Annotated in this window: 57 protein-coding genes, 2 pseudogenes and 1 riboswitch (2 of these 60 cut by a window edge); of the genes and pseudogenes, 15 read left to right on the plus strand and 44 right to left on the minus strand. The window is 36.1% G+C overall.

The window, feature by feature from the left end; translation table 11 throughout:
* The 22 genes from BTHG_RS07475 to BTHG_RS07580 form a co-directional block, all read right to left on the minus strand.
* Positions 1-1,040 carry the 5' portion of an ABC transporter ATP-binding protein gene (locus BTHG_RS07475; RefSeq protein WP_010283561.1) on the minus strand. 976 nt of this gene lie to the left of the window's left edge, so 1,040 of the gene's 2,016 nt are visible here — the first part of the coding sequence; the start codon lies at positions 1,038-1,040; its stop codon lies beyond the left edge, outside the window.
* Entirely contained in the window at positions 1,037-2,794 is a 1,758-nt protein-coding gene (locus BTHG_RS07480; protein ID WP_010283562.1) for an ABC transporter ATP-binding protein, read from the minus strand. The genes BTHG_RS07475 and BTHG_RS07480 overlap by 4 nt, the downstream gene beginning before the upstream one ends.
* A 432-nt stretch (positions 2,795-3,226) precedes the next feature.
* The gene (locus BTHG_RS07485; RefSeq protein ID WP_010283563.1) at positions 3,227-4,246 is read right to left on the minus strand and encodes a thiazole biosynthesis adenylyltransferase ThiF; all 1,020 of its coding nucleotides are present in this window, start codon (positions 4,244-4,246) and stop codon (positions 3,227-3,229) included.
* Positions 4,247-4,360: 114 nt separating this feature from the next.
* A complete protein-coding gene (locus BTHG_RS07490; RefSeq protein ID WP_010283564.1) occupies positions 4,361-5,131 on the minus strand; it encodes an energy-coupling factor transporter transmembrane component T family protein in 771 nt (256 codons plus the stop codon).
* A 20-nt stretch (positions 5,132-5,151) separates the two neighbouring features.
* Positions 5,152-6,615 (minus strand): ABC transporter ATP-binding protein, encoded by a 1,464-nt coding sequence (locus tag BTHG_RS07495; RefSeq protein WP_010283565.1) that lies wholly within the window; start codon positions 6,613-6,615, stop codon positions 5,152-5,154.
* A gap of 13 nt (positions 6,616-6,628) precedes the next feature.
* Positions 6,629-7,213 carry an ECF transporter S component gene (locus BTHG_RS07500; protein ID WP_010283566.1) on the minus strand — a complete coding sequence of 195 codons (585 nt, stop codon included), beginning with the start codon at positions 7,211-7,213 and terminating at the stop codon, positions 6,629-6,631.
* A 28-nt stretch (positions 7,214-7,241) separates the two neighbouring features.
* Entirely contained in the window at positions 7,242-7,922 is a 681-nt protein-coding gene (gene tenA, locus BTHG_RS07505; protein ID WP_010283567.1) for a thiaminase II, read from the minus strand.
* Positions 7,923-8,025: 103 nt separating this feature from the next.
* A riboswitch (TPP riboswitch) is annotated at positions 8,026-8,185 on the minus strand.
* Between the two features lie 76 nt (positions 8,186-8,261).
* Positions 8,262-8,579 carry a YbjQ family protein gene (locus BTHG_RS07510; protein WP_010283568.1) on the minus strand — a complete coding sequence of 106 codons (318 nt, stop codon included), beginning with the start codon at positions 8,577-8,579 and terminating at the stop codon, positions 8,262-8,264.
* Positions 8,560-8,769 (minus strand): hypothetical protein, encoded by a 210-nt coding sequence (locus BTHG_RS07515; RefSeq protein WP_026021733.1) that lies wholly within the window; start codon positions 8,767-8,769, stop codon positions 8,560-8,562. The genes BTHG_RS07510 and BTHG_RS07515 overlap by 20 nt, the downstream gene beginning before the upstream one ends.
* Positions 8,766-8,969, minus strand: coding sequence for a hypothetical protein (locus tag BTHG_RS07520; protein WP_010283570.1), 204 nt, complete (start codon positions 8,967-8,969; stop codon positions 8,766-8,768). The genes BTHG_RS07515 and BTHG_RS07520 overlap by 4 nt, the downstream gene beginning before the upstream one ends.
* A complete protein-coding gene (locus tag BTHG_RS07525) occupies positions 8,966-9,316 on the minus strand; it encodes a YxlC family protein (protein WP_010283571.1) in 351 nt (116 codons plus the stop codon). The genes BTHG_RS07520 and BTHG_RS07525 overlap by 4 nt, the downstream gene beginning before the upstream one ends.
* Positions 9,270-9,833 carry an RNA polymerase sigma factor SigY gene (gene sigY, locus BTHG_RS07530; protein WP_010283572.1) on the minus strand — a complete coding sequence of 188 codons (564 nt, stop codon included), beginning with the start codon at positions 9,831-9,833 and terminating at the stop codon, positions 9,270-9,272. The genes BTHG_RS07525 and sigY overlap by 47 nt, the downstream gene beginning before the upstream one ends.
* A 276-nt stretch (positions 9,834-10,109) precedes the next feature.
* On the minus strand, positions 10,110-11,645 hold the full coding sequence (locus BTHG_RS07535) for a flotillin family protein (RefSeq protein ID WP_010283573.1): 1,536 nt from the start codon (positions 11,643-11,645) through the stop codon (positions 10,110-10,112).
* Positions 11,642-12,187, minus strand: coding sequence for an NfeD family protein (locus BTHG_RS07540; protein ID WP_010283574.1), 546 nt, complete (start codon positions 12,185-12,187; stop codon positions 11,642-11,644). The genes BTHG_RS07535 and BTHG_RS07540 overlap by 4 nt, the downstream gene beginning before the upstream one ends.
* Positions 12,188-12,533: 346 nt before the next feature.
* A complete protein-coding gene (locus BTHG_RS07545; protein ID WP_010283575.1) occupies positions 12,534-12,836 on the minus strand; it encodes a hypothetical protein in 303 nt (100 codons plus the stop codon).
* 118 nt (positions 12,837-12,954) lie between these two features.
* The gene (locus tag BTHG_RS07550) at positions 12,955-15,066 is read right to left on the minus strand and encodes a transglycosylase domain-containing protein (RefSeq protein WP_010283576.1); all 2,112 of its coding nucleotides are present in this window, start codon (positions 15,064-15,066) and stop codon (positions 12,955-12,957) included.
* Positions 15,067-15,201: 135 nt separating this feature from the next.
* Positions 15,202-16,647 carry a 4-hydroxyphenylacetate 3-monooxygenase, oxygenase component gene (gene hpaB / locus BTHG_RS07555; RefSeq protein ID WP_010283577.1) on the minus strand — a complete coding sequence of 482 codons (1,446 nt, stop codon included), beginning with the start codon at positions 16,645-16,647 and terminating at the stop codon, positions 15,202-15,204.
* Between the two features lie 135 nt (positions 16,648-16,782).
* Complete coding sequence (locus tag BTHG_RS07560; RefSeq protein WP_010283578.1) at positions 16,783-17,460, minus strand: TenA family transcriptional regulator; 678 nt, start codon at positions 17,458-17,460, stop codon at positions 16,783-16,785.
* A gap of 12 nt (positions 17,461-17,472) precedes the next feature.
* Complete coding sequence (locus BTHG_RS07565) at positions 17,473-18,492, minus strand: hypothetical protein (RefSeq protein ID WP_010283579.1); 1,020 nt, start codon at positions 18,490-18,492, stop codon at positions 17,473-17,475.
* A complete protein-coding gene (locus BTHG_RS07570) occupies positions 18,489-19,565 on the minus strand; it encodes a DUF3419 family protein (protein ID WP_010283580.1) in 1,077 nt (358 codons plus the stop codon). The genes BTHG_RS07565 and BTHG_RS07570 overlap by 4 nt, the downstream gene beginning before the upstream one ends.
* Positions 19,558-19,716: a hypothetical protein gene (locus BTHG_RS26705; RefSeq protein ID WP_157256147.1), complete on the minus strand. Its 159-nt coding sequence runs from the start codon at positions 19,714-19,716 to the stop codon at positions 19,558-19,560. Before BTHG_RS26705 ends, BTHG_RS07570 begins: the two co-directional genes overlap by 8 nt.
* A gap of 104 nt (positions 19,717-19,820) precedes the next feature.
* On the minus strand, positions 19,821-20,294 hold the full coding sequence (locus BTHG_RS07580; RefSeq protein ID WP_010283582.1) for a hypothetical protein: 474 nt from the start codon (positions 20,292-20,294) through the stop codon (positions 19,821-19,823).
* Between the two features lie 280 nt (positions 20,295-20,574).
* Here BTHG_RS07580 and BTHG_RS07585 point away from each other — a divergent pair, with 280 nt between their 5' ends.
* From BTHG_RS07585 to BTHG_RS24465, 5 genes are all read left to right on the plus strand, one after another.
* A complete protein-coding gene (locus BTHG_RS07585; RefSeq protein WP_010283583.1) occupies positions 20,575-21,195 on the plus strand; it encodes a DUF47 domain-containing protein in 621 nt (206 codons plus the stop codon).
* Between the two features lie 14 nt (positions 21,196-21,209).
* Positions 21,210-22,208: an inorganic phosphate transporter gene (locus BTHG_RS07590; RefSeq protein WP_010283584.1), complete on the plus strand. Its 999-nt coding sequence runs from the start codon at positions 21,210-21,212 to the stop codon at positions 22,206-22,208.
* Positions 22,209-22,318: 110 nt separating this feature from the next.
* Entirely contained in the window at positions 22,319-22,759 is a 441-nt protein-coding gene (locus BTHG_RS07595) for a MarR family winged helix-turn-helix transcriptional regulator (protein WP_010283585.1), read from the plus strand.
* A 21-nt stretch (positions 22,760-22,780) separates the two neighbouring features.
* Positions 22,781-23,866: a hypothetical protein gene (locus tag BTHG_RS07600; RefSeq protein ID WP_010283586.1), complete on the plus strand. Its 1,086-nt coding sequence runs from the start codon at positions 22,781-22,783 to the stop codon at positions 23,864-23,866.
* A gap of 127 nt (positions 23,867-23,993) precedes the next feature.
* The gene (locus tag BTHG_RS24465; RefSeq protein WP_010283587.1) at positions 23,994-24,362 is read left to right on the plus strand and encodes a potassium channel family protein; all 369 of its coding nucleotides are present in this window, start codon (positions 23,994-23,996) and stop codon (positions 24,360-24,362) included.
* 37 nt (positions 24,363-24,399) lie between these two features.
* On the opposite strand, the gene BTHG_RS07610 is transcribed toward BTHG_RS24465, so the two are convergent.
* A complete protein-coding gene (locus BTHG_RS07610; RefSeq protein ID WP_010283588.1) occupies positions 24,400-25,146 on the minus strand; it encodes a GTP cyclohydrolase II in 747 nt (248 codons plus the stop codon).
* Positions 25,147-25,641: 495 nt separating this feature from the next.
* Here BTHG_RS07610 and BTHG_RS07620 point away from each other — a divergent pair, with 495 nt between their 5' ends.
* The 3 genes from BTHG_RS07620 to BTHG_RS07635 all read left to right on the plus strand — a co-directional run bounded on the left by BTHG_RS07620 (position 25,642) and on the right by BTHG_RS07635 (position 28,336).
* The gene (locus tag BTHG_RS07620; RefSeq protein ID WP_010283589.1) at positions 25,642-26,061 is read left to right on the plus strand and encodes a MarR family winged helix-turn-helix transcriptional regulator; all 420 of its coding nucleotides are present in this window, start codon (positions 25,642-25,644) and stop codon (positions 26,059-26,061) included.
* A 16-nt stretch (positions 26,062-26,077) separates the two neighbouring features.
* Positions 26,078-27,295 carry an MFS transporter gene (locus tag BTHG_RS07625; RefSeq protein ID WP_010283590.1) on the plus strand — a complete coding sequence of 406 codons (1,218 nt, stop codon included), beginning with the start codon at positions 26,078-26,080 and terminating at the stop codon, positions 27,293-27,295.
* 477 nt (positions 27,296-27,772) lie between these two features.
* A complete protein-coding gene (locus BTHG_RS07635) occupies positions 27,773-28,336 on the plus strand; it encodes an FAD-dependent oxidoreductase (RefSeq protein ID WP_010283591.1) in 564 nt (187 codons plus the stop codon).
* A gap of 48 nt (positions 28,337-28,384) precedes the next feature.
* Here BTHG_RS07635 and crcB (BTHG_RS07640) read toward each other — a convergent pair whose 3' ends face one another.
* Both crcB (BTHG_RS07640) and crcB (BTHG_RS07645) read right to left on the minus strand, forming a co-directional pair.
* On the minus strand, positions 28,385-28,744 hold the full coding sequence (gene crcB / locus BTHG_RS07640) for a fluoride efflux transporter CrcB (RefSeq protein ID WP_010283592.1): 360 nt from the start codon (positions 28,742-28,744) through the stop codon (positions 28,385-28,387).
* The gene (gene crcB, locus BTHG_RS07645) at positions 28,741-29,124 is read right to left on the minus strand and encodes a fluoride efflux transporter CrcB (protein WP_010283593.1); all 384 of its coding nucleotides are present in this window, start codon (positions 29,122-29,124) and stop codon (positions 28,741-28,743) included. The genes crcB (BTHG_RS07640) and crcB (BTHG_RS07645) overlap by 4 nt, the downstream gene beginning before the upstream one ends.
* A gap of 143 nt (positions 29,125-29,267) precedes the next feature.
* Here crcB (BTHG_RS07645) and BTHG_RS24470 point away from each other — a divergent pair.
* The 3 genes and pseudogenes from BTHG_RS24470 to BTHG_RS07660 all read left to right on the plus strand — a co-directional run bounded on the left by BTHG_RS24470 (position 29,268) and on the right by BTHG_RS07660 (position 31,455).
* Positions 29,268-30,097 (plus strand): annotated as a pseudogene (locus tag BTHG_RS24470) (EcsC family protein).
* Positions 30,098-30,196: 99 nt separating this feature from the next.
* The gene (locus BTHG_RS27025) at positions 30,197-30,871 is read left to right on the plus strand and encodes a hypothetical protein (protein WP_010283596.1); all 675 of its coding nucleotides are present in this window, start codon (positions 30,197-30,199) and stop codon (positions 30,869-30,871) included.
* 98 nt (positions 30,872-30,969) lie between these two features.
* Positions 30,970-31,455 carry a hypothetical protein gene (locus BTHG_RS07660; protein WP_010283597.1) on the plus strand — a complete coding sequence of 162 codons (486 nt, stop codon included), beginning with the start codon at positions 30,970-30,972 and terminating at the stop codon, positions 31,453-31,455.
* Between the two features lie 54 nt (positions 31,456-31,509).
* Here BTHG_RS07660 and BTHG_RS07665 read toward each other — a convergent pair whose 3' ends face one another.
* The 9 genes and pseudogenes from BTHG_RS07665 to BTHG_RS07705 all read right to left on the minus strand — a co-directional run bounded on the left by BTHG_RS07665 (position 31,510) and on the right by BTHG_RS07705 (position 43,013).
* A complete protein-coding gene (locus BTHG_RS07665; RefSeq protein ID WP_010283598.1) occupies positions 31,510-32,373 on the minus strand; it encodes a CheR family methyltransferase in 864 nt (287 codons plus the stop codon).
* 17 nt (positions 32,374-32,390) lie between these two features.
* The gene (locus BTHG_RS07670; protein WP_010283599.1) at positions 32,391-35,630 is read right to left on the minus strand and encodes a response regulator; all 3,240 of its coding nucleotides are present in this window, start codon (positions 35,628-35,630) and stop codon (positions 32,391-32,393) included.
* A 24-nt stretch (positions 35,631-35,654) separates the two neighbouring features.
* Positions 35,655-37,298 carry an EAL domain-containing protein gene (locus tag BTHG_RS27320; protein WP_269719487.1) on the minus strand — a complete coding sequence of 548 codons (1,644 nt, stop codon included), beginning with the start codon at positions 37,296-37,298 and terminating at the stop codon, positions 35,655-35,657.
* Positions 37,293-37,737, minus strand: a pseudogene (locus BTHG_RS27325) (response regulator); the annotation flags it as partial. The pseudogene BTHG_RS27325 and the gene BTHG_RS27320, both read right to left, overlap by 6 nt.
* A 184-nt stretch (positions 37,738-37,921) precedes the next feature.
* A complete protein-coding gene (locus BTHG_RS07685) occupies positions 37,922-38,308 on the minus strand; it encodes a response regulator (protein ID WP_010283602.1) in 387 nt (128 codons plus the stop codon).
* A 30-nt stretch (positions 38,309-38,338) separates the two neighbouring features.
* Positions 38,339-38,647, minus strand: coding sequence for an aspartyl-phosphate phosphatase Spo0E family protein (locus BTHG_RS24490; RefSeq protein ID WP_010283603.1), 309 nt, complete (start codon positions 38,645-38,647; stop codon positions 38,339-38,341).
* A gap of 33 nt (positions 38,648-38,680) precedes the next feature.
* Positions 38,681-40,732: an EAL domain-containing protein gene (locus BTHG_RS24495; protein ID WP_052307750.1), complete on the minus strand. Its 2,052-nt coding sequence runs from the start codon at positions 40,730-40,732 to the stop codon at positions 38,681-38,683.
* Positions 40,729-41,661, minus strand: coding sequence for a PAS domain-containing protein (locus BTHG_RS25715; protein WP_026021736.1), 933 nt, complete (start codon positions 41,659-41,661; stop codon positions 40,729-40,731). The genes BTHG_RS24495 and BTHG_RS25715 overlap by 4 nt, the downstream gene beginning before the upstream one ends.
* Before the next feature lie 32 nt (positions 41,662-41,693).
* The gene (locus BTHG_RS07705) at positions 41,694-43,013 is read right to left on the minus strand and encodes a diguanylate cyclase domain-containing protein (protein ID WP_010283604.1); all 1,320 of its coding nucleotides are present in this window, start codon (positions 43,011-43,013) and stop codon (positions 41,694-41,696) included.
* Positions 43,014-43,255: 242 nt separating this feature from the next.
* On the opposite strand from BTHG_RS07705, the gene BTHG_RS07710 reads away from it, so the two are divergent.
* Positions 43,256-44,284 (plus strand): DUF3231 family protein, encoded by a 1,029-nt coding sequence (locus BTHG_RS07710; RefSeq protein WP_010283605.1) that lies wholly within the window; start codon positions 43,256-43,258, stop codon positions 44,282-44,284.
* A gap of 285 nt (positions 44,285-44,569) precedes the next feature.
* On the opposite strand, the gene BTHG_RS07715 is transcribed toward BTHG_RS07710, so the two are convergent.
* From BTHG_RS07715 to BTHG_RS07740, 6 genes are all read right to left on the minus strand, one after another.
* Complete coding sequence (locus BTHG_RS07715; protein WP_010283606.1) at positions 44,570-45,100, minus strand: CBO0543 family protein; 531 nt, start codon at positions 45,098-45,100, stop codon at positions 44,570-44,572.
* A gap of 338 nt (positions 45,101-45,438) precedes the next feature.
* Positions 45,439-46,917 carry a SulP family inorganic anion transporter gene (locus BTHG_RS07720; protein ID WP_010283607.1) on the minus strand — a complete coding sequence of 493 codons (1,479 nt, stop codon included), beginning with the start codon at positions 46,915-46,917 and terminating at the stop codon, positions 45,439-45,441.
* Between the two features lie 307 nt (positions 46,918-47,224).
* A complete protein-coding gene (locus BTHG_RS07725; RefSeq protein WP_010283608.1) occupies positions 47,225-47,641 on the minus strand; it encodes a universal stress protein in 417 nt (138 codons plus the stop codon).
* Between the two features lie 123 nt (positions 47,642-47,764).
* Positions 47,765-48,121, minus strand: a complete 357-nt coding sequence (locus BTHG_RS07730; RefSeq protein ID WP_010283609.1) for a putative zinc-binding protein — start codon at positions 48,119-48,121, stop codon at positions 47,765-47,767.
* Between the two features lie 132 nt (positions 48,122-48,253).
* The gene (locus tag BTHG_RS07735; protein ID WP_010283610.1) at positions 48,254-49,666 is read right to left on the minus strand and encodes a SpoVR family protein; all 1,413 of its coding nucleotides are present in this window, start codon (positions 49,664-49,666) and stop codon (positions 48,254-48,256) included.
* 126 nt (positions 49,667-49,792) lie between these two features.
* Positions 49,793-50,149: a DUF3889 domain-containing protein gene (locus BTHG_RS07740; RefSeq protein WP_010283611.1), complete on the minus strand. Its 357-nt coding sequence runs from the start codon at positions 50,147-50,149 to the stop codon at positions 49,793-49,795.
* A 202-nt stretch (positions 50,150-50,351) separates the two neighbouring features.
* Here BTHG_RS07740 and BTHG_RS07745 point away from each other — a divergent pair, with 202 nt between their 5' ends.
* Entirely contained in the window at positions 50,352-50,591 is a 240-nt protein-coding gene (locus BTHG_RS07745) for a YhdB family protein (protein ID WP_010283612.1), read from the plus strand.
* A gap of 48 nt (positions 50,592-50,639) precedes the next feature.
* Here the strand turns inward: BTHG_RS07745 and BTHG_RS07750 are convergent, their stop codons facing one another.
* The 4 genes from BTHG_RS07750 to BTHG_RS07765 form a co-directional block, all read right to left on the minus strand.
* Positions 50,640-52,370 (minus strand): phospho-sugar mutase, encoded by a 1,731-nt coding sequence (locus tag BTHG_RS07750; protein ID WP_010283613.1) that lies wholly within the window; start codon positions 52,368-52,370, stop codon positions 50,640-50,642.
* A 168-nt stretch (positions 52,371-52,538) separates the two neighbouring features.
* Entirely contained in the window at positions 52,539-54,209 is a 1,671-nt protein-coding gene (locus BTHG_RS07755; protein ID WP_010283614.1) for a glycerol-3-phosphate dehydrogenase/oxidase, read from the minus strand.
* A 128-nt stretch (positions 54,210-54,337) separates the two neighbouring features.
* On the minus strand, positions 54,338-55,828 hold the full coding sequence (gene glpK, locus BTHG_RS07760) for a glycerol kinase GlpK (protein WP_010283615.1): 1,491 nt from the start codon (positions 55,826-55,828) through the stop codon (positions 54,338-54,340).
* 100 nt (positions 55,829-55,928) lie between these two features.
* Positions 55,929-56,588: an HAD family hydrolase gene (locus BTHG_RS07765; RefSeq protein WP_010283616.1), complete on the minus strand. Its 660-nt coding sequence runs from the start codon at positions 56,586-56,588 to the stop codon at positions 55,929-55,931.
* Between the two features lie 178 nt (positions 56,589-56,766).
* On the opposite strand from BTHG_RS07765, the gene BTHG_RS07770 reads away from it, so the two are divergent.
* Both BTHG_RS07770 and BTHG_RS07775 read left to right on the plus strand, forming a co-directional pair.
* Positions 56,767-57,207, plus strand: a complete 441-nt coding sequence (locus BTHG_RS07770; protein ID WP_010283617.1) for a disulfide oxidoreductase — start codon at positions 56,767-56,769, stop codon at positions 57,205-57,207.
* A 2-nt stretch (positions 57,208-57,209) separates the two neighbouring features.
* Positions 57,210-57,671, plus strand: partial view of a thioredoxin family protein gene (locus BTHG_RS07775; RefSeq protein ID WP_010283618.1) — the 5' portion only. It continues 18 nt past the right edge of the window; only the first 462 of its 480 coding nucleotides appear in the window; the start codon lies at positions 57,210-57,212; its stop codon lies beyond the right edge, outside the window.

Genomic DNA, 57,671 nt, shown 5'->3' on the forward strand with positions numbered 1-57,671 from the left:
GAAGCATTTCGTAGTACTCCCACAAGGTTATGGGATGTCAGTGCATTTAAACTCAACATCTTATTTTGGTAAGAAAAATGCTTTTCATTAAGAGCTTCAAATTCCTTTCGTGATTCTTCCTGACGCTTGAAGGCCTGAATAATACTCATTCCTTGAATGGACTCATTAATCATCCCGTTAATTTCGCTTAAAAGGGAGCGAATCTTATGATTATACTTTGAAGCATATGATCGATAGACTTTAATCCAAATAACTAAAATTGGCACCAAAATTAAGCAAATAAGAGCAAGCTTCACATCTAATAGGAATAATGCAATAAAGATTCCTGTGATGTAAATGATACTAGAGAAAAAGTTTGCTAAAACCGTTACATACAACTCACGAATTGCCTCCGTATCATTGGTGATTCGTGAAACCACCTTACCTGCGGGCAGATTATCAAAATATTGTATGGGTAACCTCTGTATTTGCGCAAATACATCTTCACGCATTTTTTGAATAATACGATTTGAGGATGTCTGCAACAAGAAACGTTGGCCGAAATGAAAAAGAGCGGCAACGACTAGTAAACCAAAGTAAGCTACAATAAGTTTGATTAGCTTCGGAATTTCCGGACGATAAAAAGCTAGTAACTCATCAACAGTTACTTTTGTTGTAGGGTACTCCACCGTTTCACCATTTCTGGTAATTTCAAGGTTTCCGTTTGTTATTGCTCGTTCTCCATCAAATTGGATTGCTCCATTTACAAAATAATAAGCACGGCCAACTTGTAAAATACGAGCCTCATCACCTTTTTCTTCACCCTGTAAAAAATTATCGGAGCGTTTATACCAACTGCCCTTGTATTCTACAGCATCCTTACTTTCAGTGGATTCATACCAGGTGTTCTCAATTCCCAAAATATGATCGTCTATCATCGTCTTTGCAATAAATGGACCTGTCAATTCAGCGGCAACTGCAATAGAAAGCATAAGTAACGCTGAAATGATGATTTTTTTATAAAGGAGTGCATAAGAAATAAGTCGTTTTCCTACGTTCATGCCGTCACCCCACTTTCTGTTAATTCTTCTACCTGTTGGCGGTCATATTGTTCTTTATACCAACCTTTTAGGGCCAACAACTGTTCATGTGTACCCTCTTCAACAATTCGACCATCCTCAAGTACAATAATCCAGTCAGCATGCTCCACGGCAGATAATCGATGTGTCGTAATAATTGTTGTTTTTTCTGAGCGCTCTTTTCTGATGTTTTCTATAATCTTTGTTTCTGTTTTCGCATCAACTGCTGACAATGAATCATCTAAAATCAGAATCTCTGGGTTAACCAATAAGGCACGTGCAATTGAAATTCGTTGCTTTTGCCCACCTGATAATGCAACTCCTTTTTCACCTACAAGTGTCCGTAACCCTTCAGGAAGCATTGTTAAATCCTTTCGGAAGGCAGCAAGCTCAATTGCTTTTTCAAGCTCAACATCGGTTGCGTCCTTTTTACCAAACAGAATGTTTTCACGAACAGACCGTGAAAATAAAACATGATCCTGTGGTACATAGCCAATCCAGCCGTGGAGATCCTCCATTGCAATATGTTCGATGCGTGTACCTGAAATCAGAAGTTCCCCTTCACCAACTGGATACTCACGAAGCAACTGCTTCACAAATGTTGTTTTTCCACTTCCTGTCTTTCCGACAACACCTAAAGTATCACCTCTATTAATCGTTACAGTAACATCCTTTAGGTTCTTCACTGTAGAAGTTGGATACTGAAAAGTAACATGACGAAAATCTATTTGTTCAGGCAACTCCACTTTCCTTGTACTTTCATGATTTTCGACATCTGGTTGATATGCGAGTGTTTCATTTACACGGTCAAGAGAAGCATTTCCACGTTGCATAATGTTAATGAGTTCACCGATTGCAAACATCGGCCAAATCATCATCCCAAGATAAACGTTAAATGAAACAAGTTCACCTAATGTTATATCATTATGAAAGACTAGATAGGCTCCATATCCTAAGCCGATTAAATAACTTATGCCCACTAAAATTTTCATCGTTGGATCGAATAAAGCATCAATTTTTGCGACGTTTATATTTTTTCGAAAAACATCTTCCGTCAAATTATGGAATCGTTGCTCATCCGCTTTTTCTTGGACATACGCACGAATAACACGAATCCCTGCGATTGATTCAAGAACCTGGTCATTCAATGTTCCAAACGATTCTTGCGCTTCCATAAATCGCTCATGAATTTTCTTTCCGTAAATATTCATGACAATCGCCATAATTGGAAGTGGAATCAATGCTGCTAATGTAAGCTTCCAGCTAATTAAAAATCCCATGGTAAAGAGGATTGTAAGCATAAAAATACTTGAATCCACTAAAGTCAATATCCCAAACCCTGCTGTTTGAGAAACCGATTTCAAATCATTGGTTGCACGTGCCATTAAGTCTCCCGTACGGTTTTTCTCGTAAAAGCTAGGTTTCATTTTTAATAAATGCCTCATGTAACGACCACGTAGTATCCTTTCAACGAGGAAGGCACCACCAAATAATTGATACATCCAAACATACGTAATTCCATAAATGACAATGGCTAAACCTACTAGAAATAATAAATATTGGATGATTTTTTCAGATGTTAGTGTACCTATATGAATTTCATCGATTGCTACCCCAATTAGTTTTGGAGGAATGACTTCTAAGATTCCTACTAACGTTAGCAACAGGATTGCAACGGTGTATCTTTTCCAATATTGTTTAAAAAACCAACCTAATTTACCTAAAACTGAAAACATAGTTGTCCTCTCCCTTCAACTTCCACTTACTAGCCACTTTCTGGATCTCCAACATATTTCAAGCTAATAATCACATTCATTTCAACTTCCTCCCTAAAAAGATTTTTATAGTAAACAACCTCTGGTTGCTGTACCAAAAAAGACACAAAAAGGGCATACCGCGCGCAAAAGCGATATGCCCTTAAAAGCATAAAAACACACGTCAGCATAGCGTGACCTGTGTCTTCTAGTGTAATTAACCATTCTGGTTTATCAAATGTTAGCTACAATAGGAAAGGTCACGAATTGTATAAAGTTAATAGGAAAAATATGTAGCTTTTTCATTTCGTAACCCTCCCTTCCATTTTATAGTAATCTTAATACTTTGTTAGATTAACACCATGGACAAGTTATTGTCAATCAGAATTTTTTTGATAAATTTTAAATTTGAAATTATCCCAAATATCGATGATACAGACTCTTTGCTACTGATATATCTTTTGTTCCGTGGATGAGAACACGTCCGTCTTTAAATACAACCATTCTGTTTGGACCTTGTGTAAAGGATACTAAATAAGGGTTCTTATCGACTTTTCCACCTTGTGCGATGAAAAGTTCTGCAAGAGAATCTAAATCTCTTTCAATTTTTTCACTTGGTCGTATTTGAACAGAATCTCTTCCACATAAAACTGCAGACTTTGTTTGATTTTCAAAAGATAAAAAAGGATAGGTTGGATCTGTTCCACAGGAAAGACAGCCTTCCTTCTTCACCTTATCAACCTTAATTGCGGTGTGTTGATTTTTCCATAAATCAAATGAAACAAGTTTGTTCCGAAGTGCATCGTAATCCTCAACTAATATTTTGAGTGCCTCCGTTACTTGATAGGCAACCACCATTTGTACTGCCGGACTAATAATCCCAACCGTATCACATGTGAGTCCTCCCATTGGGACTGTTTCTAAAAGGCAATGTAGACAAGGTGTCTCCCCAGGCAAAATGCAGTAGCTAATTCCATAACTTCCGACACATGCTCCGTAAATCCATGGTATCTTATATTTTTGTGAAGCATCATTAAGGAGCATCCTTGTGTCAAAATTGTCCGTGGCATCAATTATTAAATCGACACTATCAATGATATCTTCAATCTCTTGAATGGAAACATCCATTACATGTGCGTGGATATCAACCTCAGAATTTATTTTTTTCAAGCGTTCCTTAGCAGCAACTGCCTTTGGCAAACGATTGGCAGCATCTTCTTCACTATACAACTGTTGTCTTTGTAAATTCGTCCATTCCACATAATCACGGTCTACTATCGTCAGTTTTCCGATGCCGGCACGAACAAGTCCCTCGGCACTTCCTGTTCCAAGTGCACCAGCACCTACTATCAGAACATGTTTATTTCTAATCTTCTTTTGACCACTGATTCCAATGGGAGTAAATAACTCTTGCCGAGAATAGCGTTCAGTCAACACGTATCATTCCTTCCTTACAACTACATATCCCAATTCAAAATCTATTATCCTTAATCTTGAAAATATCGTAACACATCTTATTCCTTTTAATGAAGTGTCATGCCTCCCATACTATAAAATCGAAAGGATTTGCATGGCATAGTGCCCAAGCCAGAGCATAATCACAAAATAAAGGATAAAAATGATATCGAATTTGGATAAAGCGAGTACATAGTAAAACGTTCGTTTCTTTTGGTTTGTAAATCGTTTTGCTTCCATTGCTACTGCAATTCGATGGGCACGTCTAATACTTTGTGATAATAAGGGAATAGAATAAGCTTGTAGTCTAAAAAAGATAGAATTCAACCCTTTTTGACGCTCAACCCCACGAACACGCATCGCATTTTGTATGGTTTGAAACTCTTCAATCATAATAGGAATTAATCGTAACCCCGCCATAAAACTATATGCGTATTTGGGAGGCATCTTTAATTGCTGCATCAATGAATAAAAAAGAAAAACCGGCCTTGTAGTTAAAGCAAATGTTAAGCCTATCCCCGCAAAAATAATTCCTCTAAACCCGACAATAAGCCCTTTATATATGCTTTCCTCTGATATTATAATCAAGCCCCACTTAAACAGTACATTCTCTCCTTTCCCAAATAGAATCATAGAGGATGAGGTTGAGAGAAATATGATGAAAAATGGCAACGTTAGTAATAAGATTTTTTTAAAAGAATGTCCCGTGAAACAAAAAAATAAAATAAATACAACTAGCGAGGTGTGAATGAGTAGATAAAGATTATCAATAAATAATATAACTATACATAAACTGACTACTACCAACAGCTTTATACTGGGATTAATTCTATGTAGCCATGTTTCTTTACTTAACAGCTCCATAAATAGTTTCCTTTCTCCCTTTAAACAGACACGATGGTATGGTGAACCTTTGACTTTTTTACCATTTCATCTTTTATCAATTCTCCATTGTCTATTGTCCAAACCCTTGTCGCAAAGTACTCTTCAATTTTCATGTCATGTGTAACCATAATAATCGTCTTATTCTTTTGTCTGTAATATTCTAATAATGTAAGGAGTGCAAATGTATTTTTTGAATCAAGTCCAAATGTAGGCTCATCTAACAAAAGAATTTGCTGACCCCTCACGATTGAGGCTGCTACACTTAATCTTCTTTTTTGCCCCATTGATAACTGATAAGGATGTTTATCTTTATGCTTCGTGAGGTGAAAGGTTTGTAGTAGTTCCTCTACCGTTTCTGCTATTTCTTGTTCGTCCTGTTTTTCAATTCTTAATGAAAATGCAATTTCCTCAAAAACAGAGTTTGTGATAAATTGAAGCTCAGGGTTTTGAAAAACAAAGGTCATCAATCTGTTCAGCACTTTACCATTTGTAATTGTCTTTCCATATAGCGAATAATGCCCTGTTGTCTTAATGAACTGCATGAGTGAGTGTAGTAAAGTACTTTTTCCAGCACCATTCTTCCCTTTTATCACAATCCACTCCCCTGTGTGAACCTTGACATCATTTACACAAATTTTTTCCTTCGACTGCCTAAATCCCTTAAATTGTGTAAGGCTAATAACTGGAGGATTTTCTAGATTTGGACTACCTTGTTGCCCCCATTCAAAATCTTCTACGAAGTGATTCCATGCCCCAGGATACCAAATACCATATTCTTTCATGAACGTTTTATAATTTGATAAAATCTCTATCTTATTACCATCAGCAACGATTTCTCCAGTATCATTAAAAAGGATGATTCGGTCCACAAGTTCAAGAACATGGTCCAGCTTATGCTCCACAATTACTAATGTTTTATCGTCCCCGATTCCCTTAATTACCTCCCAAATCTCTTTTGTTCCAACTTGATCAAGCATGGCTGTCGGCTCATCTAAAAACAAAACATCGGGATTTAGCGCCAAAACTGCAGCTAAGGCTAAACGTTGTTTGTTTCCCCCAGACAAAGTCTGAATATTTGTATGGATATTTTCTAAGTTCAACCCAACCTGGTTTAAATGACTTTTAATACACTCTTCCATTTGCTCCCTAGGAATTTGTAAATTTTCCAGGACAAATGCAATTTCCTCATCAACAAATGGCATACAAAACTGAGAGTCTGGATCTTGAAAAACATAGCCCCATTGTAATGGCACCTGTAATTTGTTCAGTTTCATTGGTACTTCAATTGAGTTCGGAATAATCCCACTTAGTACTTGAAGGAGTGTTGATTTCCCACACCCGGATGGGCCGAGAAGTAAAATCTTTTCTCCCTTTTTGACATGACAAGATAAGTCCTTAAAAAGTAAGGACTCATCTCCCGGAAACTTTAATCGTAGTTTTTCTACATAGGCAATTGATTCCATTTTCGACACCCTTTTATTTTTGATCAAGTGCATCAAAGTCATTTTTCGATAGTGGGCGTACTAGATTCGTAACTCCCGTCATCTCTAACACTCTTACAAGGTAGTATGCAAATAAACCGGCAAATAGGATAGACCCAACAAATCTAGCAATTAGAAATAAAAGTAGATTCCACGCAACTAAATCCCCTATTTCTCCATAGGCCAAATCCATCATTACAGATCCCAAGCATGAAGCTAAAGCTGCTAACACAACCACAAACAGGTTATAGCTTTTATACCGAACTATCATAAATACTATTTCAGCAAACAGCCCCTGTACAACACCATAAAGAAGAACCGTTAGGCCCCATGGAGAACCTAATATAAATTCACCTGAAGCAGCGGCAATTTCCGCTAATAATGCAACTCCTGGCTTACGAATCACGAGATACGAAACAGTTGCGGCAATAAACCACATTCCATATAGAAATTGATCAGCATGAATCCCCATTGGCTTTACAATATAATATAAGGAGCCCCAAACTATATAAACAATTCCGAATGCTATTGCAATCACAATTGTGACCAAAATATCGGTTAATTTTAACCCTTTGTTCAAAAATAACACTCCCTTTCATCTTAAGTGATCATACAATTATTTGATTATGAACTGGCCAACCCTCCAAACGGTAGGCCATTTCCCAAAAGGAGTATTCATATTGACTACTAATGATAAAATGTTCCTTCATACGGTCCCGGTCAGCTTGCGTTTTTTTATCCGCTACTTCATTTATTCTATCAATCTGTTCTTCTACTAGCTCTTTGAACCAATCCCCTCCGTAGGCTGCAATCCATTCCTGGTAGATAGGTTCCTCTGGTTTACAACTTTTAAGCTTTTCTCCAATTTCATAATATAACCAGTAACAGGGCAATAAAGCAGCAATTACATCACCTAAATGCCCAGAATATGCGGCTCTATACAAGTGTGATGTATACGCGTAAGCTGTCGGCGCAGGTTTGAAGGTAGTTCTCTCTTCTTCTGTAATCCCTAGTCTCTCTGAAAAACTTTTATGCAACGCTAATTCAGCTTCATATGTACCTTGTGTATGAATTGCAAGCCGGTTTGTCGTGTGTAAATCATCTGCTTTTGCTGCACCTAATGCCTGCACCTTTGCAAAATGAGTTAAATAATAGGCGTCTTGCATAACATAGTACCGGAAGCACTTAATGGGCAATGTCCCGTTCCCAATTCCTTTGACAAAAGGATGATTAAAACTTGCCTCCCAAATGTCGTTTGCCTCTTTGCGAATTTCCTCTGAAAATAACATCTTTACTTTACCTCCCACATGTTATTTGCAAAATAAAAAACCACCTTCTCTACACAGCGTAGTGTAAAGAAAGTGGTTTAGAAGTAGACATAAAAAATACAAATAGACTATTTCCCCACTTCCCTACGCTGGTACAAACCAGATCAGGTTCTAAGGGTCTCGAGGTTATGAAAAATCAATCCTCAATCTCAGCCTTTTGTAAATGATTCAAGAAAACGACTCTGTATCATTTACCTTTCTTAAAGGCTCCCCTAGTGGAATTACAATTATTTATGCAATTTTCTCATTTCTAATCATAACATGCTGTAAAAGTTAATCAAGACCTTTTTTTACGTTCAACTATTCTTCTACATAAACAGCAGTACCATAAGCAATAATTTCAGAGGCATTTTGCATGACCGATGAGGTTTGTAGACGCATCCCAATAATTGCATTTGCACCCTTTGTTTTCGCATCATCTACCATTCTGCCAATTGCTTTCTGACGAGCTTCTTTTAACATTTCTGTGTAATCGGAAATTTCTCCTCCAACAATTGTCTTCAATCCTGCCATGATATCTTTGCCAATGTGCTTGGATTGAACTGTACCTCCTCTTACAAATCCCTTTAATTCTTTAATCTCTTTACCGGGTACAAAATCAGTAGTCACGATAATCATTTTCGTCATCCTCCTCTTTCTCACGTTTTCGTTCCCAAACTAATAGGGCAAATAATAGAACAATGGCAACCATGTAAAATGCATAAAACGTCAGCGCCTTTGAAATATCAATAAACAAAAATACAATGCCTACGATTTGTCCTACAATGGCTATCATCAATACAATATATTTCGCAATATTCCTCATCATTCCCTACCTGCTCTACGTCGATAGATTTTTCTTGCAAATATAAGATAAAAAACAATAGGCATTGGAGTTTGAATTAATCCCCAAATTCCCCAAAACCAGTAATTATGTCCCCGCTTTCTTGCGTCTAAAAACAGCCAAAAACTTTGAATGAGAAGTATGACTACGATTACTATCCAAAACTTGATATCATACGTCTTCATGTACCCATCACCCGTTTCCGATAACGGTAAAAGCTATAAATAGGAAAGCTGATTGTTGCAATACCCTGAATGATGATAAAGGCAGTCGGCAATTGAAAAAATGCCGTGATTAGGCCAGTCATAATGAACAAAGCAATTAAAATAAATCTAGATAGATCTCGCCTAAATTTCTTCTTTTGTTTTTGTTGTTCTACCGCGACCATTTGTTCAAATACCTGTAGATCAGGAGTGAAAACCGAATAATGGTGATCTATTTTAGCCAGTGCCTCATTTATTTCTTGAATCGTTTCTGGATCCTCTTCATGTCGTTGTTCGTTCTTTAGTAGGATTAGTTTGTTTTTCCTCATTGGGCCTCAACTCCTTTCTTACTGTTTGGATTCCATTATGTATTCTTGATTTAACAGTACCAATGGCGATATGAAGCATTTCTGCAATTTCTTCATACGAATAGCCATAATAATGTTTTAGAACAATTGGAATCCGAATTTCATCAGAAAGTCTACCAAGTGCATTAAGGACATCATTCCAATCCTCTGACTGATTTTCAAATTGCCACTTCATTTTACGTAATGCCTGTTCTTGTTGCTGAAAATTTTGTTCGCGTTTCTTTTTACGGAGATCGTCAATGTATAAGTTTGTCGCAATTGTTATAAGCCATGAGGAGAATTTTGCTTTACCGTTATACATTTTGATTTTTTCCATACTCTTCATCATCGCTTCCTGTGCTAAGTCTTCAGCCGTATCAGGCTTCATTGTAACTTTTATTAAGTATTTTACTAAAAAAGGATAATGCTCCTTAAAAAGCATCGCAAACGCGAGTGAATCACCACGCTTTGCACTGCGAATTAGTTCCTTTTCATCCATGCAATGAATTCTCCCCCAAGAAGATTTGGTCATCTTTATTTTGTTAATAATACGAATAAACCAATCAAAAAGTTCACTTCAGCTAAAATTTTTTTATTAAGTTCATTTTCCCCAGTTTAACAAAGAAAAGCACAAGGCGTTCGCTAATCGGCGGCAATCATAAGTAAAGCGCTAACTGAAAGCGCTTGGCTTGCCAGAGAGCCGATGGACCGTGGAGCTAGACACCCAAAAAAAGAAGCCAGAACCATAGGTAGGTCTGGCTTCTTTTTCAAAAAATCATTGATTATCTGTTGCTTCATTTTTTCTAGATTGGACTAGTTCATCAGTTAAATTATCGATGCTGTTTCTCACATTTCCTTTACCCGATAGGTTTTCAATAATTTCTTTTACATCAATACCTGATGATGCTTTTAACGATTCTTGAAGAGTTGACATTAGGTTTGTCGCATAACCGGTTACTTTGTTTGCACCACTATTTTCCCCGCTACTGCCAGTATCCACAACCGTAATCTTATCAATATTTGATAATGGTGCAGCGACTTCTTTTGCATATTGAGGTAGCATTTTAATAACCATATCTAGGATAGCTGCTTTTCCATACTGTTCGAATGCTTCGGCAATTTTTTGTTTTGCTTCCGCTTCAGCAAGACCTTTTAAGCGAATAATATCTGCTTCAGATTCCCCTTGTGCACGCTGGGCTTCTGCTTTTGCTAAACCATCGATACGAATCTTCTCGGCTTCGGCTTTTGCCATGGCTTCGATTCGATATTTATTTGCATCTGCTTCTGCCAATTGTTTCGCCTTTTCTGCTTCTGCCGCTTGAACAACTGCATAACGATCAGCATCCGCTTTCTTCTTAACCTCTGAATCATATTGCTTTTCACGACGTAAAATTTCTTTTTCTTCGAGCTCAATTTGTTTCTGTCTTTCAATAATCTGTATTTGCATTTGCTGCTCAGTAACCTCTTGTTTTGCTCTAGCTTCTTCTAAGTGGTAGGCTTGGTCAGCACGCGCTTTTGCGATATCCTGCTCTCTTCGGAACTCGGCAATTTTCAATTGGTTAATCTTTTCTGCTTCCGCAACCTCTGTAGCACGCTCTAGCTCTGACTTCTGTGCTTCTTTCTCTGCTTCGGCACGTTTGATTCTTGTTTCTTTTTCAGCTTCTGCAGTTGCAATGTCTGCATCACGTTTAACTTGAGCAATTCTTGGCTTACCTAATGAATCAAGGTAACCGTTCTTATCACGAACATCCTTGATAGTAAATGAGACAATGATAAGACCCATTTTTGCTAAGTCCTGTGATGCAACTCGTTGTACCTCTTGAGAGAACTTATCACGATTTTTATAGATTTCTTCAACGGTCATTGACCCAAGAATTGAACGAAGATGACCTTCTAATACTTCTCTTGCTTCATTTTCTCTATCTTCTTTTCGTTTACCTAAAAATTGCTCTGCAGCCGTTGCAATTTCAGAAATAGATCCGCCGATTTTAATGATTGCTGTTCCATCGGCCATTACTGGTACACCTTGCTCTGTATATACTTCAGGTGTTTGAACATCAAGTTTACTAGATAAGAGACTTAATGGCTCAGCCTGTTGGAAAACAGGAAGTACGAATGTACCGCCACCACGAACAATTTTGATCCGATTTCCTGATTCATCCACGTGAACATTTTTTCCACCTAAATAGCTTCCAGTAACAATTAAAGCTTCATCGGGACCTGCTGTTCTATACTTTGTAACAAAAACCCCAATAAGTGCAAGAAGTAAAAATGCGACAACTCCTATAACAATCCATATTCCTGTTGTCATAGTTGATTTCCCCCTTTTATCGTCATATTTTGGTAAGGTAAGACGTAGACAACGCCTTCTTTACTATCTATAATAAGAACCTTTTCATCATAAGGAATTGGTTCGTTATTAAAGCTTTTTGCTGATTTTGCGATTGTTCCACTAATTCCTTCAATCACTACTTCACCGAAACCATCAACAGGGATTGAAGTAATGACTTTTCCAATTCGTCCTTTCAAATCCTCTTCTCTGTACACCATTGACTCTTCTGCAGAAGACAATGGAATTAATACGAAAACATTCAATAATGTAACTAAAATAAGTGCTAATACGAGTGAAATAACAAAAATTAAGAAACTATGAAAGGAAAGTATTTTTTCAAAAATATAACCAGATGCGCTTAAAAACGTGAGGAATGAAAAAATGAGTGTAGGGCTCAGAAAGCTGTCAGGGAAGATTCCTTCTAAAAAATCACCAAATAGGATAAATAGAAGAGTACCTATTCCACTTATAACTAGACCAGCCAGATAGATGGTTTGAATGTCATATCCGAATATTTCCATAGCTTCACCTCCATATTTAACATCAATTTGAAATTTTCTATACATTGTTATTTACGGAATAGAGATGAAGAAGGTTTCACTTTTCCAAAAAAATTTTCTAGTCTTTTCTAAGTATAGATTTACATGAATTCTTTTGTAATCCAAGCTTTTAAAATAAAACCAAACACAATATATGCAACCACATATCTCCAGTATATAACTAATTTTTCATTCTTTTTTTTGGACAATCCCTAACCCAATAATCCACCAAAAGACGGAGTAATCAGTGATTCGTTGTTTTAGTTGCCGATTTCTTTCACCTCACTTTCCCGCTTCTTATTTTCGTGACGTGCCCAAACAATCACAATCATGATATCGGCGATTGCTCTGCTCCTATCGAGATGGCTACTAATACAAAAGTTGGTGACGGTTTCCAACTATTGTTGCTTTCTACCTCCTTTTTCTTTTCAACTCTCTCCTTGTCCGCCTCAAAGGCTTCCTTAAAACTTTGATTAACCTCTGATTGCTCAGCGTTGGAGATTATTTTATTACTTGGCACTTCAAATTGGGAATAATATAATCCGATTCCAACTGCCAAAAGAATGAATAAACATACGCCATCCCGAATAGTACTCCTTTTTTCATGCGCACCCACTCTTTCAATTTTCATAAAGTAGATTCATAACCCTCTTTTTTAAAAAAACATACAAATTATTCCTAATCTTACAATACTCTACAACCGTTCTTGAATAAATGATTTTTTCATTATAGAAATTCATAAGTATTTCTTATGTGACATTCAATACAGGTTCAATCAAAAAAGAGCAAGCCCTTTTTTTTGGAACTTGCTCTTTAGTCATTATGTTTGTCTTTCTTGTGTTTTTTTTCTTCCTTTTTCCGTTTTTTCTCTTCTTCTTTATTTTTTTCTTTTCTTCTTTCTTCTTTTTCTCTTCTACCTTCCACTTGTCTTTATTATTGCCCTTCCCATTATCTTCCTTCCATTCATTCTCCTTCTTCTTTACAGGAGGCTGATAGGCTGGGAGATTAAATGAGCTAGGCGGTATATTACTCAATGACTGCTGCATCATTTCTCTAAAAATAGTAGCGGCTGTCGAACTTGTCGTTGTTACATAATGGTTCGCATCTGTCTTGTCATATCCAAGCCAAATTGCACCGACAAGTTCAGGTGTGTAGCCGACCATCCAAATATCTTTAGCACCATTTATGCCGTCAATGGATACCTGGGTAGAACCAGTCTTTCCAGCTACTTCTCGTCCTTCGATTTTTGCATTACGACCTGATCCGTTTTCAACAACACCCTTCAACATAAAGGTCATTCTTTTCGCAACCTCAGGGGTCGTAATTTGTTCAGGCTCTTCCTTCCATTCTGCAATCGTTTCGCCATTGGAGTCGACGATTTTTGAAATAGAATGTGCTTTCGTCTTTTTTCCTTCATTCGGAAAAGTTGTAAATGCTTCTGCCATATGAATCGGAGCAACACCCTTATAAAGGCCTCCTAGAGCAATACTTAAGTTTTGGTCATTTTCAGTAATCGGAAGGCCAAATTCTTTTGCTGAATCAATCCCAGTTTTAAGCCCAATCTCGTTTAAAAGCCACACGGCTGGAACATTATCAGAATTCCTTACTGCATCATACATCGTCACACTGCCTTTGAAGTTCCCGGAAACATTTGATGGCTGATAACCATTGAAACTCATTGGTTTATCTGGCAAGACATCATAGATGCTATATCCATGTTCAAGTGCTGGTGTGTACACAGCGAGCGGTTTAATCGTTGATCCTGGCTGCCTTCTTAATTGGGTCGCATGGTTGAAACCTCGAAACACATGCTCCCCACGCCCTCCAACTAGTGCACTTATTCCCCCAGTCTTAGGATCCACTAAAATTGCACCACTTTGTAACAATTGGTCTTCAGAGCTCTCAGGAAATAGGCTGTCATTTTTGAATACATTTTCTACAGATTCCTGCATATGAGGATCAAGCTCTGTGTAGATTTCCAAGCCGCCGGACATAACCTCGTTTTGGGTGAGACCATACCTTTCAATGGCTTCTTCGATAATATAATCAACATAATATGGATACTTTCCTTCATACGGATCAAGTTGTCTACCTTTGAACACGATTTCCTGTGACTTGGCTTCCTTCACTTGTTTAGATGTAAGGTATCCCTGGTCCTCCATCATTTGTAAAACAAGATCCCTTCGGTTAAACGATTTTTCCTTATTTATTAATGGATTCATCGAAGAAGGTGCTTTGATTAAACCTGCAAGAATTGCACCTTCACTAACTGTTAAGTCCTGAACCTCTTTGCCAAAATACGTTCTAGCAGCATTTTTTATTCCCCATGCACCTTCACCAAAATAAATTTGATTCAGGTACATTTCCATGATTTTCTCTTTTGAAAATGTACGCTCAATTTTTTGAGCAAGGAAGAATTCATCTATTTTTCTCGTCAATGTTTGTTCATGAGTTAGAAAGACATTCTTTGTTAATTGTTGGGTAATCGTACTTCCACCTTCGACGATTCCACCCGCTTTTAAATTTCGGAATAGTGCACGAAAAATCCCGATATAATCCACGCCAGGGTGATTATAGAATCTACGATCTTCAATGGCAATTACAGCATTAATGACGTGTGGCGGAATTTTTTCATAACGAACACCTTCAATTTTAGGTCCGGGAACCTTACTCGCAATCTCGCCATTTTTATCATAAATAAGGGTAGGTTCCGGTAATGGATTATTTAAAGCACTAACATCCTGAGAATTGATATACATGTTGAGTCCAACAGCAACGAATAGAATAAAAAGCAACCCTATCAATAGTATGATTTTACCTCTTCCCACTTCGGACAAAGACTTCTTGAAGTTTTTTCCCATTCGAACGCCTCCAGATGTGCACGTACTAAAATATCGCAAAATAGCGCTACATATATTTATTCGAACAAGAAAAAAATTTATGAGTATACAAACGGATTTTATTTCAACAAAGTGGAATGGATAAAGGTAGTCGAACTAATTTTTTAAAAATTTATTGATTCGGTTTGTTAGTTCAGTTCTGTCATAATTGCGGTATAGATTACTTGCAAGACGTACCGGGTCACCGAAAAAAAAGCGCTCATATAGGGTTTGTCTTGATCCGAATGCACTCATACAAAGGTCCCACGCAAGTCTAAAGAGCTTTACTCTATCAAATGAATTAGCGTTTGCGGCCTGTAAGTATTGATCAAGTTCAGCTCTTTTCTCACTTGCAAAATCTTTTTCAGTTGGAATTGATACTAGGCCACTCGCACCTAATAGCTGTAAAATCTCTGTAAAACGCGGGTATAGGCGAGGGTATAAATTTATTGCACTATAAAGAGGGTAAATTGCTGGGGCCATTGTACCCCATTTATCCATTTTCGCTTGAATTTCCGATGTTAACAATAATGCTTTCATAGTCTCTAGCCCAATAATAATTTCACTGATTTTTTCTTGAACATGCTGGTATCCGCCAATGTTAATGGTATCTACTAAAGCTTGAGCAACCCCTAGTAGATTTTCTGTTTTTACAACCTGTCTAGAAATTACCTGATGTAAAACCAATGGAAAAAAGCTTGTTTCGGCATACATTTTATTAGCACAATCAATACATCCATTCATAAAGATTCGTTCCCTTGGGACATGAACATTGTTGAAAACGATGATTGTATCCATTTCTTCAAACTTCGAGCTAAGTGGATGATCAAATTTCGATTCTCGATATGCAAATGATTCTCTGCAAAGAAAAGTTAATCCTTTCGTGTTACTCGGAATAGAAAAAGCAAAAGCATAGTCTTTATTAAACAATTGACCACCTGATGGAAAGACGATTAATTCATCCGTAATGCCACCTTGAGTAGCTAACAATCTTGCTCCATGTATAATAATCCCATCTGTTTTTTCATCTATAACCTTGGCTGCAATAATATTATCGTCGTCCTCCATATGAAAAAGAGAGCGGTTGGTTTGTGGATTAATAAAGGTGTGTGTAAATGAATAATCTCTTTCACATGCTTCCTCATAAAACCTACGGATATTTTTCACAAACTCAGGATTATTAGAAGAAAATAAATCGGCAGCAGCACTAATCGCCATTAAGGACGTATTCATATAATCCGGGGAACGTCCCATCATTCCAAGTGTGCTTTTTGCCCACATTTGAATCATGAGGCGTCTTTTTTCTAAATCTTCTTTGGTTTTTGGTTCTAAATAGGAAGTACCTATTTGATTACCAGTTTTAGAAGAGGTAAAGGTCATGATGTCTTGGATTGTCGGATCACATTGAAGGTCATAGAGCTTTGCCTGACTCTCCATAACTCCACGAAAGGCAGGATGCTCAGAAATATTCCCCTTCACTTTCTCTCCATCAATCCATATATCAGAATGAAGTTTATTAATTCTATCAATATACTCTTTGCCAGATATTACCCCAATTTTCAACACCTCCACAGGCTACTAACCTAAAATATGCTCCGTCCTATCAACATGTGAGACCATTTTAAAATAGAAACCTGTGAAAGGTTTGGTCGTACAAGAAAATTGGGCGGTGATGGGTACAACAGGAAGTACAGTTGATTAGCGAACTGATTCTAGGATGTCAGTATACATTCTAGAATGGTAATAAAAGCCAAGTTTTAAGCCACGTTCAATGATTTGCCTTTGTTCTCCTTCATAGCTTAGAGCAACGACTTCATAAATTTCATTTGCATGCTGAACATCAAGTACTTCATGGTCAGTGAAATGGACCAATGATTTATTTTCACTTCCGTAGTTACTTTTGGCAAATTGACCAACCATCGGAGACACTCGAGCAACAATTTCTTCAATAACACCTAGTGCGGAAAGTCCCTCTAAATAGTGGTAATGAAGACATAAGTCGGTCAATCCACGGTTATAGGCAATAACTGAGATACTTGGTTCGCTTTCGTTTATTTCTTCCTCCGAAATACCAATTCCTTTTAAAAACTGTTTATATGTCTCGCTATGAACATATTTTTCATTCATTTTTCCATGCTCTTCAAACAGGTTTTCAACTAGTGGCATTCTCATCCGGTAATCTGACATATTCGTTAAAATCGCTGAAAGAAACCGTGGAAAGTACAGGACTACGTGATAAATTTGAAGGGCAATTTCCTTTCGTTGTACATAAGACAATACACCGTTATTTAAAGCTACAAACAGTGGGTGCTCTTCAATTTTCTTTTCTTGAAACATACAATCTGTCACTTTCTTTAACTCTACAAATTTCTCCATGACATAATCCCCCTAAATAATTGTTAATTCATGAAAATCCATCGAAAGGTTTACAGGAATATCTCCGTAGGCAAACGTTGTTGATGACAGCTTTATATGAAATGGATTGTTTCTGAAATACTGTGCTTCCTTTGTCGATAATCCCAAAAATAAATAACTGTACTTTTCCTTATACTTGCTTTGAATATATGAGATAAATTCTTTTTGATAGTTTTGTCGTTTTTCTTTTGCTGCGAAAAATGCCATATATCCATGCTTAAATTCTTCCCCTTCCTTTGGGAGTGGTGGACAATCTGCAAACCTACAAAACAAATTTACTAGTTGAAACGAAAAGGGAAGTTTCCTAGACAGCCTAAGCTTCCGTGCATGAGATTGGTCCACAAGCTTACAAACGGCTTGGCACTCCTTGTTATCATCCTTTATCACTAAATACACTCCATTTTCTTTTAAAAACATTTGTTTTCCACACGGAGCAAAGGGGTCTGTCCTCGCCATTTTTTTATATATCATCCATGCTTCTTCTCCCTCAATTTCACTTATTTTCAGACGAGCATTTCGATATTCCAAAAACATCGGTACACCAAGATGAATGGTTCTACCAATTTCAATTCCACCAGGAAGAAGTCCATTTCCTTTTATCATTGAGGCTTTGTTGGTGTTGCTATCAAGAACGGTGGAAACCATCCATTTGATATTTCCTTCATTTTGATATAGAGACATTAGACTTTCTGCAAGACGGTAAAAAGCAAAGGTGCGATGATAGTCAGGATGAATTCTTAGATCATTTAAGTAATACACTTTTTCACAGGTTTGATTAAGTACCCGCATTTGCTCACTCACTGCCACACACCCAATTAATTCATTCTCTTTAAACAATCCGAAATGCCTTGTTAACCCAAATACCTCTGACAGTCTAAAAAAGTTCGGTGAACGGTCAACATAAAAAAGATTGCTACCGGTATTTGTCTCTTTTGATAATAGAAGTAATTGTTGGTGGTGAGTTTCATCTAGCTCTAAAAATTTGTAGGTCATACACTCTGCCCCACTGTTATTTTTTGATATAACATCGAACGCTCCAAATCCTTACAATGATTTGAGAGACCCACATCACAAATAAAATGCTTCATAAAGGCATCAGATAAATGACTTGTATTAAGCATATTTCGAAACAGTACAACAGCAGCTTGGTCTGATTTCGCTTGTAAAATTCCGTTGCAAATCGATTCCTTTCCCTTTCCATTTGCCCAATCAAATATATTGGATAAATAGAAAGCATCAATGGATTGTTCCTTACGTAAAAGCTCTTCAATACTCACAGGATGAATGGAAAGTTTGCCGATATTTCTTTTTGCTGCTTCATATCCATCCTCAGATAAATAAAATGGGACTCCCTCTCCTTCCTCATACAAATAGGAAGAAAACAAAATCTGACTTAAAAAATAATTGTTGTGAATAGGCTTCGTTTTCACTTCGTTCTCAAACTGATTTAAAAAGAAATTTCCAAAATCATTTTCACTGGCATTTGCAAACATAAAGCTAGGAAAAAAGTGCAGATGAGTTGTCTTGCTTAACAAAATTTTTACTGCTGTTTTCCATTCAGCTGAAGTTAGATATTTTTCATAAAATTCCTGCTGCACCTCTATGCTTTTTGCTGAAAATAATTCCTTCCAAACAGATTCGTCGTAAATATTTCGGCAAATATTTTCCCCTATGAATCGATAAAAGCGTTCATTTACACCACAGTGATTAACACCCAGTTCAATCTCACGTTGATGGTGCTGCCAAAATTCCCTCGCATAATTAGGTAAGGCATTTGCTACCATTTCATACATTTGAACTCGGTTTTGACTAGTGGCTTCTCCAATAAAAGCAAGAAATTCTTTCAGCGAAAAATGGGAGAGGGCAGCCTTTTTTAATTCAATTAAAGCACATTGAGCAGGATTTACATCTACACAGAGAACCTGTTTAACTGAATCATTCAGAATAGAGAAGGCAGTACATCCTCCAGAGCCAATTACAAGTACTTTTTTGGGCTTTGCCATTCTTGAAATCTCTCTTTCTACCAGACTATCTTCTCTAATCTGTGAAAAATAAATGTTAGACATTGTTCACAATCCCCCCTTCAAATAAAGCCAATACCTCTTGTTTACCTTGCTTCCAATTTCCCATTCTTTTTCTTCCTCGTTCCAACTGATGCGTAAAGTTCGCGCGACCGTTCAAGTCAGATGGAATAGTGGAATAAAGTACAATATTCATTCCCTCTGAAAGATAAATTTTTCTTGAGCAAAGCCACTTCTCTATTGTTGAATGTGTGGGACGAAAATGATAAAGTGATTCCTTTGAAGTAGAAGTCATTCTTTCTACATCAAGGTTACGAATATGGCTAAGCTTTTTTTAAAAGTTTGAACATGATTCTTTACCCCTTCTGGAACCTGTTCTTCTTGGAATTTTGGATAGGCACAATCATCAAACAATGCTTTAAAAAGCAATAACACCTCCGGATTCTCAATTTCTGCAAGAAGATGAACCTTTCTTCCTACAGTCTCTTCCATCAAAACTTGAAGATACGTCATAAAAAGTTCTAGAAAACAGCTCATCCTCGAAAACAAAGGGCCAAAATATACAAACTTGTCATCTCCCTGTTCAAAGGTTTGAATAAGTTGAAAAGCAAAAAGCTTTTGATTTCGTTTTAGGCAAATTATCTGATCGTATATTTCAAGTCTCGTAAGAAGGTACATCCCTTCTGCCTTGCTTACTCGTTTTGTTAGCGTAATCATTTCTTCTTTTATTTTTTCATGTAATACTCTTGTACCAATTATTTCGATATTTGACACTTATTCCACCACACAATTCCTATAGTGTAAAATTACACCAAATACTCATAGTGTAATTTTACACCATTTAAGATAAATTACAAGTATATTTCCTTAATTTTCTATAGATAATAAAGAGAAAATCTTTATCCTTTGGAATACAGTTGTACACGTGAGAAAAACAAATTTAAATTTTATGTTACATTTTTGTAAACTTTATTAATTTATCATTGTAAATTCGACAAATTTAGATAAAAATAAACAATGGCTTTTTAAATTTTTTTATTTGGAGGAACAAACTATGTTCGCTAACAAGAAAAAAGATATATTTTTTGATGCACTTACGTCTATCTCTACAAATGTCAAAGAAGCAGCAGATTATTTTGTACAGTTTAAAATTAAGAATGTAAGTGACTTAAAAGAATTTTCAAGTGAAATGAAGAACTTTGAAAAAAAAGGCGATGATGTCATACACGGATTAATTACTGAACTTAATAAATCCTTCATAACCCCAATAGAACGTGAAGATATCCTTCAATTAGCAATGAAAATGGATGATGTATTAGACGGTATGGAGCAATGCGCGGCTCGTTTTGAAATGTATTCATTAACAGATACGGATGAATATATGACTTCGTATGCTGATTTGATTCATAAAAGTACAATTGAAATCTTCCAAGCAATCGAACTTCTTTCAAATAAGAAACTATTAGATATGCGTAAACATGCGATAAAAATCAATGATTATGAATCACAATGTGATGAAATCTTACGAATTTCAATTAAACAATTATTCCAAATTGAGAAGGACCCAATTAAAATTATTCAAGTAAAAGAAATTTATGAGATTCTTGAAGGCATTTCAGACTACTGCGAGGATGTTGCGGATACGTTAGAGACGATTATTATGAGAAATGCATAAGGGAGAATCTTATAATGGATACTTTATTTTTATTAACAGTTTTAGTTGTTATCTTTGCATTAGCATTTGACTTTATCAACGGCTTTCATGATACAGCGAATGCGATTGCAACTAGTGTTTCAACAAAAGCACTTCCGCCAAAAGTGGCAATAATCATGGCGGCATCGATGAACTTTATAGGCGCAATAACATTTACAGGGGTTGCCAAAACAATCACAAAAGATATTGTTGATCCGTTTGCAATTGAAAATGGAACGGTGGTTATATTGGCAGCACTCCTTTCGGCGATTGCATGGAATTTAATTACTTGGTATTACGGAATTCCAAGTAGTTCTTCTCATGCGCTAATTGGTTCCATTGCTGGTGCTGCGATATCAGCTGCAGGATTTGGCATACTAAATTACGGTGGATTCTTAAAGATTTTAGAGGCACTTATTCTTTCCCCATTTCTTGCGTTAGCAGTTGGTTTTCTCATGATGAGCCTGTTTAAGGTACTTTTTCGAAATTCTAATCTTTATAAAACAAATAGAGGCTTTAGAACCTTTCAAATTTTCACAGCAGCACTTCAATCCTTTACACATGGAACAAATGACGCTCAAAAAGCGATGGGAATTATCACAATGGCATTAATTGCTGGAGAATTTACAACTTCAACCGATATTCCATTATGGGTTAGAATTGCTTCAGCAACATCAATGGGTATTGGTACCTCTATCGGTGGTTGGAAGATTATTAAAACTGTCGGTGGAAAAATTATGAAAATCCGTCCAATTAATGGAGCAGCCGCAGATTTATCTTCCGCTCTTATTATTTTCGGTGCAACATTCATTCATTTGCCGGTTAGTACAACTCATGTTATTTCATCTGCAATTATGGGAGTTGGTTCAGCCCAACGTGTAAAAGGTGTGAAATGGGGAGTTGCTCGAAAAATTGTTTTTACTTGGATTATCACCCTTCCAATCTCTGCCGTATTAGCAGCAATCATTTACCAAATTATTAACTTACTTTTTTAAAAAGGTAGCAAAAGCTACCTTTTTTTGTTGCCTGAAAAAATGATTAAGTTTATAATATATTTAAGGTGCCTTAAATATTTACTTACATTAAATTTAAAGGGGAATTAACCATGGATATCAAGGCATATATGAAAGAAACCTTCACGTTATTAGATGAAGTTAATTCCTTATTACTCAAGGAATTTGAATCAATCTTCCACTATGACATCACAACCAAACAATCCATTGTCCTTCATCACGTTAATCAAGCCGGAACAATTACTGTCAATGAATTGGCACAGCTAATGAATATTTCGGCAAGTGCTGTCAGTCAATTACTAAACAAACTAGAAAGTGAACAGTATATTAAGCGGGAAATTAATCCGAACAATCGACGTGAAATCCTCATTTCTCTTGGTTCTAAAGGAAAAGAATTATATGAGGAAAGTGAAAAGATTGATCAAAAAATAATGGAAAAGTATTACTCGAAGCTAACAAAAGAGGAAATGATACAATTCCAAACAATTGTAGGAAAACTTCATTCGATTATTACAAATTCAAATAATGAGTAACGATATAAAGGGGGAACTTTTATGGCGTATTCACTAAAAGCGAACAGGTCCATTTATATTTTTGTTTTCCTGGCACTTTTAATTCTTGCTTCGAATTATACAGTGATGGTCATTCAACCTTTTGAGCCTGTTTCAGACACATTGATACTGGCAAGCTTATTTGACTTAACAATTGTTTTACCTCTTTTTTACTATATTTTTGTTGTACGTAACAGACTCTCTATGATTACACTACTCCCAGTTATAATTGGCGGCTTTTGGTTTGCCTACTTCATTGTCCCACATCATAATCTAGCAATATTTGATTATGCAAAGTATGGAATCTTTCTAATTGAAGGACTCTTTATTGCGATCGAAATATATCTTGCTATCCTACTATTACGTGAAATCCCAGTGCTAAATAGACATTACAACCATCAAAAAGGAATTGATTTTCATTATCAAGCTACAATGCGTAATGCCATGAAGCGGACTTTTGGAAAGAAAAAGTTAATTGATATTCTTGTCTACGATTTTACAATTTTCTATTATGGCTTCTTCGCGTGGAAGAAAAAATGGGTGGACAGAGAACATACTCGTGCATTTTCCATACACAAAAATTCAGGATATTTCGGACTTTTTCTCATGCTTGTTCATGCGATGGTTATTGAGGTGATTGGGGTCCACTTTTTAATTGCCCATTTTTGGAGTCCAACTGCTGCTTGGTTTTTTACGGCATTGGATTTATATGCTCTTCTATGGATTATTGCAGACTACCATGCTATACGACTTTCTCCAATTGTAGTGAAAGATGATAAGCTTTTTGCTCAGGTTGGAATCAGACGAGAAATTGTAGTTGATTTAAATACAATCAAATCCTTACAGCCCACGACTACGGATAAAAAAGAAAGATCCAAGGAAAAACATAGTTTTGCAATTACATTGCCAGACTTCTTTGAAGAGAATCCACAATACGAAATTGAGTTAAACGAACCAACCTTAGCCTATTTTCCTTTTGGGATTAAAAAGGAAATGACAAAGCTTTATATAACTGTAGATGACAAAGAGCAATTTTTACAGGAAATAAGTAAATTTATTGAGGACCAAAATACCATTCATGAAGATTGAACATCTCTTAAGTCGACACATCCTGCTGAGTTTTCTTTTTTAGAGGGGAGCCTTAACGTAAGGCTAGTCTATTCTACTGTTTTGTTAATATACATATAGAAAAACTGGCTTTAAGGATGTGAGAATGATGAAGTCGTTCATTCATCGACGGAAGACGCTGTATCGAGCGCTGATTTTTATTGTAGTGTATCTTAATACACTCTTAACATTTGCAATCCTATATATTTTGTTAGACTTACTTGACCTTGGGGCCGTTCATGACCATTATGCATCTGATTCTCATCAGGAGCAATCACTCGATATCGTGACAAGGTCCTTGTATTTTAGTGCAATTACGCTGTTATCAGTTGGGTACGGGGATGTAACTCCATTTGGAATTTCAAGGGCAGTAGCAATTGTAGAGGCGTTAATCGGTTATTTGTTACCTGTGGTCATTGTCATTCAATTTCTTCCACCTTTTAGGAATACAGAAGGAGATAATTTTCCGTATGAATAAAGCGAGCTAGCCTCTTTTACAGGTTAGCTCGTAATTATTAGAAAGGTTGTTCATCCTGGGCCATTTCGACTAAGTGACCAGCTTTTTCCACTTTTGTTCTTAAATATTTTCGATTAAAGTCAGAAACGTCTCCCCAAATTGGCATCCTCTCCGACACATTCATTCCTGCATCTTTTAAGGCGTTAATTTTTCTTGGATTATTCGTTATTAACGAAACAGGTTTCGTACGTAATGCCTTAAGTACACGAATTGCGTCATCATAATTTCGTGCATCATCCTGAAACCCTAGCTGAATATTTGCTTCTACTGTATCTAAGCCATTTTCCTGAAGAATATAAGCCATGGCCTTACTAAACAAACCAATTCCACGTCCTTCGTGATTTGCTAAATAAAATAATGCCCCAACTCCATGGTCGACAATAATTCGCATGGATTGTTTTAGTTGATACCCACAATCACAACGTTTGCTTCCAAAAATATCACCTGTATGACAGATGCTATGCATACGAATCAGTGCCTCGTCTGCATTTTCGAAATCTCCATATACTAACACACTTGATTGCTGCATTTCAGCAAGATTGGCTGATGAAAGTTTTTCAATGATCCGATTTGCATCAACTGTTACCTCATCACAAAGAAGCCAACAATACCACTGAAAAAGGACTGTTTCCCCGTCTAAATTTACTGGGAGATTAATTGGACCAACTAAGTAAATCGCCTTATCTCCTCTTTCGATAAGTTGGATTTTCTTTTCTAAGATTGAAACGATTTCTTTTGATATCATAGAAATCCCCCTAGACATTAAGATACATGTAGTATTCTATATTTAAGAAAGGATTATCCAGAGATAACGAACCATGATACCCTATTAGAATAATTAAACCCGATTTTCCCTTTATAAGAGAAATCGGGTCTATAGAGTTTAGCCAGAAATACTCATTTCTTTTTCATCTTTTTTACCACTTACTAAAAATACGCTTAAAGCGAGCGCAACAAAAATAATGAAGTAAATGAAGAGTATTCCAACATTTGCCCACATCTTACCACCATCGTTAAGTGAAATAATCGACTTAAAACCAGCATTTGAATAAGTGAGCGGTATTACTTCTAACTTTCCCTATATTCTAACCTTCTTAGATTTCTTCTAAAAATGATGTTGTCAAAATATTTATTTTCTGTCGGATTACGCAGCTTTTTCTTTCCACTTGCGTATTAATGAAAAAACATGATATAGTTACCTAGGTAATTAATTTGTGGAAAAATGCATTGAGGTGATTTTATGCAAACAGGTCATGACCTTTTTCACGCAGTGCATCAGTTGTCACGTCAGCTTTCAAAACATGTGAATGAAACGTTGGAACCCTTCGGACTATTTAATGCGCAATGGTCCGTTTTGTTTGTTTTAAAAACAAAAGGGATATTAACACAATCAGAGCTTTGTGACTATTTAACTGTAGAAGCCCCACCAATGACAAGAAACATTCAAAAACTTGTGAAACTTGGTCTTGTAAAGCAAGTCCAAGGGGCAGACAAACGCACAAAACAGATCGAATTAACGGAAAAGGCATTAGCAGAGTATCCAAAATGGGAACAAGCAATGGTTGATATGAACCAAAGGCTAGTGGAGAATTTCCCAAAAGAATTACAGGACCAGCTTAATGAGCTTTTAAACCATTGGTTCCATCAGATTAAAAAATAACAACAGGAGGAAAATCATGGCTAAACAAAAGCTTTGGACAAAAGATTTTATTAATCTTTCTTTAAGTAATTTCTTTGTCTTTTTAACATTTTATTATTTATTAGTTTCATTACCGGTATACACTTTGAATGATTTAGGTGGAAATGAATTAGAAGCTGGACTCATGGTTACCGTATTTTTATTCTCAGCCATCATCATCCGTCCATTTGCAGGAAAATGGCTGAACACCATCGGAAGAAAGAAAGTCCTTTCACTTTCCTTACTCATTTTTATGATTTCATCGCTCTTTTACTTTTTCACACCTTCCATTTATTCAGTCTTACTATTACGTTTAATTCATGGAATCGGATTCGGTATGGCGACAACTGCCGCTGGAGGAATTGTTGCAGATATCATCCCAGATTCTCGAAAAGGAGAAGGTATGGGGTATTTTATTATGTCTAACAACCTTGCTATGGTTATCGGTCCATTCTTAGGGTTATCATTGATGAACAAGTCAGGAATGAATAGCGTCTTCTTACTTGGAGCGATTTGTTCAATTCTCGCGTTAGCAACAGGGTATTTCACAAAAGTACCAGCAAGAATGCAAGAAAATTCAGAACAACAAGCCTCAACAAAAATGTCATTTGCAGATTTGTTTGAAGTTCCAGCTATAAAAATTTCAATTGTTGGTGGTTTATTAGGGATTGTTTACTCTTCACTATTATCCTTCGTTTCTGTATATGCGCAGGAAATTGGGTTATTTGAGGTTTCAAGCTTCTTCTTCGTGGTATATGCAGTTGTACTTATCCTATCAAGGCCATTTACAGGAAGATGGTTTGATCAGTATGGAGCAAATAAAATCATCTATCCATCAATTGTTCTATTTGCAATTGGAATGCTGTTGCTAGGAATATCAACGACTTCCCTTGTGTTTTTAGTAGCTGCAGCATTAATCGGTTTAGGATGGGGTACGTTATTTCCGAGCTTCCAAACGATTGCTGTTCAAGCAGCGGCACCAACAAGAAGAGGTACAGCAACTGCTACATTCTTATCCATTTATGACACTGGGATTGCCTTAGGTTCATCCATTGTCGGTCTTCTTAGTGCAAAAATTGGACTAGGCACATTTTATTTCTTTAGTGCTTTTTATGTATTAATCGGAATTGTTCTTTATTATTTTCTTCATGATCGAAAAACTAAGTTTGCTTTAAAAACAAAGCAAACCTATAATAAAACATCTGAAACAATGTAGGGTAAAAAGGTTTTCCTTTTTATCCTTTTTATTTTTTCTAGAAGATACTATATTCTCTGTTTTATGTTATTTCAATATCCATTTTTGACCAAATGGTGTAGGTTATCTATACTATATTATTTTCACTTATATCCAAAACCTTTGTTTACACTAAATCTTTTCCATCTTTATCCAAAACCTATGTTATATCTCTTGTTTATGAAATAATATTTTCCACTTATACCCAAAACCCCTGTTATAACCTATGTTTATACTATATCCTTTTCCACCTTATTCCAAATGGGATGCTTTATATCTTGTATTACCGCAACCTCAATTCCATAGTAACTACACACATCGTATATCAGCAGATTTGCCACAGAATTTTCCACTTTCATCATCCTACTCTCATTTGAGCTTAAGCAAATAATTAGATTGGCATTATATTAATGGGTATAATTATGATTGAAAACTAATTACATAAGGAGTGTTTGTACAATGTTTGATGTTGTGATTGTCGGAGCTGGTCCTGCAGGTGCTAGTGCAGCTTTATTTACTGCTAAGGCTGGTAAGAAAACATTACTTTTAGATAGTGATAAAGGTATGACTAAACGTGCTTGGGTTGAAAACCATTATGGCGTGTTGGAAATTGAAGGTCCAGAGTTAGTGGAAATCGGGCAAAAACAAGCTGCAAAGTTTGGTGCAGAGGTTGTTCAACAAGCCGTTAGTTCTGTTGAGAAAACTGAAAACGGTTTTAAAGTTGTAACTGATAATGGAGAATACGAAGGGAAATATGTTATCTTTGCAACAGGAGCTCTCACTGACGTTGCTGCGGCAGCAGGTGTTGCAACGAAGGAAGGCACTGAGCCACGTATTAAAACAGTTCTTGATGTTGATGCAACTGGTAAAACTAATGTAGATGGCATTTGGGCAGCAGGTACATGTGCTGGCGTAAGTGTTCATACAATCATTACTGCTGGCGACGGTGCGAAAGTTGCAATTAACATCATCAGTGAAATGAATGGCGAGCGTTATGTTGACCATGACGTGTTAAAAAAATAATAATGTTACTAAAAAAGCCAGATGCCCTTTTAAGGTTCATCTGGCTTTTTACGTACTGATTAGTATCCCAGTGAAGGCTGAAATGGTACAAATCACGGTAGACGCAACTATGTATAGATAAGCTTTCTTTGAGCGCCCAGAAAGAAATAATTGGATGGCTTCATATCCAAATGTAGAAAACGTTGTGAAGGCTCCACAAAAGCCCACTCCTAACATTAACCAGACCCATTCAGGTATGTGTTCGGTAATCTTTAGGCCTGTTAAAATCCCTAATAATAATGAGCCCATAATATTAATAAAAAATGTAGGAAATGGAAATGAGTTTCCGGTTTTCCTTCCAATCCATATTCCCGCTAGGTATCTACATGCAGCTCCCACTGCTCCCCCGACTCCAACTAGTATTATCAAGATTCTTCACCTAATTTTCGGAAATTAGCCAAACGATAGCCAGCATACGATAATACAAGTCCCACAAAGAGACTTGTTAAAACATATAAGACGGATATCCCGAACTTCCCTTCTTGCAACAATTGAACTACCTCTACTGAAAAAGTAGAGAATGTTGTAAAGGACCCTATAAAACCTGTTCCGAACAACAGTGATATTTTCAGATTCCGATTTTTTTGATTAGCTAAAAAGGATAGTAACCATCCTAAACATAAACACCCAATTAGATTTACTGTCAAGGTTCCAACTGGAAAACCATGTGGTGTCGGTGTAAATTCTCCAAGTAAATAGCGACAACAAGCACCAAGAAATCCACCAATCATAACAAAAAGCACATTCATCCAATCACTGTCCTTATTATAGTTTAATTATTATACCATAGAGGAAGCATGTTAATAACCAGGGTTAAACTTGCACAACGCATTTTTTCTGAAACTATTTATCCATACGTCCGTAATATACACTAAGGAAAAAAGAAAGAGGAATGCAAATGGAATCCAAACAAATACTTGAAGATGAATTAAAAAAGATAGAAGTATGGGAGAAGGACCAAAGTGGGTTATGGTTCTGGGAACGAATTGGCCGACTCCCTTTTAAAATCTTAGATAAGTTAACTCCAAAGTTTATTCACGAAAAAATCGGAATTTTACTTGATGAAATTGGTTCCTACGTCCAAACAGGTGGCAAATACTTGGTTCAGGAAAAAGCAGTTTTTCATCTTATTGAAAAAAAGCAAAGACAACCATTGAAAGCATCTTTGATATTGAGCAAATTCCACTTCAGTCGATGATTGAAGCGAGTAATGAACATGCGGAAAAATGGGCTACCGTTGCTACACTGCAGGGTGCAACTACGGGGATTGGTGGAATATTCACGCTCGCAGTTGATATTCCAGCATTGCTTGGAATGTCACTAAAAACACTTCAAGAAATTGCAATTATTCATGGATATGACCCGAAAGATAAAAATGAACGAATATTTATCATTAAATGTTTGCAGTTTTCATCTGCTGATATCGTTGGAAAACAGGCCATTTTGAAGGAACTTTCCTCCTATTATCAAGGTAGAAATTCTTCAAACGAAATGATGTCACAACTTCAAGGCTGGCGTGAAGTTGTGTATACATATCGCGATCAATTTGGATGGAAAAAACTGCTTCAAATGATACCAATCGCGGGTATTATTTTTGGAGCCATATCAAATCGCTCCATGATTCAGGATTTAACTGAGACAGGTAATATGTTGTACCGAAAAAGAAGAATTTTAGAAAGACTTCAAGATGAACCCACAGAATCCTTACCGCCCCTTTTATAGGGGCTTTATTAATTTAATTTTACAACATAACCCATTGGTCACATTTTTTCAAAATATCGAATAAGATACAAAGAGACTACCAAAAGGAGTAATCAGCTTATGAAATGGAAAAATTACGGATTATGGGTCTCTCTTGCATCAATTTTATATATGGTGTTTAAAGACTTTGGTATGCAAATAGATTTAACAACATGGGAAACGTATGTAACAGCAATTTTAGGTTTTCTTGCCACATTGGGGATTATTTCAAATCCTGATAAAGGTAGAGGCTTTTTTGACAAGATTCCAGATACACCTGCAGAGGCTATTGCACAAGTCACCGAACAACTAACAAACCAAGATCAACCCACTAACAATCAACAAAAATCTTCATCACAAAATCCAGGAAATGTTCAGCAATATCCTGAATTTCCGCAGCAGCCTATGGTCAATCAACCACAAACTCAGCAGTATCAAAATGTAAAACAAGAATATCCAGCCCAAACAAATGTTGAACAAAATGAACATCAAGGATTCCAGAATCAACAAAATATTGAACAAAATGGTTATCAAGAATACCAAGCTCAACAAAATGCTGTACAGCCAAACCAACAAAACAATTCATCTCATAATCAACCTTCTTCTCCACAAAATATCGAGCTGTCTCAAGTTCAACCTGAAATGAATGTAGAGTCCGAGGAATATGATACAACTCAAGAACAAGCGCCAAACAATTCAACTTATGACAGAAATTCCATCCACGGAATGCCAGTACCACCAAATGAATATATGTAGTATTTTAATCAAGCACCTGTCCGTCAGGTGCTTTTTCATGGAAATTGTATGAATAATTAACTGGAAATATAAGAAAATAGGAGTATAGAAACAGAAGTGTGGTGGATAAAACGAATGTGAAGGCTGTAGAACGTATCTTTTGGAGTATTGCATTACCAGGGTTCGGACAATTATTAAATAAACAATATGTGAAGGGCCTAACCTTTATTTTCTTAGAGTTCTTGGTCAATACCCTTGGGAATTTCAATGAAGTCATCATGCTTAGCTTTTTAGGTGAAACTGGGCAAGCACTCTCATCCACAAACTATGGGTGGCTTATGTTTTATCCCTGTTTGTATTTCTTTGCCATGTGGGATGCTTTTAAAGAAGCCGGCGGTGGAAAGGCACCATATTCTTTTTTACCATTTGCTTTCTGTGCTTATTTTGTAACGGTCGGTTTAATGGTAGCACCAAAAGCTATTTTTTTTGGAATAACCTTTGGACCTGTTTTCTTCCCCATGATTTGTGTAATTCCTGGGCTAATAGTTGGCTTTCTCATAAGAAAAATTATCCTAGCCTTTGGTAAAGAGGATGCAATGGTGTGAATACATAATCAATCCAAAAAAGGTTGCTGGAATATTGATAGCAACCTTTTTCATTTACTTCACCTTTTTATACAATTTTTGTTTCGTACTAATTTCCTCATAATAATCATCTTTATCGGTATAATAAATGGTTTCTTTATCACCAAGACCAAGAATGCCAAACATCGCTAAGCTTTCATAAAATAAATTGTGAACCCGCTTTTGCAATTCTTTATTAAAATAGATCAGTACATTTCTGCACAAAATGACATGGAACTCATTAAAAGATTGGTCTGTAACTAAATTATGCTGTGCAAAAACAACATTTTTGGATAAGTGTGAGTGGAACTTTACCCCATTGTCTATTACCGTATAGTAATCTGAAAAAGCATTATTTCCACCTGCATGCAAATAGTTTTTCGTATACTTTTTCATATTTTCTAACGAGTATCTTCCAGATTTCGCCACTTTTAATACATCTGCATTAATATCAGTGGCATAAATTTTGGTCTTCTCATAAAGTCCCTCTTCAAGGAGAAGAATAGCCATTGAATAGACCTCTTCTCCTGTTGAACATCCTGCGTGCCAAATTCGAATAGATGGATATGTTCGCAACATTGGAATAACCTTTTCCCGGAAGTCTAAAAAGAATAAAGGATCACGAAACATCTCCGTGACATTAATCGAAAAATCTGCAATTAATCTCCGCAAACAAGCTGGGTCATGTAAAATTTTCTCAAGTAGGCCAGTGATACTCGATAGTTTCTCAGCCTCTACTCGATGTTGAATTCTCCTTCTAATCGAATTGTATGCATAACTACGAAAGTCATAGCCACACCATTTATATAGGCCCTGCAACAATAACTCGATTTCAATTTTTTCAAGTTTTGAGCTGTCTGTCGTTTCAATAATGTCCTCTTCATTATATGATGTTTTCATGGTAGCAGAAGTCCCTCCTATTGATACAACCAAACCTTCATTAAAGAAATCAATTGATCAGGGTTAATTGGTTTTACAATATAATCAGATGCTCCTACCTTCATACACTTCTCCCGATCTTCTTTCATCGCCTTTGCAGTCAATGCAATAATCGGTAGAGAAGTAAATTCAGTATTCTCTCTAATCCTTTTAATTGCTTCATATCCATCCATTTCAGGCATCATAATATCCATTAACACAAGGTCAATGTCTGGTTGTTGCTGTAATGATTCAATTCCTTCAATTCCATTTTCAGCAAAAACAACATTCATCCCATACATTTCAAGAATACTTGAGATGGCATATACATTCCTTACATCGTCATCCACAAGAAGAATTTTCTTTCCAAGAAGGCCAGTTGAGTCCTTAACGGGACTAATGGATAGTATTTCTGTTTCTTCTACCGTTGCTGCTATATTTCCATCTACTAGCAATGCAATTTCTTCCTTCAATCTTTGTGGGGAGTGTTCATCCTTAATAATAATTCGATGCACATATTTAGTAAGGAAATTTTCCTCTTTAGAGGTTAAATCACGTCCTGTATAGACTAACACTTTCACATCCTCATGATGATGTGAATTTTTGATTTTTTCTAATAGATCAAACCCATTTGTATCTCGTAAGCCTAAGTCTAAAATTAGAATGTCAAAGGAATTAACCTTTAATTCCTCAATTGCTTCATGTCCTGATGAAACCGCCTTGATAATGACATCCATATCACCGATAAATTCCATAAGGCTATTTCGTTGTAAGACATCATCATCAATGAGTAAAAGCCGTTTGATATAGCTATTATCATCTGCAGTTGGAGTTTCTTCCCTTGTTACAAATGTTTCTTCCTTTCTAGGAAGCATTACTACCGGCTCTTCAGTTGCTACTGCAACTTCATTTAATGCTTCTTGATTTTTAGTATCAGGATGAAATTCACCAACGATGAATGTAAAGTTGCTTCCTTTCCCTTCTTTACTTTGTAGTAGAATTTTGCCACCTAGGAGTGACGCAATTTCCCTGCTTATCGATAAGCCTAATCCCGTTCCACCATATTTACGACTAGTTGTACCATCTGCTTGCTGGAATGCTTCAAAAATAAGCCCCTGCTTTTCAGTAGGAATTCCGATACCACTATCAATTACCGAAAAAGCAATAGATGGTTTTCCATTGATTTCTTGATAAGAGGAAATTTCTAATCTCACTTCCCCTACCTGAGTGAATTTAAAAGCATTTGATAATAGATTTCTTATTACCTGTTGAATCCTTTGTTCATCATTATAAAAATAAGGAGGAACGCCATTCTTTACATGAATCGTAAACTGTAGCCCTTTTTCATCTGCAATTGGTCTAAAACCTCTTTCCGCAAAATCGGCTAAATCCTCAATTACAACTTGACTCGGGTTCACTTCCATTTTTCCAGATTCAATTTTTGCTAAATCTAAAATATCGTTAATAAGTGCTAATAAATCAGTACCTGCTGAGTAGATGGTCTTTGAATATTCCACCTGTTTTCCAGATAGATTCCCTTCGCTATTGTCTGATAAAAGCTTCGATAATATTAATAAACTATTTAATGGAGTTCTCAATTCATGTGACATATTTGCTAGAAACTCAGACTTATATTTAGAACTCAATGCAAGTTGCTTTGCCTTTTCTTCAAGTTCAACTCTTGCTGCCTCAACTTCCCTATTGGTTTGTTCAAATCTTTTATTTTGTTCCACTAAGTTCTTTGCCTTTTCTTCAAGATCTGCATTTGTTTGTTCCAGCTCTTCTTGTTGAACCTGTAGCTTTTCTTCTGATTGACGAAGTGCTTGAGTTTGTTCCTCAAGTTCCTCATTGGTAGCCCTTAGTTCCTCTTGTTGCGCTTGCAGTTCTTCAGATTGGGCTTGAATCTCTTCCATTAATGTTTGTGATTCCTCTAATAATTTCGCCAGCCTGATTCTTCCCATTACACTTTCGATTATGATGCCGAGACCATCCATTAGTTCTTCTAAAAACTCCTGTTGAGTCTCATTAAATGTTTTGAAGGAAGCAATTTCGAGGACTGCTTTTACATCCCCCTCAAAAACAATTGGTAATACGTATAGATATAGAGGTGATGCCTCACCTAAACCAGAGGCAATTCGAACATAATCAGATGGTACTTCTGATAAAATAATTGGAGATTTTTCAAGGGCGGCTTGTCCAATTAGTCCTTCACCCAAATGAATAATATTAGAGAAGTTCTTTCGTTCCTTAAACGCATATGATGCGAGTAGTTTAAACCGAACTCGCTCATCCTCAGAAATATCCATATCCTTGACATAAAAAACAGCATGGCTAGATTCTACTAATGGAACCGTTTTTGAAAGGAAAGTCTGTGCTAACGACTCTAAATCTTTTTTTCCAGTCAAACTTGTTGTAATTTCTGCAATATTTGATTTCGCCCAAGTCAACTCTTGTTCTTTTTTCATTTGGTCTTCTAATGAATCTGTCATTCTATTAAATGCACTTGCCACTTCATCAATTTCGTCATTTGCCACTACTTCTACTTTTGTACTAAGGTCTGCCTGACCATTTGCTACCTTTTTCATCACAGTTGAGACCTTATTTAACTTAGAAGAAAGTGTCAATATACTCTTTGAAAGAAGACCCATGATTATAAGTACGCAAATAAATAAAATAAGTGCACTAATGATAATTTCACTCTTAAATTCTGAAACAATATCATTTAATGAGGATTCCATGTTTATCTCCAAAGAATCTGTTATCTCTGATAAGACGGTAAAGAAATCCTCATGAAGCTCAACTGAACTTTCATCGATTAAATCCAGAGCTTCACTTTTTTTCCCATCTTTCACTAAATCGATTACCTCGTTTTGATAAACATTAAAATCAGTATTGATATTTTTCAGTTTTTGGATTAAATCATGTTGTTCTTCTGTTTCAATTTTCTCTTCGAGTAATGCGATATTTCCTAAGATGGATTGATTGGTTTCCTGCAATTTTGCTATTTCTTTTTGAATGGTTTCTTCATCATTAAATAAAACTAAATTCCGCAGACGGATTCCCTCATCCTTTATTTCACGGTGAGTTTCTTCTGCTATAATCGTTAATTCATAGTTTGCCTGCATTTTATCATTCATTTTATCAAGACTAGAAATTTGAGAAAGTCCAACCACGATAAGAACGATGAGAAGGATTGGTAAAGTACTAAGCCCTAATAATAATTTCGTTCTAATTTTCATTAACGGGCTCCTTTCATGTGAAAATTATTTTTTACTATATTGAAGTTCTCCAACTTCAAAGCATGTTTGATATACTAACGCAATAGCCTGGACACGATCAGTAACATTTAGTTTTTGAAAAATCCTTGTTATATGATTTTTCACAGTATGTTCACTTATAAATAGTTTTTCAGAAATTTCCTTATTGGTTAACCCTGATAAAAGTAACTCAAACACGTCCATTTCTCTAGCTGTAATCGAGAAGGTTTCTCTTGTGATATTAATAGCAGCAACGACCATTTTGGGATTTTGAATAGCCCCAAGCTCACTAAGATTATCTATTGGAGATATTTCATTTTGTAGAGTATTCGTAATCTCAATCTTACTCGCCGTTTCATCATGATTTGAAAGAAACTCTCTGAATTCATCTGGTGCCAAAGGAGGACTTAGGAGGTAACCTTGCATTTCTTCACACTTAAGCTTTTGTAAAATATCCATTTGTTTCTCTGTTTCTACACCTTCTGCGATAACCGTCATATTTAAATTATGAGCTAGTGAAATGATTGTTTCCGTTAATACAGTTTCTTCCGGAGAATTTCCGGTAATTTCCTGAATAAACGTCTTATCAATTTTTAATGTGTGAATTGGGAAACGTCTTAAATAGCTTAGTGACGAATACCCTGTCCCAAAATCATCAATACTTACCCTCACACCCATCTCATTGAGTTGATTAAGTGTTTTGGATACTAGATTTTCGTTACCTAAGATAACTGTTTCAGTGATTTCAATTTCAAGCAACTCAGGATCAATACCATATTCAGATAAATTGCTGTTCATTTTATCTACTAAATCCTTTTGTAGAAAATGCTGTGCTGATAGATTAATAGCAACCCTCTTAGGAGATAACCCCATATCTTTCCATTCTTTTATTTGTTTGCAAACCGCCGAAAGAACCCATTCTCCTAATTCAATGATTTGACCTGATTCTTCTGCTAATGGAATAAATTCTTGAGGTAGTATTGTTCCCCAGTTAGGATGATTCCATCGCAATAAAGCTTCGGCGCTCTTAATCTTGCCTGTCTCAATTTCCATCCTTGGTTGGTAGACAACTGTAAGTTCATTTCGTTCAGTTGCTTTGCGTAAATCATTTTGCATAATAAATGTCCGATACGATTGAAGATTCATTCCAGAGTGATACACTTTATAGTTATTTTTCCCTTTTTCTTTTGCACGGAACAAAGCCCTCCCGGCGTTCTTCACAAGGGTTACCGCATCTTCTCCATCATAAGGAAAAATACTTAATCCGATGCTCACTGTAAAATAAAATTCATAGTTATCAATAAAAAATGGCTTACTTAAAGCATGTTGAATATTCGATGCGATTTCAAGTGCTTCTTCCCGATCCGTTTGTGGTAAAATGATTGAAAATTCATCTCCACCAGTCCTTGCAACAAAATCACTATTTCGTAACGTTTCTATTAACCGCTTCGCTATTTCTTTTAGCACTTGATCTCCTGTAGTTAAGTCAAGTGAATCATTTACATATTTAAAGTGATCAATATCTAAATTTATAACACCAAACGCTTGATTATTTCTCTTAGCACCATGTAACCAATTCGTCATTTGTTCTTGAAACATTTTTCTGTTAGGCAAACCTGTTAAGTAATCATGTAAAGCAATATATTCAATTTCCTTATTCTTTTGTGCAAGTAATTCTGTTTGCATCATTAGCTGCTTTTTTATTGTATGAATTTCAACAAAACCATCTACTTTGGCCTTCAATACAATTGGATCGACTGGCTTTAGGATATAATCAATGGCACCAGCAGAATACCCCTTAAAAATATGATCGGAATCCATATTATTGGCTGTAATGAATAAAAGTGGAATATTTTTGTTTTTCACGTGCTTTTATAATTTTCGCAGTTTCTATACCGTCAATTCCAGGCATTTGTACATCTAATAAAATTACCGCAAACTCATATTTCAATAAATATTTCAAAGCCTCTTCTCCAGAAAAGGCTTTGACTAAATGATAATTATCTCTTTCAATAATAGCTTCTAAAGCTAGTAGATTTTCAGGCCGGTCATCTACTAAGAGAATATTTACTTTTTCCTTTGCTCCCATTATTGCCTCCTATTTATAGTCCTACTCTACTATATTCTATACAAATTTTAGACACAATTATATATAGAATAGCATGATAGTATTCAATAAGGAATGTAATAAAGGTGCAAATTATCCATATAGTTACAAACACTTAGATTATAGAGTGGTGGATTTTTCGAATAGTGATGATCCCTCTATACTACTACGCTTTAATTTTAGCCGAATCCCAGTCGGCTTCAATATTATTCAATATTCTTACGAGATTATTGAAATAAGGTTTTATAATAAAATCCTTAGCTCCCTTTCTTATTGAGTCAATAATAATTGATTTTTGCCCCATTGCTGAACACATAATAACTGTTGCTTTTGGATTATATTTTTTTATTTCTATTAAGGCATCTACACCGCTTACTTTGGGCATTGTTATATCTAGCAAAACGATATCAGGTAAGTGTTCTTTATATTTATTGACAGCTTCTTCTCCATCACGTGCCTCTGAAATGACTATATACTGCTCTCTATTTAATAGACTTTTTAAATAAGTTCTCATAAACAAGGAATCATCAGCAATCAATACAGTTTTTCTCATTACTTGTCATCCCCTTTCATACAATAGTTGTTAAAGTTGTTGTAGTCTTTGATATTGGATGATAAGTTCATCAAGTCTTTGACTTTCCATTATCGTATCCTGATGTTGGAACCCTTTTTGCTCCGTGATTTTTAATAGGTTTTTCCTTGAAACGGTAATTAAATTTACTAATATGTCTACATAATATTCTTTTAAAAGGGAATCAAGTTTATTTACCAACATTATATATTCAAGATTATGGGGATGATTTTGATCGTAACTATCACTTAAAACTTGTCTTAAATTCAAAATTTCCATTGTAAGATTTGTTTCATTAGCTTGAATGTTATCATATATCATCGTCTCACACCCCACCTTCATGTTAATTTTAATTCATTCATTAGAAACTAACTTTTTTAAATAACCTACCTTTTCTTCTTTTATAAAAGTGCAACCCGGAACGAATGGGTTGTTGCGCAACTGAAGGGAAAAATTATTTAAAAACTTTACCAGCTCGTCTCTTTGACTCTCATCAATTTTGAACTTAAGACCGTACTGGAATATTCCCTTTATCTCCTCTTTCCAAACTACATATCCATTTAAGGTAACGACTTCATTCATGATTTTTGTTGTGAATTGATAATTAATATCAGGACGTACAGGCAAATGGATAGTTGATAAAAGCCTTAGCCCACCTGGTCCAATATCCTCAATTAACACTTCTGTACTACCCAATTTAACCATATTTCCGAGTATTGATGTTAAGGTCATTTGAGAGCTTAACGGGAATAATAAATTAATTCTGTAGTAACGTCTTCTATTTGAAAATGTTGCTGTCTCATGATTGAAAACCGGTTTTAAAATACCTTTCTGCAGTAAACCTTGGAATGTCTCCTTTGGAACTGGTTTACTAAAGATATACCCTTGAATTTCATGGCATTCCTGCTGCCTCAAAAAGGATAATTGCTCTATCGTTTCTACACCTTCTGCAACTACATTCATATTTAAACCTTTAGCCATAAAGATTAAAGATTTAATAATTGTTTCTACATTAGTGTCTTTAGCTATATGTCCTACAAAAGACTGATCAATTTTAATCGTATCAATTGGATATTCTTTTAAATAGGTGATAGATGAATAGCCTGTACCAAAATCATCTAAGGCAATTTTAATCCCCAGACTTTTGATATATTGTAAAGCGAGTTCAACCGCTTCTTCATGCTTAATTACTGTTGTTTCCGTTATCTCAAACTCAATGAATGTAGGGTCTGTATGATTATTTTCTAAAGTGGTGCTCAATTTTGATTTCCAATCGCTTTTTAAGAAACGTTGCGCAGATATGTTTACCGAGATAGGAACCAATTCGAAATTTTGCTGCTTCCATTCATTTAGGCTCTCACACACCTTACTTAAAACCCAATCCCCGATTTCATTTATAAACCCTGTTTCTTCCGCCAGCGGAATAAATTCAAGTGGAGAAACAAGGCCCCAAACAGGATGTTCCCATCGAACTAATGCCTCAGCGCTCACAATTCTTCCTGTATCGGCGTCGACTCTTGGTTGGAGATACACAACCAATTGATTATTTTCGATTGATTTTCTCAAATCCCTTTCAAGATAGAATTGTTTAAAAGAGTTAATACTCATTGAAGAGGAATAGATATGATACATATTTTTACCGTTTGCCTTAGCTCGATACAGTGCTGCATCCGCATTTTTCACTAATTCTTCAATTGTTTTCCCATTATCCGGATAGCTACTGATTCCAACACTAGTTGTGATGAGTAATTCAAAATCTTCAATTAGAAAAGGTACTTCGAGGCAATCAATGATTACTTTGGCGACCGTAATAGGGTAATTTGATTCTTCATAGTCCCATAAAACAATCCCAAATTCATCGCCACCAAGTCTTGCGAATAATGAGTTTTTGTTTAATAACATACTCACTCTTTGACTAAATTCGTAAAGCAATTTGTCTCCAATTTGATGTCCAAGTGATTCATTGATATTTCGAAACCTGTCTAAATCTAAATAAAGAATGGAGAAGTTATCCTTTACATAATCTGGTACTGAAATTAATTCATGAATTTTATTTTCAAAAAGCATTCGATTTGGTAGTTTTGTCAAATAATCATGAAAAGCTACATGCTGAATTCTTTTTTCATATTCTTTCTGCTCGGTGATATTTGAAATAATCCCATCAACTCTAATCACTTCACCATTATGGTTTAGAACAGGTAATGTTTGATCATGAACCCACACAACCTCACCATTTCTATGAATGATCCTATACTGATGATGAAGATTTTCACCTTGGCATTTTTTTTGCTGTTTACGATGATATTCTGGATAATCTTCTGGATGGATTAGAGAATCCCACGTAAGCCGATTTCCAAATTCATCTGGAGAATATCCCGTAATCGCTTCAAACCCTTTTGAAATCAAATGGTATTTGTTTTTTTAGTATCTAAGGACCAAATCCCTACTTCTAAATTATCAAAGATATGTTCAATTTGATTTTCGCTTTCTTTCAGCTTCAATTCTGCCTGCTTTCTTTTGGTGATATCCTGAACGGTCCCAATAAATCGAACAGGTTGCTTATTTTCGTCTAAAATGACATCAGCCTGGTTGTTTACATAAATGACAGTTCCATCATTGCGAAGAATTCTGAATTCAAAACTTAAGTTTCTTCTATTATCAATGGCAGATAGAATAGCCTTTTTAAACTTTTCCCGATCATCCGGATGAGCAAGTTCTGAAATGCTCTCGAATGTTGGTACAAAATGCTCGGTGTTTTCTAATCCAAAGAGAACATACATCTGATTTGACCAATAAGCTTCATCCTCAATAATGTCATAATCATAGCTACCAATCGCACCTACTTTTTGTGCTAATTCAAGACTGCCTTTTATTTTGACTAATTCTTTTTCATGTTGTACGTAGATTGTTATATCTTTTGCAACTGCATAAATAATGGTTGTTTCATCTTCACTATTTTTGACTGGTATTAGAGTCACATCAATAAAGACTTTTCCTCCATTTACATGTGATACAGATGTTTGGTAATTTTGTGTTTTTCCCTGTAATGCTAGTTGAAAATATTTGTTTCTTTTGTATTTGTCATTTCCGCATAAATATTTTTGTAGCCTATTTAGTAATTCCTTCTCATTGTATCCAAATGTCTTCATAACTGAAGTGTTGTAATGTAATAGATTCCCTTTCGTGTCAAATGCTAGAACAGCATTAGGATGATTATCAATAAGCGCTTTTAATAAAAATAATTCATTTTCGCTCTCATTATTTGTTATTCTAGAAACATTCATATCCTCATTCGAAAATCTTGTAAGCTGTTTTAAAAAAGATAGTCTTGCCATTGTTATCCCCCTTTTAATCATGGCTTATCTTTCTATAACGAAAATGTATTTCCCCCAAGGGATTTGGATTTATAAAGATTGTCATCTGCCCTTTTAAATAATTCTTCCGCGTTCTCTACCAATGGATAAAAGGAAATACCTATGCTAGTAGTAATGTTTATTACATGTTCTTTTATTTCAATAGGCTGATGTACTGCAGTTAAAATTCGATTTGATATTGCAATTACTTGGTGCTTGTCCATTATTTCTGGAATTACTACCGTAAATTCATCCCCTCCGACGCGTGAAAGGGTGTCTTTTTCGCGAATCGTTCTTCGTACTACTTTAGAAAATTCTTTAATAACCTCATCTCCGATATCATGCCCGAGGCGATCATTTATTTGTTTAAAGTTGTCACAGTCAAGTACAAGTAATGCCGTTAATTTTCCTGTACGATCTGTAGTATACATAGACTGCAGAAGTCGCTCTTCAAAAATTCGTCTATTCGGCAAACCTGTCAAATAATCATAAAAGGCTAGCTTCTCTAGCTTATTCACTTTTCTTTTGTATTCAGTAATATCACCTGAAATAACTACGATTTTTTCAAGCTCCCCTTCTGAACTTAGCACTGGAATAAAATCAGAGTGTAACCAAACTGAATGACCATCATGGTGTTTACGCCTTACTTCAATATCGACATGTTCCTTTGTCTCAAGTAGCTTTGTAAAAACGTCGTTCATCCTTTCTAAGTCATCAGGATGTATGGTTCCAAAAAGTGTTTCATCTACTCTCTTATGAGCAGGGTAACCAAGAATATCCTCAACCGACGGAGAAACATATGTAATTTTCCCATCTGGGGTTAATACCTTTATAATGTCAACAGAATTTTCAGCTATGATTCGGAAAGTTTCTTCACTTTCCCTCCTTGCTTGTTCAGCTTTCTTGTATTGTTGGAGTTCTTTTATTCTCATTGATTTATCAGTTACATCACGTACGATTGCAATGAGAAATATATTCTCTCCATCAATAATTGGGGTTACTATGGTTTCATTTATCATAATTTGTCCATCTGGAAGTATAGTCTCATCTTCAAATGTAACTACTTGTTTTGAATATGCAGCTTTTTCATAGTACCTTTTCAAATACTGTACTTTTTCCATTGGCAAGCACTCCTCCATCGTTTTACCGAAAAGTGATTGATTCGTATTTAGAATGGAAAGACCTGCTTGATTTGCGTACATATATGTGAATTCAGAATCCTCTACATGAAGAATAAATAGGATATCTTTTAAACTATTAAATGCTGTAGCTACGAGATTCATTAGGTCACTAAAACTTTTTTGCTCAAATATTTTAATAACGTTCATATTCATTTTCACATTCTCCATATTCTTACTAATAAAAATAAAAATTATCTATTACTTATTTACTATTTATACCTTTACACCTATTTTGCTGGAAATTGCCGAAAGTTTGTATCACCCTGCATTCTCATTCATATAGGAAACTATTCTTATTTTCTACTAGGAAGGTATTCCTATCTGTTTCTGCATATTATGATTATGTTTGTCAAATAATAGGTACAAATTGCAGTAATAGGAAGTGACTGTAAATAATGCCGGACAAGAATGAGACAATCATAAAACTTACATCTTCAGAAATAGCTTCATTATGGACAACGTATATGCAAAATAGTATGTCAATTCAGTTGATGAATTACTTCATAAAAACAGTTGAAGATTCTGAAGTAAGGTCAATTATTGAAAAAGGGCATGGCTTAGCAGATGAGGTTCTTTCAAACATTTCGGAGGTTTTTAAGGAAGAAGATATCCCCATTCCTAATGGTTTTTCGGAAAGCGATGTAAACCTAAATGCCCCACGTCTATATACGGATTCGTTCATGCTTACCTATCTTAACCATATGTCTAAGGCGGGTATGATAGGTACTAGTGGTTTCTTATCGATGGTTGCAAGAAAAGATATTCGGAAATTTTTTAAGGGTGTATTGTATAAAACTTCAGATTTATATGATGAGAGTTCGGAGGTACTACTAGATAAAGGATTATTCGTTCGTTCACCATATATTGATTATCCAAAACAAAAGGATTTTGTGGATAGCAAGAAGTATTTAAGTGGTTTAAATCCTTTTTCTAATAAACGGCCATTAAATTCTGTAGAAATATCTCACTTGAATATGAACATTCAAACGAACCAGATTGGTGCAAAACTAGCAATAAGTTTTGCACAATGCTCACCAAATAAAGAAGTCCAAAAACTTTTGCTACGGGGGAAAGACATTTCTGAAAAACATTTTAAACTATTTACTTCTACTTTAATTGATAATAATACACAGGCACCTTCCTCTCCAGATGTAGCGATAACTAACTCAACAGCGGAAGTATTTTCCGATAAGCTAATCATGTTCCATATGGGGATGTTAACTGCAGCGGGAACTGGCAATTATGCTACCGCTGCCGCAGTTAGTCAAAGAAGTGATTTAATATTAAATTATGAAAGGCTTTCAGTTGAAATTGCACAATATGCTAAAGACATAGCCTATTTAATGATTCAAAATGAATGGCTTGAGCAACCGCCTGGGACTTTAGATAAAAGTAAATTAGCGCAACAAAAAAAGGAATGTTAGAAATACACAAACTACCAAGGAAGCCGCTACACAAAAAAACACCAAACGATTTCCGTAAGGTGTTTTTTCTGCTTTACTTAGACTCACAAATACCCCTCTTTTCGAATAGGAATACAACCAACCAAAAAGATTCATTTCCATTCAGTATTGTGTCCTAATTACCAGGAAGAATAAAGGTTTTCCCTTCAGCCTTATTTCTTCAGAAAACGATCTGATGGTAGTCAAATTTAAATAATCGTTTTTGCAGGATAAAGAAAGTGTTAGGTTATTGTTTACTAGTAGATTCTATCTAAATACCGTTGAAGGTACATTAAAGATATGCCAAAGAAATAGGACAAATAGGAGTGAAGCAACCCAGGCGCGAAATGGTCGCACATCATGCAACCTAAGAATAGAAAACATGACAAGATTAAATAATACTGACCACCAAAGACTCCAGCCATTGTCATATTTTATAAGTCCAAAAAATAAGTCTAATGCTTCATTAACAGTATATATTGCGTCCCACATTAATATATAGAACGATTGTTTAACCCATGTTCGTTCTCCAGGATATTTTCCTAAGAAGATGAGTACCGTGGCTGGATATTTAATTAACATTACCGACATGGAAATATGAGTATTTGTTAACCCTATTTCCTGGTCAACACCTTGTGGGGTATATGTCCACATCGGAAACCGGTCAGATAACAAATATAAATATAGAAAATCTCCCAATAGGAAAAAAAGGAAGGTTGGATAGTATTTTTTGAAATTTCTCCAATCCCCCCAAATAAATAATGCGACAAGCCAAGCTAAACCATAAATTGCATTCACAAAAAGGCACCTCAATACTCCAATTGTAAAAAATTTCAAGTTACCATATATTGTATCCTAATCATAAATTTAGTAGACAAAAAAAACACGTTGTTAAAACAACGTGTCAAAGTGTAGACAAAGTCAGTGCCGCTGACTTTGTCTACACGAATTATTTAGGATATCTAAATATAAATTAAATTCCCAGACTGTCTTGCAAACGCTTGTCAGACAAGGCGCGCAGCTGAGCGAAGACGCGAATAGAAGTTGCCTTCATGAGCGGACGAGGGAGGCAAGCAACGCAGTATGCGAGCGTTTGTCAACAGTCTGACACGTTGTTAAAACAACGTGTTCCACTCTTAGTGATTCACCGCTTTATCAAGACCATCAGGTGTTTTGTATACTGAGAGCTTCTCAACTAATTTATTACTTTCTGTATTCAAACCTTTAATATTTACTTTACTACCATTTTGATGGTATTTAATTACGACTTTATCAATCGCACCCACGGCTGAATCATCCCAGAGGTGTGCATTTGATAAATCTAAATCAACTTCTTTTACATCTTCCTTAAAATCAAAGCTATTGACAAAGTCTGTAACGGATGCAAAGAATAGCTGTCCTGAAACATGGTACACTTTCTTTTGTGAATCTTTTGCAGAAAGACTTGTCACCTTTACTTTTGATATCTTAGAAGCAAAGAAAATTGCACCTAAAATGATTCCAACTAAAACACCTTTTGAAAGATCATGTGTTTGTAAAACCGTGATAACCGTTACTATCATAACAATTGTATCTGTGATGGGAACCTTGTGGAGTGTACGCAATGAAGACCAGTCAAACGTACCAATAGATACCATAAACATGACTCCAACCAGAGCTGCCATTGGAATTTTAACTAAGAAGTCCTGTAATAAAATAATTAACACCATCAAGAATATACCAGCCACTAGGGTAGAAAGTCTTTTACGACCACCTGACTTAACGTTGATAACGGATTGACCAATCATCGCACAACCAGCCATGGCTCCGAAGAATCCAGAGACAATATTTGCAATTCCCTGACCACGTGCCTCTTTATTTTTATCACTTTCCGTATCTGTCATATCATCAACAATCGAAGCCGTTAATAATGATTCAACTAAACCAACGATAGCAATTGATAAAGAGTAAGGAAAAATAGTTTTTAATGTTTCAAAATTCAAAGGTATATCAGGAAGTAAAAAGATTGGCAATGTTGATGGGAGTTCACCCATATCCCCGATAGTACGTACATCACTATTTGTCATAACTGCAATTATTGTCATCACAATAATCGCAACTAATGGCGATGGAACAGCTTTTGTAAAACGCGGGAAGATATAAATAATGGCTAATGCCCCTGCTACCATTGCATACATTTCCCAGGATTCACCTACAAAATGAGGTAATTGTGCCGCAAAGATTAAAATTGCAAGTGAGTTCACAAAACCTGTCATAACTGAACGTGGAACAAACTTCATGAGTCTTCCTAACTTTAAAACACCCATGATAATTTGAATAATCCCAGTTAAAATCGTTGCAGCAAGTAAATATTGAAGGCCGTGATCCGCAACCAATGTAACCATTAGCAGCGCAGTCGCACCTGTGGCAGCAGATATCATGCCGGGTCTTCCCCCAACAAACGCAATTGTTACGGCAATACAAAACGAAGCGTATAACCCTATCTTCGGGTCAACGCCAGCAATTAGTGAAAAGGCTATCGCCTCAGGAATTAACGCAAGTGCAACAACAATCCCCGCCAAGATATCTCCTCGTACATTTCCAAACCATTCAGTTTTAAATGTTGATAATTTCAAATCTGCACCTCTTTCTACTTTGATTACTTATTTGTTAGTACGCCGGCTGATGCCTTTGGATTGTTTGACTTTCAACTCTCATGAAAGTCGAGTCCGTCATGAACAAAACATAGTATAGCGGATTATTGTTATTCTGTGAAACCAGCATGTAAACGCGCACAACCCCGCTTATCTTACTTTTCCTTACATTTACGTCAATTGTCGTACATACACCCATATAAAAGAGATTTTTTATGGTGTTTTTAAGTCTCATTATCTATCCTCAAAGAAAAACAAGAAGCAGTCAGTTCCTTAGAAACTGACTGCTTTATTTCACAATTAAAACCGGACAATTTGCTCGCTTTGCTACTTTATGACTTACACTTCCGAGGACAAACTCTTGTAGAGCATTTAGGCCTCTACTTCCAATGATAACCAGGTCAAACTGATTTTTATTCGCATAATTTACAATCGTAGGTCCTGGTTCCCCATGTAGAAATGTTATTTCATAAACAACCCCTGAATTCTTCACTATTTTTTCAATATCTCTTAAACGAAATCTTCGTTTGTCGCCAATATCTGGTGAATTCCAATTTTCTAAGACATCGGATTTTACTTTATTATGGTCAACTACATATACAACTTCAATTTTGGTATGTGAGCTATTTGCGATCAAAATTGCATTTTCAGCTGCTCGTATAGAATGGTCGGAACCATCTGCCGCTAACAGAATTTTATTGTACATAATGACCTCCCGATTTATATAATAAATTCTGTAAAAGATACTTTTTTCCTTTTCCTACGTTATATTTTTATTTTAAGCTGATTGCGAAAATATACAAATCGGACAGGCCGTAAGAGAATGAAACTATCGCGTAAGCTCAAAAATCTGATGATATGCTTTTTGGGTAAGCTCGGGGTCTGGATCTTGATGCTGTTTTTTTGGAACATCAAAATTTGTTAGTACAAAATGATGTTTAGCCTCAAGATCATGTCTAGCTAAAATATGCTTGCAACACGCTAAAGGACAACCGTCAATTGCAATGATATCGCGACCTGATTTTGCGGTTTTAACAAGGGGTTTTACGTCCCCCCCAACGCCAGCAATACAAGACATTTCCGCAGCATTTTCTCGGTCCATTTTTATCGCAATCGCATTTGCAGTTTGAGCAGCAGACGAACAACCAGAACATGAGTACACTAATGGTAAATTTATTTTTTCCACTTTCAATCCCCTCTCGATTTTATTTAAGGTCCATTCTAATTTATTTCACAGTTAAATTCTGTGAAAAACCTCACTTTCTCAGAAATTTCCCACAACAAAAGAAGCCGCCAAATAAAGGCAGCTTCAAAATGATTAGACATATTTCCTATGCACTGTTTTTCCATCAAATGTAAACACAACCGTCTTATTCTCCAACACAGATTCCATGTGGACAGGTCTGCCCCAAAGCTGGTAAATGTAGGGGAGTACTTTTTCAAGGTACTTTAAATCAAGTTCAATATCTTCATACCAATGTTTCAAATAAAGCTCTCCGCTTTTTAAATAGTCACCGTCATTTACGGTAATATATGGAAAGCCACCATTGACACGCATATTAACAAGTTGATCTCGAACTTGCTCCCACTGTTTATCTATGATTTTATAATCACGACCTTGCTTTTGAAACAGGTACATATCTTCTCGTAACACTAAATCCTTTGTTAAATAATTTCGAATGAATGAAATATCAGATTCCACTTCACGAACCTCAAAGATTTTTTCCCGACCAGACCCTGGTTTTACGCCACGTTCTATCATTTCTTGAGTAGGATTATTATAACGTTCTTCAATGTCCTCAAAGATTTTCAAACCTAAATAATAGGGATTAATGCTTGTTTTTGAAGGCTGAACAACACCTGCATTTAGCTTTGCAAATTCAATTGCTTCATCAGATGTGAGGTCCATTTCACGAATAATGCGCTGATGCCAATACGATGCCCAGCCTTCGTTCATGATTTTTGTTTCAAGTTGCGGCCAGAAATAGAGCATTTCCTCACGCATCATTGTTAATATATCACGTTGCCAATCCTCTAGTTCTCGACTATATTGTTCAATAAATAAAAGGATATCTTTTTCAGGCTGTGGTGGAAATTTCTTTTTCTTACGAGTAAGTGGCTTCTCATTTTTCGACTTTCTATCTAGGTTCCATAAATCATCATATGGAGACGGTTTTCTTTTTATTTCTTCCTCTTCTTCATCCTCAAGACTCCATGCAAGCTTCGGTCTCATTAGAGATGGGTCAATATGCTCCTGAATTGCCAATACAGCATCTAAAAATGTTTCCACTTCAAGTTTTCCGTATAAATGCTCATAATGCTTTACCCGCTCCGCTGTGGCAGCCATACTTTCAACCATGTCCCTTTTTGTATTACTAAAACGAACATTATTTTTGAAAAAATCACAGTGAGCAAGAACGTGAGCGACGATTAATTTGTTTTGGATGAGGGAATTTGAATCAAGCAAAAATGCGTAACATGGATCAGAATTGATAACGAGCTCGTAAATCTTACTTAATCCTAAATCATACTGTAGCTTCATTCGATAGAATTGCTTTCCAAAGCTCCAATGTGAAAAACGAGTTGGCATCCCGTAGGCACCAAATGTATAAATGATATCTGCAGGACAAATTTCGTATCTCATTGGATAAAAATCAAGCCCAAAGCCTTCTGCAATCTCAGTAATTTCATCAATCGCATACTCGAGTGCCTGACGGTCAGAATCTCTCACAGTTGATCTCCCCCTTTTCGTCCTTATCACAATTTATGAGTAATTGGTCAAAATGATGAAAAGGGATTTGTTTTTAATCTAAAAAGGCCACATTTTTCGAGAAATTGTGGCCAATTTTCATATCCATTATTTTACTTCTTCAATGCTAAAAGATAAAAGGGACTCCGTTTGTGGATTAAACAAAATCATTACTTTGGCGGTAAACGTACGATCTTTCGATTGTATTCTCAATTCAAATGTATCTTTTGATTGTTTATCCGTAATCTCCTCCCGCCCCTTATATTGATAATCACTAATCTTACTATCTGGGTAATTTAATTTTGCAACTTCAACTGCTATTTTCCCCCACTTTTCATAATCCGTTGGGAGCTGCTGTCCCTGTTGTGGCGGCTTCTGAGGTGGTTTTTGTTGAGCACTTCCTAAACCACCACCTATTAAAAGAAAGAAACTACAAAATATTGGAATCAATAAACGTGTTGTCAAACTGATTACCTCCTATGTAAAAAATCAATTGTATTTTGCGCTTTTTCAAGAGAAATTAGTCATTTTTATTTTTTCCAATAAATACTGTCTCCATCATTTTTCATATTCGGAAATTGTTTTGGATGGTTGTCCAAGATTTACAGCGAGAAAAATCTTCATTTCTCCACAAACTATAATCAACTCCTAAAAGGGAGGGAAAGCAGTGAATACTGTAGATTATGACAAAGCGCTTTATTACACGCATCGTTCACAGTGGGACAACCTACTTATTTTAATGGTTCGGACAAAGGATGATTTCCTTTCAAAAAAAATTGAACATTTCTTACATGCATATAATTTCGAGAAAGACTATTCCATTATTGAGCGACAGTTATATTCTTTACTACGATATATAGACCATGCATCTTCAGAAAGCATGGAAGATCTAGCAGCACATATGTAAGTGGGGGATAATTCCCTCACAAAAAAACAAGGCCAAATGGCCTTGTTTTTAGTTTAATTTGCTATGAACTTGTTCCATTACATCTGAAGAAATATCATGTAATACGTTTTGACTATCCTCAAGCGAAGTACCTTTAACACCAAAATAGAATTTCACTTTCGGTTCTGTGCCAGATGGACGTAAACAGAACCATGATCCATCTTCTAAAAAGTATTTTAACACATTTGATGTAGGAAGCTTGATTTCCTCTTTTTGCCCTTCTATTACGTTTGTACGAACACTCTCTTTATAGTCCTCAATTCGGGTTACATTGCGACCTGCAATCACGGTTGGTGGCTCATTACGGAAGTTCGCAAGAAGATTATTGATTTGCTCAGCACCTTCTTTTCCTTTTAACGTTAAAGATTCTAGTCCTTCGCGATAGTAACCATACTTTTCAAAAATCTCCATTAAGCCTTCGTACATTGTCATGCCTTTATTTTTATAATAAGCACAAACTTCAACAGCTAACAATGCAGCTTGAACAGCGTCTTTGTCACGAGCAAAATCTCCAATTAAGTAACCATAACTTTCTTCATACCCAAATTGGAATTTATATTCCCCTGTTTGTTCAAATTCCTTGATTTTCTCACCGATAAATTTAAAACCAGTTAGTGTGTCGATTGTATCTAAGCCAAATGAACTAGCAATTTCACGTCCAATTTCAGATGTAACGATTGTCTTAAGAACGACTCCATTTTCAGGAAGCATAGCTCGCTTTTTCTTTTCAGACAAAATATAGTGAAGTAAAATAGCACCGGTTTGGTTCCCTGTTAATACCACATATTCACCTTTGTCATTCTTGACTGCTACCCCTAAGCGGTCCGCATCAGGGTCTGTCCCAATTAAAACGTCCGCGTCGATTTTCTTACCTTCTTTGATCGCTAATTCAAATGCAGCATGTTCTTCTGGATTTGGTGATTTTACGGTTGAGAAATTTGGATCTGGAAGTTCTTGTTCCTTTACGACAGTCACATTTTCGTAACCAAATGCTTTTAAACCATTTCGAACGGGCTTGTTGGCAGTCCCGTGTAGTGGAGTGAACACTACTTTTACTCCAACTTGTGAAAGCTCAGGATTAATGGAAATTGTTTTTAGCTTTTCTGTATAAGCATTATCAATTTCTACACCAATCATATTAATAAGACCTGAAGCTTTTAATTCAGCTTCACTGCCTACTTTTAATTCAAGCTCATTTTCAATCGCATTCACTTTTTCAATCACTGTATCAGCAGCTTCAGGTGGTAGTTGTCCACCATCTGAACCATACACCTTATAGCCATTATATTCCGGTGGATTATGGCTTGCTGTCACCACAATTCCTGAAAATGCATTTAAATGACGAACAGCATATGAAAGTTCTGGTGTTGGTCTAAGTTCATCAAATACGTAGGTTTGAATTCCATGTGTAGCAAGTGTTTTCGCAGCCTCCATGGCAAACTCAGGTGATTTGTGGCGAGAATCGTATGCAATCGCAACCCCACGTCGCATTGCTTCTTCACCAAAGGATTCAATAAAAGCAGCAAGCCCTGCAGATGCCTTGCGAATCGTATATATATTCATGCGGTTTGTCCCTGGTCCAATTTCTCCACGCATTCCACCAGTTCCAAACTCGAGATTTTTATAAAAACAATCTTCAAGTTCTTTTTGATTGTCCTTTTTTTCAAGTAACGCATTTTTGATTTCTTCATCTAACTCAGGCGTGTTAAGCCACAGGTTATACTTTTCCATCCAGCTCATGTTCATGAACCCCCATTTTCAGTTGTAATATGTATGTCATGTTTTATCTTCTATCTATTCTATATAAAATCCTGTAAATTTCCAATAGATTGTCCAATTTATTATGAAAAAGTAGAAAAGAACTAGTAAATTAAAAAATAGACGGATTTCTCCGTCTGTCGTCACACACTATAATCCTTCTTCATTTGGTTTAGATGCTTCAATGATGGAAGATTCTACTTCTGCTTCGTAGCTTTGTTTTTCAACCTCATTCCAGCTAAAGCGATCAGCCATGTATGAAACAATTTGTTGCCTCCATTGGTTTACCCACTCAATATTGAAGAACATCCCACCTGTACGACGAATGAGGAAATCGATTGGTTTTGAGACCATTTCGTACTGTATACCATACTCCAGTGATGCAAGTATAGGAAGTGGAAGCCCTGTTTCATTCGCTTTATCCCTTGATTCTGACATAATACCTTTTACAATTTCGATGTTCGCTCCATATAATCGAGTAAGTTTCTTTGCATCTTCATGAGTAAGTTCAAACTCTTTAACTAATTGCTCCGAATTTTCAGCTACAAATCGAGGATAATTTTTTGAACCGCCCACGTTTCCTCCGGATATGGGGATATTCTTTGTTTGACAAGGTTTCAATCCAACAAATCCGTCCTCCTGTAAAAGTTTCCCGACTTTGTCTACCACTGTTTCAGCCATTTTACGGTAGCCTGTTAATTTCCCACCTGCAATTGTGATTAATCCTGAATCAGAAACCCAAATTTCATCTTTGCGTGAAATTTCGGATGGGTCTTTTCCTTCTTCATAAATGAGTGGACGTAACCCTGCCCAGCTTGATTCGATATCGGAATTCTTTGCCTTTACAGTCGGGAACATATAGTTAATCGTATTAATCAAATATGATCTATCATCCTCGGTAACAGTTGGGTGTGCCGTATCTTTGTCATAAAATGTATCGGTTGTTCCGACATATGCTTTTCCATCACGAGGAATTGCAAACACCATTCGTCCGTCTGGTGTATCATAGTAAACCGCTTGTTTTAACGGAAACTTGGATTGATCAATTACAATATGAACGCCCTTAGTTAAACGCAATACCTTGCCTTTTTTTGAACGGTCTGCTTCACGCATTTGATCAACCCATGGTCCTGTTGCATTCACAATTTTCCTTGCAAAAATGTTGTACTCTTTTCCGGTCAATTGATCGACTACTTTAGCTCCCTTTACCTTCTTATTTTCATAAATGAAAGATTCTACCTTGGCATAGTTAACAGCATTTGCCCCTTTTTCGATAGCCTTTTTCATAACTTCAATCGTTAGGCGAGCATCATCTGTTCGATATTCAACATAATAGCCGCCACCTTTAAGTCCGTCTTTTTTAATGAGGGGCTCTTTTGCCAATGTTTCTTCAGCAGTTAGCATCGATCTTCTTTCGGCCTTTTTCACTCCGGCTAAAAAGTCATAGACACGGAGTCCGATTGATGTTGAAAATTTTCCAAACGTACCTCCCTTATGAAGGGGCAATAGCATCCATTCAGGGGTTGTAACATGTGGACCATTTTCATATACAATTGCTCGTTCTTTTCCTACTTCAGCTACTAAGCCGACTTCAAATTGTTTTAAATAACGTAGACCACCATGTACAAGCTTTGTTGAACGACTAGAAGTTCCGGCTGCAAAATCCTGCATCTCAACAAGAGCCGTTTTTAGGCCACGAGTCGAAGCATCAAGTGCAATACCAGCCCCTGTAATTCCACCACCGATAATAAGTAAATCGTGAACGTCCTGCCCCATTTCCGCTAAAATTGAGCTTCTATCTAAACTTGAAAACTGTGTCATAATACCTCTCCTTAAAATGGTAGAAAAAAAGACCACAAAAGACATTGCACCAATAGTGACAATGCTCCTGCGGTCTCTCCCTAATCTCCCTACCGAATTATTAACTTATTTCTATAGTAGCACATTTATTATTTGAAGACCATAGCTGCCTGTACTGCCTTTCTCCAGCCATTATATAATGTTTCACGCTTTTCTTGACTCATTTTTGGTTCAAAGGTATGATCAATTGCCCATTTACTCGAGATTTCAGATTGATCCTTCCAATAACCTACGGCAATACCTGCTAGATAGGCTGCACCCAAAGCAGTTGTTTCATTAATTACTGGACGTTCAACTGGTACACCTAAAAGACCAGATTGGAAATCCATAAGGAAGTTGTTCTTTACAGCCCCGCCATCTACACGTAATTTCTTCAAAGAAATACCGGAATCGGCTTCCATTGCAGTCAAGACATCCTTTGTTTGATATGCCAATGATTCTAATGTTGCCCGTATAAAATGCTCCTTTGAGGTTCCACGCGTAAGACCAAACACAGCTCCGCGAACATCACTATCCCAATAAGGTGCTCCAAGTCCCACAAATGCTGGAACGACATAAACGCCATCGGTTGATTCGACCTTCAATGCATAGCCTTCGCTATCCTTGGCATCTTTAAACATTCGAAGTCCATCACGCAGCCATTGAATCGCTGAACCTGCGACAAATATACTTCCCTCTAAAGCGTATTCGACTTTACCATTCAATCCCCATGCAATCGTGGTTAATAACCCATGTTTAGAACGTACAGCCTTTTCCCCAGTATTCATCAGCATAAAGCACCCTGTGCCATATGTGTTTTTGACCATCCCCTTTTCATAGCATGCCTGCCCAAAAAGGGCCGCCTGTTGATCACCAGCAACACCTGCAATCGGAACCTCTTGGCCAAAGAAATGATAACGTGTTGTTGTTGCATAAATTTCTGATGATGGTCGAACCTTAGGAAGCATTGATTTAGGTACGGTTAAGTATTCTAATAATTCGTCATCCCATTTTAACTCATAAATGTTATACATTAATGTTCGGGAAGCATTCGAATAATCTGTTACATGTGCTTTTCCACCCGAGAGCTTCCAAATAATCCATGTATCGATTGTTCCAAATAGGAGTTTACCTTTTTCAGCATTTTCTCGCACACCTTCAACATTGTCTAGAATCCATTTTACTTTTGTGCCTGAAAAATAAGCATCAATTAAAAGGCCTGTTTTTTCACGAAATGTATCATTTAAACCGTCAGTTTTTAACTTTTCACATATTCCAGCTGTTTGACGTGATTGCCACACAATTGCATTGTAAACAGGCTGTCCTGTTTCTTTATCCCAAACAACCGTGGTTTCACGTTGATTTGTAATCCCAATTCCAGCAATTTGCTCTGCTTTCACATTTGCTTCTGATAAAACAGATGCCATCACCGATAAAATCGAACCCCAAATCTCATTTGCATTATGCTCGACCCAGCCTGGCTTCGGAAAAATTTGTGTAAATTCCTTTTGCGCCATATGGACAATTTCGCCAATTTGATTAAACAAAATTGCGCGTGAACTTGTTGTTCCTTGGTCTAATGAAAGTATGTATTTCTCCACCGGTTAGCCCCCTTTTAAACGATCCTACATTAAAATTAACACGCTTACATTATTTTTGCTAGGTTTAAAAAACACCACTCTTTTAGGAGTGGTGCGTTTATTATCTGTTTTCTATTTTCGTAATTAGTTCGTTTAATTGAACTGAAGCCATCGATTCCAATCGATCATCGACTTCACAGAAATCTAAATCTTTTGTAACCTGGTTCGGTATAATCACACAATACATTCCAGCACGTTTCGCTGCTAGTGCTCCATTTGCAGAATCTTCAAAGACTAAACATTCCTCTGGTGATACCCCTAAGCATTTTGCTGCTTCTAAATACAAGGTAGGCTCTGGTTTCACTTTTTCAACATCGTCTGAGGTGCGGATACACTCAAAATAATCAAATAAGCAAAGATTTTTCAAATGAGTAGACACCCACTCATAATTTGAGCTCGATGCTAGCCCAATTTTTAATCCTGCCTTCTTTGCAGCTGTTAGGTACTCCTCAACTCCAGGCAATGCCCCTTCATTCTTCATTCGCTCATTAAACCGGGCCTTTCTAATTTTGGTTAATTCTTCATGGTCAACCTTTTTCCCAATTTGCTCTTCTAAGTATGTAAGGGCATTAAATCCCGCTTGCGTTCCAATCACTTTGCCCCAGACGGACATCGGAAGTTCAGAACCATGCTCTTGAAAGATTTCATTTAAGACATTGTATTCATTCGTTTCTGTATCGTAAATTAAACCATCAAAATCAAAAATAACTGCCTTTATCAACACATCATCCTCCTGTCTTTCTAATCCACCTACTATTATAAAGAAATATGTAGTAAAGTCCATTTTCCTTTATGACACAAAATGTTCAAAAAGTATCTTCATTTCAAGATTTTACATTTTACAATCACGTACTGTGATACTATAATTTTGAGTATACTTATGTGGAATGAGGGAGACGATGAACGCTAAGTTAAATGAAAAGGTGATGGAAACATATTTATTTATCGCATTTGCTGCAGCATTAATATCCACGCTTGGTAGTCTTTATTTTTCAGAAATCCAAAAATTCGTACCCTGTGAATTATGCTGGTACCAACGCATATTTATGTATCCTCTCGTCATTATTTTAGGAATTGCAATTTTTAAAAAGAATTACTCGATTGCACTCTACACATTTATATTATCTTTAATTGGTGGCTCAATTTCAATCTACCACTATCTTGTTCAAAAGGTGCCTACAATTGGTGAGAACTCACTATCATGTGGAGTTGTGCCTTGTACAAGCCAATACATAAACTGGTTTGGTTTTGTTACGATTCCTTTTTTAGCCCTAATAGGTTTTGCAATCATTGCAATTACTAGCTTTATTACAATAAAGAAGTTGAAAGAAGGGAAATAAATTTGAAAAAAGTTATCATTTTTACAGTTATTATCGTTGCTATTTTTGGAGCACTTGCTTTTATAACAACCACACAAAATAAACAACAAGCAGAAGGAAATCCATATGGAAAGGATACACTCGATCCTGCGACAATAAAACAGCTTGAGGATCCAAACTATGGAAATCAAATTCTACCAGACGAATTGGAATCGAAATTGGACAATGGTGAATCTATTACTGTTTACTTTTACGATCCAAAATGTCCACACTGTCAAGAAACTACCCCGGTCATCGTACCAATGGTAGATGAAATGGGTCTTGATTTGAAAAAATTTAATCTTCTTGAATTTAGGGACGGGTGGAATAAATACGGAATAGAATCTACACCGACACTTATCCACTTCGAAAATGGCGAAGAAGTTTCACGCCTTGTTGGGTATCACCCAGACCATAATGAATATAAAACCTGGTTCGAAGCTGCG

The organism is Bacillus timonensis (genome assembly GCF_000285535.1).
Classification (GTDB): Bacteria; Bacillota; Bacilli; order Bacillales; family Bacillaceae_L; genus Ferdinandcohnia; species Ferdinandcohnia timonensis.

What these genes read in the sequence shown, in the direction of transcription:
- BTHG_RS27025 (WP_010283596.1), top strand. Translation starts at nt 30,197, where the DNA reads ATGAAATGGAAAAATTACGGATTATGGGTCTCTCTTGCATCAATTTTA.
- BTHG_RS07510 (WP_010283568.1), bottom strand. Translation starts at nt 8,579, where the DNA reads ATGATTATCGTGACTACTGATTTTGTACCCGGTAAAGAGATTAAAGAA.
- BTHG_RS07480 (WP_010283562.1), bottom strand. Translation starts at nt 2,794, where the DNA reads ATGTTTTCAGTTTTAGGTAAATTAGGTTGGTTTTTTAAACAATATTGG.
- BTHG_RS24465 (WP_010283587.1), top strand. Translation starts at nt 23,994, where the DNA reads ATGAAGTCGTTCATTCATCGACGGAAGACGCTGTATCGAGCGCTGATT.
- BTHG_RS07540 (WP_010283574.1), bottom strand. Translation starts at nt 12,187, where the DNA reads ATGGAAATATTCGGATATGACATTCAAACCATCTATCTGGCTGGTCTA.
- BTHG_RS07585 (WP_010283583.1), top strand. Translation starts at nt 20,575, where the DNA reads ATGTTCGCTAACAAGAAAAAAGATATATTTTTTGATGCACTTACGTCT.
- BTHG_RS07595 (WP_010283585.1), top strand. Translation starts at nt 22,319, where the DNA reads ATGGATATCAAGGCATATATGAAAGAAACCTTCACGTTATTAGATGAA.
- BTHG_RS07600 (WP_010283586.1), top strand. Translation starts at nt 22,781, where the DNA reads ATGGCGTATTCACTAAAAGCGAACAGGTCCATTTATATTTTTGTTTTC.
- BTHG_RS07685 (WP_010283602.1), bottom strand. Translation starts at nt 38,308, where the DNA reads ATGAGAAAAACTGTATTGATTGCTGATGATTCCTTGTTTATGAGAACT.
- BTHG_RS07535 (WP_010283573.1), bottom strand. Translation starts at nt 11,645, where the DNA reads ATGACAACAGGAATATGGATTGTTATAGGAGTTGTCGCATTTTTACTT.
- BTHG_RS07610 (WP_010283588.1), bottom strand. Translation starts at nt 25,146, where the DNA reads ATGATATCAAAAGAAATCGTTTCAATCTTAGAAAAGAAAATCCAACTT.
- BTHG_RS07490 (WP_010283564.1), bottom strand. Translation starts at nt 5,131, where the DNA reads ATGGAGCTGTTAAGTAAAGAAACATGGCTACATAGAATTAATCCCAGT.
- BTHG_RS25715 (WP_026021736.1), bottom strand. Translation starts at nt 41,661, where the DNA reads ATGGCAAGACTATCTTTTTTAAAACAGCTTACAAGATTTTCGAATGAG.
- BTHG_RS07725 (WP_010283608.1), bottom strand. Translation starts at nt 47,641, where the DNA reads ATGTACAATAAAATTCTGTTAGCGGCAGATGGTTCCGACCATTCTATA.
- BTHG_RS07560 (WP_010283578.1), bottom strand. Translation starts at nt 17,460, where the DNA reads ATGGAGAAATTTGTAGAGTTAAAGAAAGTGACAGATTGTATGTTTCAA.
- BTHG_RS07665 (WP_010283598.1), bottom strand. Translation starts at nt 32,373, where the DNA reads ATGAAAACATCATATAATGAAGAGGACATTATTGAAACGACAGACAGC.
- BTHG_RS07520 (WP_010283570.1), bottom strand. Translation starts at nt 8,969, where the DNA reads ATGAAGACGTATGATATCAAGTTTTGGATAGTAATCGTAGTCATACTT.
- BTHG_RS07570 (WP_010283580.1), bottom strand. Translation starts at nt 19,565, where the DNA reads ATGTCTAACATTTATTTTTCACAGATTAGAGAAGATAGTCTGGTAGAA.
- BTHG_RS07590 (WP_010283584.1), top strand. Translation starts at nt 21,210, where the DNA reads ATGGATACTTTATTTTTATTAACAGTTTTAGTTGTTATCTTTGCATTA.
- BTHG_RS07525 (WP_010283571.1), bottom strand. Translation starts at nt 9,316, where the DNA reads ATGAGGAAAAACAAACTAATCCTACTAAAGAACGAACAACGACATGAA.
- BTHG_RS07670 (WP_010283599.1), bottom strand. Translation starts at nt 35,630, where the DNA reads ATGAAAATTAGAACGAAATTATTATTAGGGCTTAGTACTTTACCAATC.
- BTHG_RS07710 (WP_010283605.1), top strand. Translation starts at nt 43,256, where the DNA reads ATGCCGGACAAGAATGAGACAATCATAAAACTTACATCTTCAGAAATA.
- BTHG_RS07750 (WP_010283613.1), bottom strand. Translation starts at nt 52,370, where the DNA reads ATGAGCTGGATGGAAAAGTATAACCTGTGGCTTAACACGCCTGAGTTA.
- BTHG_RS24490 (WP_010283603.1), bottom strand. Translation starts at nt 38,647, where the DNA reads ATGATATATGATAACATTCAAGCTAATGAAACAAATCTTACAATGGAA.
- BTHG_RS07755 (WP_010283614.1), bottom strand. Translation starts at nt 54,209, where the DNA reads ATGACACAGTTTTCAAGTTTAGATAGAAGCTCAATTTTAGCGGAAATG.
- BTHG_RS07515 (WP_026021733.1), bottom strand. Translation starts at nt 8,769, where the DNA reads ATGATGAGGAATATTGCGAAATATATTGTATTGATGATAGCCATTGTA.
- sigY (WP_010283572.1), bottom strand. Translation starts at nt 9,833, where the DNA reads ATGGATGAAAAGGAACTAATTCGCAGTGCAAAGCGTGGTGATTCACTC.
- BTHG_RS07770 (WP_010283617.1), top strand. Translation starts at nt 56,767, where the DNA reads ATGAACGCTAAGTTAAATGAAAAGGTGATGGAAACATATTTATTTATC.
- BTHG_RS07545 (WP_010283575.1), bottom strand. Translation starts at nt 12,836, where the DNA reads ATGAAAATTGAAAGAGTGGGTGCGCATGAAAAAAGGAGTACTATTCGG.
- crcB (WP_010283593.1), bottom strand. Translation starts at nt 29,124, where the DNA reads ATGAATGTGCTTTTTGTTATGATTGGTGGATTTCTTGGTGCTTGTTGT.
- BTHG_RS07495 (WP_010283565.1), bottom strand. Translation starts at nt 6,615, where the DNA reads ATGGAATCAATTGCCTATGTAGAAAAACTACGATTAAAGTTTCCGGGA.
- BTHG_RS26705 (WP_157256147.1), bottom strand. Translation starts at nt 19,716, where the DNA reads ATGAATATTGTACTTTATTCCACTATTCCATCTGACTTGAACGGTCGC.
- BTHG_RS07620 (WP_010283589.1), top strand. Translation starts at nt 25,642, where the DNA reads ATGCAAACAGGTCATGACCTTTTTCACGCAGTGCATCAGTTGTCACGT.
- BTHG_RS07635 (WP_010283591.1), top strand. Translation starts at nt 27,773, where the DNA reads ATGTTTGATGTTGTGATTGTCGGAGCTGGTCCTGCAGGTGCTAGTGCA.
- BTHG_RS07625 (WP_010283590.1), top strand. Translation starts at nt 26,078, where the DNA reads ATGGCTAAACAAAAGCTTTGGACAAAAGATTTTATTAATCTTTCTTTA.
- BTHG_RS07550 (WP_010283576.1), bottom strand. Translation starts at nt 15,066, where the DNA reads ATGGGAAAAAACTTCAAGAAGTCTTTGTCCGAAGTGGGAAGAGGTAAA.
- BTHG_RS07705 (WP_010283604.1), bottom strand. Translation starts at nt 43,013, where the DNA reads ATGAATATGAACGTTATTAAAATATTTGAGCAAAAAAGTTTTAGTGAC.
- tenA (WP_010283567.1), bottom strand. Translation starts at nt 7,922, where the DNA reads ATGTTATTTTCAGAGGAAATTCGCAAAGAGGCAAACGACATTTGGGAG.
- BTHG_RS07565 (WP_010283579.1), bottom strand. Translation starts at nt 18,492, where the DNA reads ATGACCTACAAATTTTTAGAGCTAGATGAAACTCACCACCAACAATTA.